The following is a 57,205-nucleotide window of genomic DNA, read 5'->3' as shown; positions in this document are numbered from 1 at the left end:
CCCGCAAACCCGCAAACCGCCTCCCCCGCCCCCCCCCCGCTACGCGAAGCCGTACCGATAAGATGGCACGCAGAAGAACCATGACGGGAGGTCTGTGTCATGCGCGATATCAGAGTTGGAGTGGTCGAAGATGATCCACAAGCCTGCCAGAAAGTGCTCGATTATCTGAACCGGTACCAGAGCGAAACCGGCACGCAGTTCACGATTTCCGTCTTCGACGACGGCGAAGCAATCGTCGAGCGATACACGCCCACTTACGACATCCTGCTGCTCGACATTGAGATGAAGCACATGGACGGCATGGCCGCCGCCCGCAGAATCCGCGAGCGCGACAATTCCGTGGTCATCGTGTTCATCACCGGCGCCCCGCAGTACGCCATCAACGGCTACGAGGTGCAGGCGCTTTCCTATTTGCTGAAGCCGGTGCCCTACTTCGCGTTCCGACAAGAAATCAAGCGCTCGATCGATATGGTCCGCCGTCGCACCGACGAGGCGCTGCTCATCGAGGCCGGCGGCAAGCAGTTGCGCGTGGAACTGGGCGACGTACTGTATATCGAATCGATTCGCCACACGATTATCGTACACACGCAGGGCGGCAAGCTTTCGGTGACCGGCACGTTGAAGGACTTCGAGGAACGGCTGGCAGACCAGAACTTCTTCCGTTCGAACTCCTGTTATCTGGTGAATCTGCGCCATGTGACCGGCGTGGATGGGCAGGACTGCATAATGTCGAACGGCGAGGCGCTGCGGGTAAGTCGCCCGCGCAAAAAGGCATTCCTCACTGCATTGACCGACTACATGGGCATGGGAGGTCTGTGATGGGCGGCACGTTGGGCGATACCATAACCAACGCGCTGCCGGATATTCCGCGCCTCTACACCGCCTTGTGCGAATGGCTGGCGTGCATGGTGTACATTATGGCCATTTACCGCCGCGCGTGTTGGCAACGCACCGCCGCGGTGAGCACAATCGGCTTGGCGGGCATGATCGCCATCCAGTATCTTGCTGGCGCGATGCCGCTCTGGTTCTGGGTGATCGGCATGTTGCTCGCATTCGGCGGCATGTGGGCGATTGTGCGATTCGCGGCGGGAACAGGCAATCGCGAAGGACTGTATATTGCTGCGCGCGCGTTTGTGTTGGCGGAACTGGTCGCCTCGCTGCATTGGCAACTGGTGTCATTCCTGCAATATGGACTTGGGCTGCCGCCACAGGAACCGTTCGCCACGCTGGTGTTGATCGGCACGTATGCCGCCGCCTTCACCGTCGCATGGCTGGCCGAGCGCGGCAATTTCGCGCATGATGCGCCGACCAGCGCCACTTGGCAACTGTCGGTGGGTACCGTGGCCATCACCATCGTGACGTTCGCCATGAGCAACCTGAGTTTCATTTCCACCAACACCCCGTTCTCCGGCACGGTCGGGCAGGAGATTTTCTACATCCGCACATTGGTGGACTTCTGCGGTTTCGCAATCCTGTACGCTCAGCAGGAACAGGCGCGACGCATGGCTGCGAACGCTGAGCTGGCTTCCATCAACGCACAGCTGGCCAGCCAGCATCAGGAGTATCTGGCATCCAAGGAGAACATCGAATCCATTGGGCGTCTCGCACACGACTTGAAGCATCAGATTGCGGCGTTGCGCGCGGAGGTCGACCCTGAGCATGCAGCAGCCGGATTCGAGCAGCTGGAGGCTTCCGTGGCGGCCGCCAGCGCCCAGCAGCACTCCGGCAATCCGGTGCTGGATGTGATTCTGACCTCGAAGATGCGCACCTGCGCGGACCAGGGCATTACGTTGACCGCCGTGGCGGACGGCAAACTGTTGGATGGCATGTCTTCGATGGATATCGCCTCATTGTTCGGCAACGCGTTGGACAACGCCATCGAAGCCACCGGTAAGCTGCCGGACAAGGAACAGCGATTGATTCGTCTGGCCCTGTACGGGCAGGGCCAGTTCACGGTGATTCGCGTGGAGAACTATTACGATTCCGCACTGCGCAGGGACTCCACCGGTACGCTGCGCACCACCAAACGGGACGCTGCGCGCCATGGCTTCGGCGTGAAGTCGATCCGTCACATCGCCGCACAGTACGGCGGCGAAGTGACGATTCGCGCCGAAGATCACTGGTTCGTGCTCACGGTACTGATTCCGCGCCTTCCGCGGTAGGTGTGAGTCAGAAGTCCCAATCGTCGTCGTCGGTCTCCTCGGCCTTGCCCATCACGTAGGAGGAGCCGGAGCCGGAGAAGAAGTCGTGGTTCTCGTCGGCGTTCGGGCTCAGGGCGGCCAGGATCGCGGGGTTCACGTCGCAGATTTCGGCCGGGAAAAGCGCCGGGTAGCCGAGGTTCATCAGCGCCTTGTTGGCGTTGTAGTGCAGGAACTTCTCGACGTCCTCGACCAGGCCCACGCCGGAGTACAGGGATTCGGTGTAGCCCACCTCGTTGTCGTACAGTTCGTTGAGCAGATCGTAGGTGTAGTCCTGCAGATCGGCGCGCTCGGCGTCGGTCAGCTGGGCGATGCCCTTCTGGTACTTGTAGCCGATGTAGTAGCCGTGCACGGCCTCGTCGCGGATGATGAGGCGGATCACGTCGGCGGTGTTGGTGAGCTTGGCGTGCGCGGAGAAGTACATCGGCAGGTAGAAGCCGGAGTAGAACAGGAAGGATTCGAGCAGCGTGGAGGCCACCTTGCGCTTGTACGGGTTGTCGCCCTCGTAGTAGTCAAGCACGATTTCGGCCTTCTTCTGGAGGAACTCGTTCTGCTCGCTCCAGTCGAACGCTGCGTCGATCTGCTCGGTGGAGCACAGGGTGGAGAAGATCGAGGAGTAGGACTTGGCGTGCACGGATTCCATGAACGCGATGTTCGTGTACACGGCCTCCTCATGCGGGGTGAGCGCATCCGGAATCAGGGAGACTGCGCCGACCGTACCTTGGATGGTGTCGAGCAGGGTCAGTCCGGTGAACACGCGCATGGTGAGCGTGTGCTCCTCTTCGCTCATCTGCTGCCAGGAGGGGATGTCGTTGGAGACGGGAACCTTCTCGGGCAGCCAGAAGTTGCCGGTCAGGCGGTCCCAGACCTCAAGGTCCTTCTCGTCTTCCAGACGGTTCCAGTTGATCGCGGAAACGCGGTCGATAAGCTTCAGCGGCTTACGCGGGATAGAAATCGGTGGCATGGTTCTTTGTTCCTTTTTACGGTTGACGCGGGGAGGAGAGACATACAATGTGCGACACACTCAAGGCCGTTCGGCCAAGCTTACGGTCTTGCATTGTATGTCTCTCCTCCCCGCTCTCATGTGTCATACGGTTCCGTCCCGGCCAACGAGAACGGACTCTGATGGTCTGATGCGTGTGTCCTCTAGGCGCACGAGGGGGCGCACCAAGGACATCAGATCATCAGCGGGCGGAATCGTGAATGATGAGTGCGGAGGCCGCCGTCTGAGGCCGAAGGTGCCGAGCCGTATAAGGGACAGCCCAGTGGGCTGTCCCTAGGCGAGGGGAGCAGCTCGCTGCGACGATTGCGCGTCAGCGCAATAGGTGCGTCGAGGGCCGAAGAAAGGCGGCATACGCTCCATCATTCGCGATTCTGTCAGAGCATGCAGGAGACGCAGCCTTGCACCTCAGTGCCTTCCAGCGCCTGCTGGCGGATGCGGATGTAGTAGAGGGTTTTGATGCCCTTGCGCCAGGCGTAGATCTGGGCCTTGTTGAGGTCGCGGGTGGTGGCGGTGTCCGGGAAGAACAGCGTCAGCGAGAGACCCTGATCGACGTGCTGGGTGGCCTCGGCGTACGTGTCGACGATGGCCTTCCAGCCGATCTCGTAGGCATCCTTGTAGTACTCAAGGTTGTCGTTGGTCATGTAAGCCGCCGGGTAGTAGACGCGACCGATCTTGCCTTCCTTGCGGATCTCGATCTTGGATGCGATCGGGTGGATCGAGCTCGTGGAGTGGTTGATGTAGGAGATCGATCCGGTGGGCGGCACGGCCTGCAGGTTCTGGTTGTAGATGCCGTCCTTGATGATGTCGGCCTGCAGAGCCTGCCAGTCGGCCACGGTCGGGATGGCGATGCCGAACTTGGCGAACAGTTCGCGCACGCGGGCGGTGCGCGGTTCCAGCGAGCGGTGGCCGTCGGTGTACTTGTCGAAGTAGTTGCCCTGGCCGGCCGGCTTGGCGTAGTCGGAGGTCGGGAAGCTCTTGAATGCCTGGCCGCGCTCCACGGCGAGCGCGTGGGAGGCGCGGTAGGCGTGGTAGGCCACGGTCATGAAGTACATGTCCGTAAAGTCGAGGCCTTCCTCGGAGCCGTACATGATGCCTTCGCGAGCCAGGAAACCGTGCAGGTTCATCTGGCCCAGACCGATGGCGTGGCCTTCCTCATTGGCGCGGCGGATGGAAGGCACGGCGTTGATGCTCGTGTGTTCGGCCACCGAGGTGAGCGCTCGAATCGCGGTCTCCACGGTGTGGGCCAGGCCTCCGTCCATCGCCTTGGCGATGTTGAGGGAGCCGAGGTTGCAGGAGATGTCGCGGCCGACGTGCTTGTAGGTCAGGTCTTCGTTGTATTCGCTGGGCTCCTGCACCTGCAGGATTTCGGAGCACAGGTTCGACATGGTCACGCGGCCTTCGATCGGGTTGGCACGGTTGACCGTGTCCTCGAACACGATGTACGGGTAGCCGGATTCGAACTGCAGTTCGGCGATGGTGGTGAAGAACTTACGTGCGTCGATATAGGTCTTGCGAATGCGGTCGTCCGCCACCATCTCCTCGTAATGTTCGGAGATGGCGATGTCGGCGAACGGCTTGCCGTACACGCGCTCCACATCGTACGGGCTGAACAGGGCCATCTGCTCCTTGCGCTTGGCCAGCTCGAAGGTGATGTCCGGAATCACCACGCCGAGCGCCAGGGACTTGATGCGGATCTTCTCATCGGCGTTCTCGCGCTTGGTGTCGAGGAATCGCAGGATATCCGGGTGATGGGCGCTCAGGTACACCGCTCCGGCACCTTGGCGGGCACCCAGCTGGTTGGCGTAGGAGAAGGCGTCTTCCAGCAGCTTCATGACCGGGATCACGCCGCTGGACTGGTTTTCGATGTGCTTGATCGGTGCGCCGAGCTCGCGCAGGTTGCTCAGCAGCAGCGCCACGCCGCCGCCTCGCTTGGACAACTGCAGGGCCGCGTTGATGCCGCGGGAGATGGATTCCATGTTGTCTTCGATGCGCACCAGGAAGCAACTGACCGGCTCGCCGCGCTGGGCCTTGCCGAGGTTCAGGAAGGTGGGGGTGGCCGGCTGGAAACGGCCGGCGAGCATTTCGTCGGCGTATTCGACGGCCTGGTTTTCGTCGCCGGCGGCGAGCTCCAGCGCCACGGCGGCGCAGCGCTGCGGGAAGTCCTCAAGGTAGCGCTTGCCGTCGAAGGTCTTCAGCGCGTAGGACGTGTAGAACTTGAAGGCACCGAGGAAGGTGCCGAACTCGAAGCCGGCGGATCCCACGTGTGCGTAGAAGCGATCGAGGAATTCGGCGGAGTACTGGGCGAACACGGCCGGGTTGTAGTACTGGTTATCGATCAGGAACTTCAGGCGCTCGGCGGTTGAGGGGAAGGTCACGGTGTTGGCGGCCACATGGTTGGTCACATAGGCGCGTTCGGCGGCTTTGTCCTTGTCGAATTGAATCTGACCGTTGGCGTCGTACAGGTTGAGCATCGCGTTCAACGCATGATAGTCATGCGCCGGATCGGTGGGCTCGGCAGCATGTGACGTGTTGTCGAGGGCCAGTCCAGTGTTGGTGAAATCGGTCATAGTCGAATTGAATTCCTTACGATGTAGTGAAAAGCGGCTGCGTCAAAGCGGCAGCCCCTCATCAACGATTTTGCTCCACACGCTTCCCCTTCTCGCGAATATGTACCACTGAGTCGCTGTCAGTGGAACATATTCGCGAGAAGGGATACGGTCCGGTCCCGTTCCTCATCTCCGAATCGCTGCAATCCTCCATCTATACCCCCCTCCTCCTATCTACGCCCCTCCTCATCTTCCCCATATCCTCCTCCGTACCTCCCCTCGCGAATATGTACCACTGAGTCACTGTCAGTGGTACATATTCGCGAAAAAGGGGCAGGGAGGGGCAGATATGAACGAAGGACGAAGGGGGCGGAGACGGGACGGCGAATGGAGTTGGACGAATCAGTGTTCGGTGAAGAAACGCACCAGACCGTTCTTCACGACCGCTGCGTCTTCCGGAGTGCCCATCAGCTCGAATTTATAGAGGAACGGCACACGGCATTTGGCGGAGATGACGTCTCCAGCGGCACAGTAGGCTTCGCCGAAGTTCGTGTTTCCCGAGGCGATGACGCCGCGAATCCATGCACGGTTCTCCGGATCGTTCAGGAACCGTTTGACTTGGATCGGCACGGCTTTCGCAATCACTCCCCCGCCATAGGTAGGCACCATGATGACGTAGGGTTCGCGTACGTTCAGCGCCGGCTCGGAGGCTTTCAGCGGCACACGGTACACGTTGATGCCATCGTCCTGAAATCGGCATCCGGCCACAAAACGAGCCGTGTTTTCGGAAGCCGATGAGAAGTACACCAAAGCACCTACCGGATTGCCAGTGGCGACGAATTCCGGCTTGCTTGCCGCGGAAGTCCCATCGCCGGCCGGAGCGCTCCGATTCGGCGCGTCCGCCGTTCGGCTTGCACCGGTTTGCTGCGGCCGCCGGTCGAGTGCTGACGTCACGCGGCCACCGGGGCTACAGCCGCAGCCTGCTTGGCGACTTCACGAATCAGATCGGGACGATAGCCGGTCCAAGAGTTGTCCGGAGTGATCACCACCGGCGCCTGTCGGAAGCCGGCGGCCTGCAGCTGTTCAAGGGTGGAGGGGTTCTCGGTCAGGTCCACGGTCTCAAACGGCACACCCAATTTGGTGAACTGGCGCTTGGTGGCCTCGCACTGCGGGCAATGCGGCTTAGTGAACACGGTGACGGTCATAGCAACTCCCCTGATAACAGCATTTTTCAAATGAAGCGAAAGTCATATTACAACCATGCGATTCGCAATCAAGCCACTATGTGTAGTGGCGTGTTGCACACAACAATACTAGATATAGTGTTCTCGCGTTGATTTTCCGCCATTTTCAGCAAGCGACACGAACCGTTCGTCACCGCCCCAGCCACCCTCATGTGGCATTGTTCACATTTGCCTTGCTCCGGCATCCATCCGACCGGCCAGCCGATATCGAGGGATAACTCGCTTACGAGGGGCTGATTCCCGCTGTCCGAAAGGTCTATCTGCGTTACAGGGGGCTGCCAACAGTCGAAACACAAGGTATACAGGCACCGAGGGGCCGCGATTGCGCCATTTTGGGATGCCGTCTACTGGACGACCAGCCCCTTGTAAAGCAGATAGACCTTTCGGACAGCGGGAATCAGCCCCTCGTAACGCGGATAGCGCGCGACGAACCACATAGAACACACGAAAGAGCCGGAACACCAGAAACACCACCCCCCCCACACACACAAACGCAAAAACTCGACCGGATGCGCACAGCAAAGCATCCGGTCGAGCTCGATGCTACTTGTTCTTCGGCATAATCCAGAACTTGAGCAGCGGGTAGCTCACCACCACGGCCAGCAGCGTGTTCACCACGGAGGCGATGGTGCCGGCCACACCGGCGTTCATGCCCCAGCCCTGGCACAGCGCGGTCACATAGCCAGGCAGCACGAGGTTCACCACCACAATCACCACGGCCAGAATCGCGTACTTCCACGCGGCGTCCTTGAAGCTGGAATCGGATTTGAACACCCACTTCATCTGCACGAAGAAGTTCACCACCTGCGCAATAACCTCGGCAAAGAGGAAGGTGAGGAAGCCGCCAAGACCGTTGCCGGACTCCGGATAGTTGAAGATCAGGAAGTGGAACGGCGCGGTCAAGCCCAACCCGGCCACGAACACCGCAGTACCGATCCATGTGACCACAAAACGGGAGATGGTGGAGATATTCGAAAGCACGTTGAACAGGATGAATTCCCAGATGGTGGGGTGGTCCTTAATCCATTGACGAATAGGGCCGAGCTTCTTGTCTTCAGCGGCGGCAGCCCCAGAGGCAGCCCCGGAGGCGGACGCGGTCGGCTTCGTGGTATCAGTCATGGTTGAGCTCCTTTGCGGTGCGCTTGTTGGCAGATTGATTGCGGAAGAATCCGGCGATAAGCCCGCCGAGTCCGCGGAAAGCATGTCCGTTGGCAATCGCGACGATGGCGTCCACCATGGCTGAATCGACCATGCCTTGCGTCATCTTGCTCATGGCGCGCGGCGGCATGTTCAGAATGAACAGCGTATTGAGATCGGGAGCACCGGTTTTCTGCCGTACCGCGGCCTCGCGTTTGGTCAGGGTTTTGGCAATGGTACGAGCCACGAACCCACGCGAATCAATCCAGCTGGAGATCGGGTCGTTCACGCCGAATACCGTAGGCTTGCCGGGTGCGATGACTTCTCGCCCAAACAATACGGCCATTTCGGCATCGGTGACGTGTTTGACGTCACCGTCGAGGTAGTGCCCCAGCGCCGGATCGGCGGGCGCGACGTCCGCATCGCCGGCCACGGCAAACGGCGTCACGAGCGGCAAATGCTCGGCGTCGGAGCCCACGGCGAGCGTCCAGATGCCGGATTCCATAGCCCAGCGGTTGGCCGCAACGTCGAAGTGACGGAACGTGTATCGATCGAAATCGATACGCACGGTTTTCGTCTCGTGCGCGTCCAGCTCAACCTTGACGAAGCCTTTGAGTTCACGGGAGGGACGCAGCACACCGCCTGCAACACCAGCAACGCCCGCAACGCCCGCGTCAGCCGCAACGCCCGCGTCGGAACGCGACGGTCCGGCAACGTACAGCTGCGCGACAGTGGCCCCGGCGACGTCAGCATTATTGGTGACGGTGAACTGCACACCGGTTTCGTCGGCGGTCATGTTGCCGTACGCGAACGTTGCGTACGACAGACCATAGCCGAACGGGAAACGGACCGGAACGTCGGCAGTTTCGTAGTAGCGGTAGCCGATGAACGGGCCCTCGCGATAGATGGCGTCACGTCCGATGGCCGGATACCATCCGGAGGACGGGCAGTCGCCGTAGCGCAGCGGCCAGGTTTCAGCCAAATGGCCGGACGGATTGACTCGTCCGGTGAGCACGCGTACGGCGGCAGAGGCACCGGCTTGACCGGACAGGCCGACGTACAGCATGGCGCTCACGGACTCAAACCATGGCAATTCGACCGGGGAGCCGGCCACGAGCACCACCACGACAGGCTTGCCGGCGGCGGTCAGCGCATTCACCAGATCGTTTTGGACCTGCGGGATGGCCATGGTGGAACGGTCGAGCCCTTCGGATTCGCTGCGCTCGTCAAGGCCGACCACGGCGATGACGACGTCGGTGGAATCGGCGGCGGCAAGCGCCACGGCTTCGTCGATCAGGGACTGGTTGGCCGTACCTTGGCGGTCGTAGCCCTGGGCATAGCCGGAAACCGTCACACCCGTGGAATCGGCGGCGGCGTTGAACTCGTCCAGGATATTCTCCTCGCGGGTGGCGTTCACCTTGGAGGATCCAGAGCCTTGGAATCGCGGGGTTTTGGCCATGTCGCCGATCACGGCCACGCGGGTGCCGGATTTGAGCGGAAGCACAGAGACGGCGGGATTGCCAACGGTTCCGTCCGCACCACCGTCACCCGCCGCAGGGATCGCAGCCGCAGCGTTCTTCAGCAGCACAGCCGACGCTTCGGCCACGCGGCGGGCCACGGCATGATGCGCCGCGGCAATATCGTCCTTCAGCAAATCGTTGCGTCCCACGCCTTCGCAACGGGTCAGGCGGGCGATTTTGGCCACTTCGCCGGCGCGGGCGTTCAGGTCCGCCTCGGAGAGCGTGCCGGCTTTGACCGCACCTTCCAGCTCACGCACGGAGGTGTAGCCGGGGCTCGGCATTTCAAGGGAACCGCCGGCCTTAACCGCCGCCACGGCGGAGTTGGAGCCTCCCCAGTCGGAGACGACCATGCCGTCGAAGCCCCATTCGTCGCGCAGAATGTCCTGCAACAAATGCTTGTTCTCGTGCGCATAGACGCCGTTGACCTCGTTGTAGGAGGTCATGATGGTCATCGGCGCGGCCTCGCGCACGGCGATTTCAAAGCCGGTCAGGTAGATTTCGCGCATCGTGCGCTCGTCGATCACCGAGTTGGACGCCTGACGACGCAGCTCCTGGCTGTTCACCGCGAAATGCTTGGGGCATGCGGAGACGCCGTTGGACTGAATGCCGCGAATCAGACCGGCGGCCATGCGTCCCGCCACGATCGGATCCTCGGAATAATACTCGAAGTTGCGCCCGCACAACGGGTTGCGTTTGATGTTGAGGCCCGGCCCGAGCAGCACATTCACGCCGAGATCATGCGCCTCGCGGCCGAGCGCCGCCCCCATCGCTTCGGCGAGCGCCGGATCCCATGAGTTGGCCACCGTGCCGGCGGTCGGGAAGCAGGTGGCGGGCTTGGATGCGCCGAGGCCCAGATGGTCGCCTTCGCCGAGCTGCCGACGCACGCCGTGGGGACCATCGCTCATCACGAAGCTGGGTATGCCGGCGCGTTCGTTGCCGCGCGAATCCCATTCGGAAGCTCCGGAAAGCATCGCCGCTTTCTCACCCACCGAAAGTTCTTCGAGTTCCATCGCCATCTCGTCCTCCCTTGCACTTGCGGTGCGCACACCGGTGACGTACCTCACCGGCCCGCGCACGTCACGTACTTCATGTACTCCGCGCACTTCACGTACTCGTTGCGTATCTCTCCGGCGAACCAGCCGCGCCACCCTGCTGCACGCGATTCGCCGCTAGTGTGATTCAATCAGGTTCAGGCACGCCCAGCGGGGCTCATTACACAACCTGTCGTTTCCCGCGCACGATTGGTCGGACGGCGCGCCGCCGGCATCCGACGGCACTCGCCCAGCAGCACCCCGTCAATCCGCTTCTACAATCGGAATATGGGACTGAAGACGTGGAAGAAGTGGACGGACTGGCCGCTGATGATGCTGTCCGTGATGTTTCTGGTGGCGTACTCGTGGGAGATTCTGGCGCGGACGCATGTCACACTGTGCGAGAACGTGATCAATGCGATTTGGGCGGCGTTCGTCATCGACTACGTGGTGTCCCTGTGGCTGGCCGACGATCGTTGGCGATGGTTCAAACGCAACCTGTTCGCGCTGTTGACCATCGCGCTGCCCATGTTTCGGCCTCTGCGACTGCTGAGGCTGCTTACCGTGCTGCATGTGCTCAACCGCACGTCCGGCATGGCGGTGCGCGGACGCATCACCGTGTACTCGTTCGGCGCGGTGACGATGCTGATGTATGTGGGCGCGCTGGCCGTGTATTCCGTGGAGCGCGGGGCCGCCGGGTCCACGATCACCGATTTCGGCACCGCACTGTGGTGGTCGTTCGTCACCGTGACCACCGTGGGGTACGGCGACGTTTCGCCGGTCACATTCCAAGGCAAGATCATTGCGGTGGCGCTGATGTTCGCCGGCATCGCATTGATCGGTATCGTTACGGCCACGTTGGCTTCGTGGATTGTCGACCAGGTCAATCTGGAGGCCGGCCGTCGTGAGGACGCGCGCGAGAAGGAGGTGGCCAAGGAGGCCGTGCAGGCCGCCATCGCAACAGCCACGACCACAGCCACGACGGAAACGGCACAGGGCAAAACCGAAATCGAACTGTTGCGCAAGGAAGTGCGCGAGCTGACCGCCACAGTCGCCGGCTTGCGCGAGGAACTTGAGCGGCGTTGATCTTCGGCACGACGACGGCGACGAACCGCGCACGATACGCACACGCATATACGAGAAGTGGCCTCTCGCCATACCGGCGATGTAGGCCGATATCAGCGAGAGACCACTTCAGCATTCAGTTATAGGGAACCTCAGTTATAGAACCTCAGTTATAGGGAACCTCAGGCCTCGGTCGAAGCCGGAACCGCAGCGGCCGCATCAGCCGATACGGCAGCAGCCTTGCGACGCTTGAGGAACTTCGTGACGGCGAGGGCCTCCAGTGCGATCACCAGCACGGCGGTCACGCCCCAAGCCACGTACATGGCGGTCTTCCACATCGGGGTGTCCACCTCGGGCTCGCCGTTCTCATACTGCCAGCCGTTGGCCACGGTGTAGAGGATGTTGTGGGCGGCCGTGCGCATCGCCTTCACCGAAGTGGCGGACTTATCGGTGATGTGGTTGGTGATGGAGGTGGTGGCCAGCATCGCGTCGTTGCCGGCTCGCACGAGCTGGTCGGCGTTCTGATAGCCGTTGCCGGAGAAGTAATCGGTCAGCACGAAGCCCTGGAAGCCCCATTCGTTGCGCAGCACGTTCTGCTGCAGCGGAGCGTAGGCGCCGGCATAGGTGTTGCCGATGTAGTTGAAGGCGCTCATCACGGCCTGTGCGCCGCCTTCCTTCACGCTCATCTCGAAGGGCTTCAAGTAGATCTCACGGATCGCCTGCTCGTTGGCCCACGTGCACAGCATCAGGTCTCGGTTGGTTTCCTGATCGTTCAGGGCGAAGTGCTTCATGAAGGAGTACACGCCCTTCTCGCGAGCGCCGGCGATCTGCTGGGAGGCCATCGCGCCGGAGAGCAGACCGTCTTCGGAGAAGTACTCGAAGGTACGTCCGGAGAAGGCGTTGCGATGGATGTTCATGGCGGGGGCGTACCAGCCGGCCACGTGCATGTCGCGCGCCATCTGACCGATCATCTCGCCGAACTGCTTGGCCAGATCCTTGTTCCACGTGCACGCGAAGGAGGTGGAGGCCGGGAAGCCGATGGAACCCACGCCGGTGAAGTTGTTGTTCAGGGAGGCCGGACCGTCGGCGTCGGTCACCTGAATCTTGCCGACGGAGGTCACGGCCTGGGTGCCGTAGCCGGCGTTGGCGATCAGGTTGTCCATGTCGTTGAAGGTCAGCTCGTCGAGCAGCTTGTCCCATTGCGGATCGTCGTAGTCCTTGCCGGTCAGGTCCGCGAGGCGCACGCCGTTCTTGGCACCGGTGGTCGGCATCTCGTCGTCCGCGTTGTCGAACTTGGTGGGATCGTAGTTGCCGTTGTTGTAGAAGGTGGCCTTGGCTTCGTCGCTCATCGAGAAGTTGGTCGGAGCGGCGGTGGCTTGGGCGTAGTTGGCGAAGTGGCCCGCACGGGACAGGTAGGTCACGTCGCCTTCCGCATCCTCGAACTGGTTGGTGGCGGCGGTCTTGTCGCCGTTATGGGTGTTGTCGTCGGAGTTGTAGGTGATCGTGTCGTCCACGGTCACGGTCTTCTCGTCGATCACGGTATGGGAGTCGGACTGGATGGACACCTCATAATCGCCCTTCTCCAGCACGTATGCCTTGGCGTTCTTGGAGTCATAGGAGGCCATGTCATCGTCGTCGAAGGAGATCTTGACGGTTTCGGACTCGCCCGGCTTCAGTTCCTTGGTCTTCTCGAAGGCGACCAGGTTCACGGAGGCCTTTTCGATGCCGCCATCGGTGTACGGCGGGTTGTAGTACGCCTCGACCACGTCCTTGCCGGCCACGTCACCGGTGTTGGTCACGGTCACGTCGAAGCTGATCTTGCCGTCGGAGTAGGTCACGTCGCCCATCTTCTGATCGAACGTGGTGTACGACAGGCCGTAGCCGAACGGGTACTGCACCAGATCGTCATAGTTGATCAGTCCCTCGTCGGCGGCGGTCTCGTAGAACTTGTAGCCCACGTAGATGCCTTCGGTGTAGTTCACGAAGCTCGGTGTGGCGGTCACGGCACCGGCGAAGGAGTTGAAGGAGACTTCGAACTCATCGGCGTTGTCGTAGTTGAAGTTGCCGAAGTTGTTGTAGGAGACGGACTTGGTAAGATCCTTCAGGAAGGTGTCGGAGGTCTTGCCGGACGGGTTCACGTCGCCGGCGAGCACCTCGCCGAGGGCGGAGAAGCCGGTCTGGCCGGCGGGCGGGCACCACAGCACGGACTTGATCTGCGGATAGTTGGCGAGGAAGTCGAACTGGAAGGTGTTGGCGCCGTTGTAGATCAGCGTGACCTTATCGAAGTTCTTGGTGACCAGGTCGAGCATGTTGCGCTCGGTCTGGGAAAGCTCAAGGAAGCTCTGACCCTTCTGGAAATCCTTGTAGTCCTTGGAATTGTCGGTGTAGGTGATGCCGTCGGCGGTCATGTCCATCGGCAGGTCGGCACCCTCGCCGCCAACGCGGGTGAGCACCACTACGGCTTCGTCGGAGAAGGACTTGGCGCTGGAGATCAGGGAGTCGGAGTACTGATCGACCGGCACTTCAGGCAGGGTCCAATCCTGGGCCCACATGCCCACTTCCGGGCGATCGGCACGGTAGTCGGTGTACAGCTTGGTCAGGTCGGCATTGGTTTCGATGCCGGCTTCCTTCATGCCGTCGAGCAGGGAGACGGTCTCGTACTGGTCGGACATGGAGCCGGAGCCGGTGCCGCCGTAGACCGGGTTGGTGGAGCCCCAGCCGAACACGTTGACCTTCTTGTTGGCCAGCGGCAGGTTGGAGTCGTCGTTCTTCAGCATGGTGACGGCTTCGGTCTGCACGTCCTTGGCCAGCTTGTTTGCTGCGGCGACGGTCGAGTCGGACAGCTGGTACTTGGTGATGGTCGCGTTGTTCAGCAGCGTGGCCAGCGGGCCGGACAGCATCATGGATACTGATACGACGATGCCGACGAGCGCCACGAGCCAGGACTCGGAATGGATAAGCTTGCGATTGGCTACCGTCTTCACCGTCTTCTTGTTGGCGGCGAACGTAATGATGATGGCCAGTGCCAGCAGCACGCCGACTGCGATGAGGTACGGCGTCAGCGAGCCGATGACGTTCAGTACGTCAGCCATGTTGATTTGCAGCATGGGGTCTCCTCCTTGATTCTTACCTTTGCGCGGCACTCGCGGAACGGTTGATATCGTTATCGAACCGCACCATGGTCATGCGACCTGCCCTGATCGCACCGACCGCAAGAATGTCTGCGAAGCTCGCCTTTGGACTGCCTGCCGACACGCCTGTGATGCCGATGACCCTAGCCTCGCAAATTCATCGTCGCCGCGAAGTCCACCTGCCCCACCTGTCATTTCGGACGCATAATCTGCACGCTCATCCGCCCGTCCGGCATCCGCAGCGTACGTTCTTCCGGACTAAAACCCGCATCATCTGGGGAAACGTACGTTAAGTGAGAGTAAGCGTACGTTCTTCCAGAAATCGGGGCCGATAACCCCGGGGCCGGGAAGTAACGAAAAGGAATAAAGGAAAAAGAAAGAAGAAGGGGGCGGGAGAGAAGGGGATATTCCCGCCCCCTTGAAGGCGCGGAGCAGGTTGGGGGACGCTCCGCCCTTACCCCAGGAAGCCATAGTTGGGGGAAGGCTCCTGGCGAACTTACCCAAGGTAAGACTATGCATGTGCAGAAAAAATCTGCGCATCTTCTATAATACGCTTTTTTCTGCGCGACGAGCCTCTTGTCGGGATCGAACCGACGACCTGCCGCTTACAAGGCGGCCGCTCTGGCCATCTGAGCTAAAGAGGCGTGTTTCCGGACGCTTCACGCACGGAACAAATGACTAGCATACCATCAGGTACCGCGGTGAAGCACTCCATGTGTCGCAGTGGTCACCGCAGTACCGGTATGTCGCGATGTATGTCGCGATGTATGCCGTGCGTATCGCCGCCGCGGCACTATCAGTTGGCGGTGATGTCGATGGGTTTCTTGCTTGCGCCGATGGACGGCAGCTTGCCCTGCACACCCACCTGATTTTCGTCAAGGCCGATGGCGTCGAGGAAGCCCTTGACCATGGTGGTCTTGGCCAGCGTGATGTTCTGCAGACTCCAGTATTCGCCGTTGATGGTCAAGGTGGGCGAGGAGAAGCCGCCGGAGCTGCTGAACAGTTCGGGGCGCAGAACCGTGTAGTTGTTCGAGGCGGTGAGCCAGTCCACGTATTCGTTCTCGCCGCTGAAGGCCGCCGACGCCACATCCTCGCTCACGCCGGCCTTGACGGCCTGTTCCTTGAGTTTGTCGTTGCTGACGGAGACGTAATTCGACAGCTCGCCCGGCTGGAAGTCCGCATCGTAAATATTCGCCAGATAGTCGAGCAGATGGTCGGGATCGTCGTCGTGTTCGGCGATGTAGATGGCACCGTTGAACGCACGGTTGGAATAGTCGTCCGAGCTCTTGTTGTTCTGGAAGTTGAGGAAGTGCAGATCAAGGGTGATCTGACCGGCGTTCATCATCTTCTTCAGGGTCGGGTCAAGATTCTGGTTCACCGAAGCGCAGCCCGGGCACAGCGGCTCCATATAGATGGCAACGGTCGGCGCCCCCTCGGCCTTCGTGCCATACCCCTTGCTGGAGATCAGGAAGCCTGCGTCGTCGCTGGCGTTGGCCGGCTTGGTCTTGACTTTCTGCAGAGCGCTGTAGGCCTCGTCCACGGTCGTGCTGGACTGCGTGGAGGAGCTGGACATGGCCTTGTACACGGCGAATCCGCCGACGGCCACCAGCACCACGATAATGGCCACTACAATGCAGCCGATAATCGTCTGCTGCTTACGCTCCTTGGCGGCCTGCGCTTCCTGGGCGCGCTTGGCCGCTTCCTCTGCCGCGCGACGCTCAGCGCGGGTGGCGCGCTTGGTCTGGCGCTTCGGATCTGACATAGTCTTCCCCCTGCATGGTTCAATGTTTCGGCCCAATCATAATGACCCGCCCTGAGGATAGGTACGCCAGAAGCTCAAAAGACGTGAATTCTCGGTAAACACCGCACGTGACATCCGTCACAGATCGCACCGGCCGCACGCCACGAATCAGATCAGTCACGGCCAGCGGCCAGTAGCGCATCAGCAACGCCACACGTCACCATATGGTGCCGAGCGGCGTCCAATCAATAGGCGCACCCGTCATCCACGGTGCCGCGCATAACGCCACCGCGATCACCAACCATATGGTGAACAGCACCGTGCTGCGCCGGCCGCGCACTGCCGGAGCGGCGGCACCGGCGGAAAGGTCGGCCCCCAACGTCGGAGCGCCAGTGCTCAATCCCCGCAGCGCGCCCGCCCCCAAACGCAACATCATGGTTTGAGGACCGAACGCCGTAATCAGCCATCCGACAGCCATGCAGCCGGCCAGCGTCAATCCGGACGACGAGTAAGGCATATCGACCAATAACGGCAACGGCACGCTCCGGTCCGCGGTGAAATACCAATAGATCGTGCGTACCGGTAGCCCCAGCAGCACCGTGACCACTGCGGTACCAGCCAAAATTACGATGCCCAGCAGCACAAGTCGCGGCAACATCAACAGCAATGCCTTGACGATATGCCACGGCAGCGTGGCGGTGCGAATCCATACGTCGGAGCCTTTGCGCTGACCGCCGCGACGGCCTTCACGCTCCAGCTGCGACTCGGTGTTGCACGCCAACGTGAGCAGCAGCCAAATCACCAGACCGGCCACCGCGAGCGCACACAACGGTGCCGATGCGGCCATCGCGGCCAGAGGCACGGCAAGCAGCCACAACGGCAACGTGCCGCGTTGCAGATACATGCCACGCCGCACGTCCGCGGGGTTCGGGCCCATATGTTGCGCCAACGCCTCGGTAGGCACGGCTTGCGCGGTTTGTGTGATCACCCTCTGCAACGCCGGGCGAATATCAGGGTCGACCATTGTCGGCGCGGCATCGGCGGGAGTCGCGGGGGCGACGTCTGCCGGGGCCGTCGGAGTCGCCGGAGCCACCGGCGGAAATGAGGGGACTGACTCCGGCAGTATCGCAGTCCGCCCCGGCAGCACCGATGTGCGATCAGGCAATACCGCCGTCTGCCCGTCAAGTACCGCCGTCTGCTCCGGGTAAGCCTCAGACTGGTCAGGCAATACCGCGGTTTGTTCAGGAAGTACCGCCGTGCGATCAGGGAGCACCGCCGCCTGGTCAGGCAATACGGCCGTACGTTCTGAGGGAACGCCCGAATCGCCGGTGCCGCCCGAATCACACAGTGGCACGGTCGTCGCCGATGCCGCAAGCGGCGTTACCGCGGCGGACTGTCCGTCGCCGAGCGGAACCGTGGCGTCGGCGGGCGTTTCGCCCCGCCATAATGTGCGCGGATTGTCGTCGTCGCGCACACTGCCGTCGCGCACGCCACCGTCAAAAGGGAGCATCGCCCCGCTCTCGCCGCCGGGCGCGACCCCGGCCCAAGCCGCAGGATTCAACGCATCAAGCATGATGGCGTGCAGCAGCTGGTCCGGCGTGCAGCGCTGCGCACGGTCAGGGCTCAGCGCGGACCGGAACGCCGCCATCGTACCGGCCGGCAGTCCGGCGAGATTCGCATTGCCGGACGCCTCACGCTCCAGCACCGCCATCATCGGCTTGGTGCCGAACACCGGCGCACCGGTGGCCGCAAACGCCAGCACGGACGCCACCGACCACCAATCGGTCATGGCATCGGATTCCGCACCCTCGATGATCTCCGGGGCGATGAATCCGGGCGTGCCCATCACCAGTCCGGTGCGGGTGACGTGACTTTCCCCCTCCCCCATCGCGATACCGAAATCGACCAGCACCGGTCCGGAAGCGGAGATCATGACGTTTGTGGGTTTGATGTCGCGATGGACGATGCCCGCAGCATGCACCGCCTTGGTGGCCTCGATCAGTTTGCGGGCCAGCCGTTCGAGATCGTCGCCGATGTACCGACCGTTGACCGCCACATCGTCCTTCAGATTGCGGCCCTCGATCAATTCGGTGACGATGAACGCCAACGAATCATCCAATTCCATATCCACGATGCCGCACACGCCCGGATGGTTGACCTTCTTCAACGCCATGGCTTCGCGGCGCAGACGTTCGCGCGGCGTGATGTTCGGTTTCAGATCGGGATCCTGCAGCGCGGCGCGCCCCATGCCGCCGGACGAGGAGTCGTCGGCCAGCGAATCGCGCAGAATCTTCATGGCGTACACCGTGCCGCCATCGTCGCGCACGCGCCACACCGATCCCATGGCACCGGCCCCCAAGCGGGAAAGAAGCGTGTAGCCTCCCACCACTTCGCCCGGTTCAAGATTCAACGCTGCCAGATCGCTCATATGCTCCATCCTAGACCGTCCGCAATCAGCCTGTATTTTTGGATATTTTGCACCCATCGCCGCGTCACAGACCGGATTTTTGCCGCATATTCCTATGGCCGCGTAGGATAGGTGAAGATTAGAAAGGGAGGACTATGAGCGTTCTCGACCGTTTTGAGAAAAGCGTGGAGGGTGCAGTCAACGGAGTGTTCGCCAAGTTCGGCTCCAAAGATCTGCAGCCTGTTGACCTGTCCAGCGCCCTGGAGCGCGAGATCGACGCCGAGGCCATGCCGGTGGGCCGCGACCGCACGGTGGCCCCGAACGAGTACCGTTTCAAGCTCAGCACGCCGGACTTCGACCGCATCGAGGCGTGGGGCAGCGAGACTCTGGCCAACGAGTTGGCGGATAACCTCACCGAGTACGCCAAGAGCCAGCATTACGCTTTCGTAGGCCCGGTGATCGTGATTTTCGAAGAGGATCTGGACCTGTCCAAGGGCAACTTCAACCTCTCCTCCGAATCCGTGCAGGGCAACGCCGTCCCCGTCACTACGGACGCCCAGACCGAGGACAGCCCGGTGCTGGAGGTCAACGGCAACCAGTACCTGCTCACCAAAGACAAGACGGTGATCGGCCGCGGTTCCGGCTGCGACATCGTCATCGATGATCCGGGCATCTCCCGCAAGCATCTGGAAATCGACATTACGGACAACGGTGTGATCGCCCGCGACCTTGGCTCCACGAACGGCACGTACGTGGAAGGCCATCAGGTACCCGCCGCCACGCTACTGGATGGCAACACCATCACCATCGGCCGTACGCGCATCCTCTACTGGGCCTCGGCGCAAGCCCAGGAGTAGCCCGCGTAATCCGCTCGAAAGTCGGTACCAATGACCGAACTGACATTTGCCCTTCTGAAATACGGGTTCCTTGTACTGCTGTGGGTATTCGTATGGCTTGCCGTACGCTCCTTACGCAAGGACATCGAAACCTTCAGCCCCAGGCCTTCGCGTGCACGCCGTCGTCGCGAACGCGAAGCTCATAAGGCCAAGGCCGAAGCTCCCGTTGCTCAGCAGGCTCCCGTATCTCGTACCTCGCGCACTTCCGCACGCACAGGTCAGGCGCAGCCTACCCTGCTGGTGATTATCGACGGTCCGTTGGCCGGCAGTTCGGTGCCGTTGGCCGACGCCGAAATCAGCTTGGGGCGCGCCGCATCCAACAATGTGGTGTTGGACGACGAGTTCGTCTCCTCTCATCACGCCCGCGTATATCGTGATCCGCAGTCCGGCCAGTGGGCCATTGAGGATCTGAACTCCACCAATGGCACTGTGGTCAATCAGCAGCGTATTAATCGCCCGACCATTCTGCCGGCCCGTGTTCCTGTGCGCATCGGCGCCACCACCTTCGAATTGAGGTAGCCGCATGCCAAATTCCGCCGCTTCACAACCGCTGTTCCTGTATTCCACAACCGTGTCCGATGTGGGTACGGTCCGTGCGAACAATCAGGACTCCTCCTTTGCCGGAGAACATCTCATCGCCATGTGCGATGGCATGGGCGGCCATGCCGGCGGCGACACCGCATCATCCATCGCCATCCGCTCGCTGGCTCATATCGAGCAGGACGACACCGGTGGCGACGTCGAGACGATCTCGCGCATGATGGAAACCTCCGTGATGGCCGCGCATGACGCCATCGTGGGCAAGGCCAAGCGTGAACGCAAACTTGCCGGCATGGGCACCACGGTAGTCGCCGTGGCGCTGGTCGCCGGGTACTGGGTGATCGCCCATATCGGCGACTCCCGCGCCTATCTGCTGCGCGACGGCCATCTGAGCCGCATCACCTGCGATCACAGCTACGTGCAGCACCTCATCAATACCGGCCGTATCACGCCTTCGGAAGCCAAGAATCATCCGCAGCGCAACGTGGTGATGCGTGTGCTGGGCGATTTCGACATCGACCCGCATCCGGACATCTCCATCCGCAAGGCCCACCCTGCCGACCGTTGGCTGCTGTGCTCGGACGGCCTGTGCGGCGTATTGGAAGACTCCACCATCGAAGAGACGATGAGCTCGCTGTCCGATCAGGGCGAATGCTGCCAGAGGCTCGTGCAGATGGCCCTGCGCGCCGGCAGCACCGACAACGTCACCGCCGTAATCGCGGATGCCACGTTGGCCCTCGACGCCGACGCCTTCGATCTGCCGCATCAGACCCCGCTGGTCGGCGGCGCGGCCAGCCATAACCTGGAACCGATCGCCGACATCGTCAACGAGCCGGTGGCCACCGCGCCCGCGCTGCGCGAAGACAATTCGCCGGCGCAACGCGCTGCGGCATTGATTCAGGCTGCCGGCGCGCATGAAGACAAGCCTGAGCAGACCACGGTGAACCCGTCCTCGGCGCGCGTGGTCCAGCCGTCCACCGTACGTGAGGAAACCGGCGAACGCGCCAATCCGGACACCGGTGAGATTCCGGTGGTGCAGAAATCCGATGGACGACTGTCCGCCGACCCGAACGATCCGGACGTGGCGCAGGCGATCCGCGAGGAGAAGGCCGAACAGAAGAAGACCACGCGCACCAAGAAGCGCCGCACCAAGGTCGCGGTGATCATCTCCTGCATTCTTGCCGTGCTCGCGTTGGGCGGTGCCGGCTACGGCGCATACCTGTGGAGCCAGACGCATTATTACGTGGGCAACGCGAACGGCACCGTGGCGATCTACCGTGGCGTGCCGACCAGCCTGTTCGGACTGGAGCTTTCGCACGAGGTGGAAAGCACCGACATCTCCACCGCCGACCTGCCCGCCACTTGGCGCGATCAGCTGGCCCAAGGCATTACGGTCGGCTCGTTGGACGAGGCGAAATCGCACGTGAACATCATTCGCAGCGAAATGAAGAAACTGGAACAGGCACAGCAGGAAGCCGAGGCCAAGAAGTCGCAGGCCACCGACTCGTCGAAGTCGTCGACAAAGTCAGATTCGTCAAGTTCATCGGGGTCCACCGATTCCTCCAAGCCGAAGTCGTCCACCAGTAACGGCAGCGGCGACGCCACGAACCAGCCCGGCATCGGCGCGGCCGACGACGCGGCCACGGGAGACGCCAAATGATCGCTACCCGTTTCCGCCAGATATTCCTGTTGCTGATCGCCATGGCGATCAGCGCGCTGGCATTCATTCAGATGTTCCAGCGCACCACCGGATCGTTTCCGGCGCAATACGCCACCATGCTGGGTGTGGTGACAGCGCTGTTTCTGGTGCTGTGGGGATTGATGGTGCATTTCCAGCCGTATGCCAGCCAACTGGTGCTGCCGTGCGTGCTGCTGCTCACCGCCACCGGCGTGACGATGATCGCCCGCATCGATCAGAGCATGGATACCGCAGTGGCCATGCGCCAACTGACCTGGCTGTGCATCGCCATCGTCTTGTCTGCCCTGATCATCATCTTCCTGAAGGATTACCGCGTCCTGCGTCGATTCTCCTATGTTTCGATGGTGGTGGGCCTGGTGCTGTTGCTCTCCCCGATGCTGCCCGTGCTCGGCCAGGAGGTCAACGGCGCACGTATCTGGGTCAGGCTCCCCGGGTTGGGCCAGTTCCAGCCGGGCGAATTCGCCAAGCTGTTCCTCGCGTTCTTCTTCGCCGCGTACCTGTTCGATCACCGCGACCAGCTGGCCGTGGGCGGCAAGAAGTTCCTGGGACTCCAGCTGCCGCGCATCAAGGATCTGGGCCCGATCATCATCGTGTGGTTCGCCTCGATGGGCGTGCTCATCATGCAGCACGATCTGGGCACTTCGCTGATGTTCTTCGCCATGTTCGTGGCGATGCTGTATGTGGCCACCGGCCGTAAAAGCTGGATTGTGATCGGTCTGCTCGCCTTCGCCGTCGGCGCGGTGCTGGCTGCCAGCGTGTTCAGCCACGTGGGCCAGCGCGTGGACGCCTGGCTGCATCCGTTCAGCAACGAGCAGTACAACAAGCCATACGGCGGCTCATGGCAGCTGGTGACCGGCATCTTCGGCCTGGCTTCCGGCGGTATGCTCGGCACCGGGCTCGGCCAGGGGCACCCGGCGCTGACCACGTTCGCCAACTCGGACTTCATCTACGCCTCGCTTGGCGAGGAGCTGGGACTCACCGGCGTGATGGCCATTCTGGTCATCTATCTGCTGATCGTGGTGTCCGGGCTCATCACCGCGATGAAGATCAAGGACGGGTTCGGCAAGCTGCTCGCATCCGGACTGGTGTTCACGATGGCCTTTCAGGTGTTCACCGTGGTGGGCGGCATCACGCTGGTCATCCCGCTCACCGGTCTGACCCTGCCGTATATGGCGGCCGGCGGCTCCAGCCTGATCGCCAACTTCATTCTCGCCGCGCTGCTCATCGTCATTTCCGATGCGGCGAACTCGCCCGAGCCGGAGATGACGTCGAAGGCCTTCCAGTACGAAGCTCTGGCGGTTCTGCGAGACAAGGAGCTTGAGGCCCGCGCCAATGCGAACGCCACCGAGCCGATCGCCCGTCCGCAGGGCGGTGCCGTCGTCGGCGACGACCCGGATGACACCGCTGATGCCGACGATCCAAGCGATGATTCGATTATCGACATCACCCAACAGGCACCTGACCGGTACGATGTGCCCGCAGGTCACGTCGCTCCGCTGCCCCCAGCCGCAGCCCCCTCGCCCAAGCCGGCGCCCACGACTCGTCCGGGCGACGCACCTGATACCCATGACCTGCCCGCCTCGTTCGCCGCCCCAACGGCTCCGGCCGCAGCGCGCACCGGCAACGACGATCCCATTACTGACACCACCACGCAGGCATATTACGACAACGACGATCCGATGGCCCCGCCGCAGCCGAAGCATCATCATGCGGCGCATGCCGCTCACTCAGCACACACGGCGGCACATACGGCAACCGGACCGCTTCCCCCTCTGCCTCCCGTAAACGGAGGTAATCGCGTATGAACAAATATCTCCGTCAACTGTTTACGGCCGTAGTCGCCTTGTTCGTGGTGCTGGGCATCTCCTCCACCATCATCATGGCCGTGCGCGTCAACGTACTGAACAATGATTCGCGCAACGCACGTTCCCTGTATCATCAGCTCGGCGCTTACCGTGGTGCGATTCTGGCATCGGATGGCACCGTGATGGCCAAATCCGAACCGGTCAACGATGCGTTCAAGTACCAGCGCACCTATTCGAACGGCCCGTTGTACGCACCCATCACTGGATTCTTCTCCATCAACCAGCCCGCCGACCGCGGCATTGAAGCGTCACGCAGCACACTGCTGAACGGCGAGGCCGACTCCCTGATCTGGCAGCGGGCCAAGGCCATGCTCACCGGCTCAGTGAATCAGGGCGCGTCCATCGAAACGTCCATCGATCCCAAGCTCCAGCAGGTGGCCTACGACCAGCTGGGCAACAGAGACGGTGCGGCTGTGGCGATCGAGGTGTCCAGCGGCCGCATTCTGGCCATGGCGTCCACGCCGAGCTACGACCCGAATATGCTGGCCACCCATGACACGGAGGCCGCCACCAAGGCCTACACCGAGCTGGCAGCCGGTGCCAACAGCCCGTTGATCAACCGCGCCACCTCGCAGCTCTACCCGCCCGGCTCCACGTTCAAGACCATCGTGGCCGCCGCGGCTCTGGAGACCGGCAAATACCAGACCGATACGCAGATCCCCGCCGGCGAGACCTATACCCTGCCCGGCACGGCGACCCAGTTGCCGAACGCCACCACGCAGGCCAACGGCACCAACGGTCAGATCACGTTGCAGAACGCGATCGCATGGTCCTCAAACACCGCATTCGCGCAGCTGGGCGTCAAGCTCGGCTCGGACACGGTCAGCGATATGGCCACCTCGCTGGGATTCGGCAGCACCATCACCATTGATGGCAGCGACGCCACCGGCACCCCGATGAAGGCCACCGCCTCTACATTCCCCACCGATCTGACCGACGACCGTCTGGCGCTGGCTTCGATCGGACAGGGAGACACCACCGCCACGCCGCTGCAGATGGCGATGGTGGCGCAGGCGATCGCCAATAACGGCAAGGTGATGCAGCCGACGCTGGTCGATCGCGTCCGTGCCGCCGATTTGACGGTGCTGTCGCAGACCAAGGCCCAGAGCATGGGCATCGCGTTCAGCAAGGATACCGCCGACAAGCTCACCGAAATGATGGAGCATGTGGTCACCGACGCCAATCCGCAGCTGGCCATCGATGGTGTCACCGTGGCCGCCAAAACCGGTACCGCGCAGATCGGCGCCGACAACAGCTCCATCGATGGCTGGGTGATTGGTTTCGCACCGGCAGACAATCCGCAGATTGCCGTGGCCGTGGTGGTGCACAACACCGACCTGTATGGTTCGTTCGCCGCTGGCCCGATCATGCGCGCGATGATTGAGGAGGCTCTACAGCAGTGAAACTTATCGAAGGACAGTTGATCCACCGCCGATACCGCCTTGATGCTCGCTTGGCGCAGGGCGGCATGGGCGAAGTGTGGAAGGGCTACGATATCCAGCTCGGACGCGAAGTGGCCATCAAGGCGTTGCGCTCGGATATGACCAACGCGGAGGCCAAGCTGCGCCGTCTGCGCGCTGAAGCCCACAATTCCGCCAATCTGGCGCATCCGAATATCGCCGCGTTGTTCGAATACTACGAGCATGACGGCATCGGCTTCCTCATCATGGAATATGTGCCGTCCCGTTCGCTGGCGGCGCTGTTCCACGAGAAGGGCGCGATGGACCCCACCGAACTGCTGCCGATTCTTATTCAGACGGCCCGCGGGCTGTTCGTGGCGCATTCGCACGGTGTGATTCACCGTGACGTCAAGCCGGCGAACATCATGGTTTCCGATTCCGGCGAAGTCAAAATCACTGATTTCGGCGTCAGCTATTCCACCGGCCAAGGGCAGATCACCCAGGATGGCATGGTGGTGGGCACCGCACAGTACATCTCACCCGAACAGGCGCAGGGCCAGCAGGCCACACCCCAGTCGGACATCTACTCGCTGGGCGTGGTGGCTTACGAGGGGCTTGCCGGGCACCGTCCGTTCACCGGTGCCACGCCGGTGGATATCGCCGCCGCCCATGTGAACGATCCGGTGCCGCCGCTGCCGGACACGGTGGACGTACAGCTTCGTGAATTCGTAATGTCGATGCTGGCCAAGGATCCGCTGGATCGGCCGAAGGATGCGCTGGTGGTGTCCCGCACGCTGGCACGTATCGAACGTCGACTGCTTGATCAGCAGACCGAAATGGCGGATACCACTGTGGTGTCGTCCGGCGGACGACTGCCGCGCAGGGTGACCAGCACGCCACGCATCGTTTTGGAGACTCCGGTCTCAAGATTGGGAGGGAAACAATGAGCACGAGTATGCCCACCGCATTGGCCGGCGGACGCTACCAGCTTGGCCAGCTCATCGGTCGTGGCGGCATGGCCGAGGTCCACGTGGCCCTCGACACCCGTCTGGGCCGTACCGTGGCCGTGAAGATCATGCGCGCCGATCTGGCCAACGACGATATCTTCCTGGCGCGTTTCCGCCGCGAGGCGCACGCCGTCGCCCAGATGAACAACCCGAACATCGTCAACATCTACGATTCCGGTGAAGAGGCGGTCTACGGCGAAAACGGCGAAACCGAGCGTCTGCCGTATATCGTGATGGAGTACGTCAAGGGCCAGACCCTGCGCGACATCCTGAAGGTGAACGGCGCCCTGAGCCAGCGCGACAGCGAACAGGTGATGCTCGGTGTGCTCAACGCGCTCGACTACTCGCACCGCATGGGCATCATCCACCGCGACATCAAGCCCGGCAACATCATGATTTCCGAGCAGGGCGTGGTCAAGGTGATGGACTTCGGCATCGCCCGCGCTCTGGATGATTCGGCCGCCACGATGACCCAGTCGCAGGGCGTGGTGGGCACCGCGCAGTACCTCTCCCCCGAACAGGCTCGCGGTGAGACCGTGGACATGCGCTCCGACCTGTACTCGGCCGGTTGCGTGCTGTATGAAATGCTCACCGGACGTCCGCCGTTCACCGGCGATTCGGCGGTGGCCATCGCCTACCAGCACGTCTCCGAAGTGGCCACGCCGCCGAGCGCGGTGGTGCCGGGTCTGCCGAAGATGTGGGATTCGATCTGTGCCAAGGCCATGGCCAAGGACCGTCAGAACCGGTACGCCACGGCAGCCGAGTTCAAAACCGATATCCTGACCTATATGAACGGCGGCGTGCCGGTGGCGGCCGCGTTCAATCCGTTGACCGACCTGTCGAATGTGAAGGCGCGCAAGGAAGCCGAACGCGATCAGCCCACCGTGCCGATGACGCCCGGCAGCGGTCAGCCTACGCAGGCGTTCAATCCGGCCACCGGCCAGTTCGAGCAGATCGCACCGAATGCCGCCAATGCCGAGGCGTTGCGCTCTCGGGCCCAGCAGCGTGCGCAGGCGGCCAAGGCCAAGAAGCGTAAGAAGATCATCATCGCTTCGATCGCCGCTGCCGTTGTGGTGGCGTTGATCGTGGTGGGCGCGATCTTCGCGCTCAAGCCCGGCTCCAACCAGAGCACCGCGGAAACGGTGACGATTCCAGAATGCACCACATCCACCTCCAAGGACGGTATTCAGGCGAAGCTTGAGGCCTTGGGCCTGACCATGGTGGCGAAGCAGGATACCGATTCCACCGAGCCGGAAGGTACCTGCACCAAGATGAGCCCGAAGGCCGGTTCCAAGGTGGAGAAGGGCTCCAAGGTGCAGGTGTGGTTCTCCGCCGGCCCGCAGTCCACGCAGATTCCGGATGTGACCAAGCGCAGCCAGGATGAGGCGCGCTCCATGCTGGAGGATGCCGGTTTCAAGGTGAGCGCCAATGTGAAAACCGAAGACAGTGACTCCGTGGCCAAGGATATGGTGACCCGCACCGACCCGGTGGCCGGTCAGAACGCCACCAAGGGCTCCACGATCACGCTGTGGGTGTCCACCGGCATGACCAAGGTGCCGAGCAACTTGGTGGGGCAGCCGAAGGATTCGGTGCTGGCGCAGTATTCGAGCTTCAACTTCGTGGTGGAATCCGAGACTTCGGACACCGTGCCGGAAGGCTCCATCACGCGCGTGGACCCGGGTGAGGGGTCGTCCATCGAGCAGGGCGGCACGATTACCATCTGGGTGTCCACCGGCAAGGAGCAGGCCACGGTGCCATCGGTCGCCACCGATGGCAGTGTTGATGTGGTGACCGCCAAGCTGATGCTGCAGGCCGCCGGCTTCAACGTGAATGTCAGCGGTCCCACGTCCAACGCCGTCGTGGTCGGCATGAATCCTGCCGCCGGTTCGCAGGTGGACGCCGGTTCGACCGTCACGATCACGACGAAGGCCACGACGACCACGCCGAATACCAACACCGAGACGAACTCGGATACGAATAAGAGCGATGGCGATGCCACCAAGCAGCAGTAATCGGTAGCGGCCGATAGCCAACCCATTACGGAAGAAGGGCGGTTTCCTCACCATATGACTTATATGGTGAGGAAACCGCCCTTCTGTTGTCGGTATCAACGGCGAATCATATTTAAATCATCCACAAATCAATTCAGTCGATTGCCGCTGTGCCGAGCGTTACCTAGCTTGCGTTACCTACTTCACTACCTTCGGCTGAAGCCCGGCGGACTTGGCCACCGCGTTCTCCTGGCCACAGACCTTCAACCAGTTGGCCAACAGACGGTAGCCGTCCTGCGTCATCACGGACTCGGGGTGGAACTGCACCGCATACATCGGCTTGTCCTTCACGCGCAGTCCCTGAATAATGTGATCGCCCTGAGTCCATGCGGTCACTTCCAGCGTTTCGGGCACCGAAGTCGGCTCCACAGCCAGCGAATGGTAGCGCGTGGCGGTCATCGGATTGGCCACGCCTTCGAAAATCTCGTCATCCACATGCTCCACCAAGCTGGTCTTGCCATGCATGATGGTCGGCGCGTGGTCCACCGTCGCCCCATACACTTCGGCGAGCGCCTGCAGCCCGAGACACACACCGAACATCGGCTTGCTGATGCGCGCCGCCAAGCGAATCATCCCCTCGCTGGCCCCGGATTCGGCAGGAGCGCCAGGGCCGGGAGAGATCAGCACGCCGTCATACTCATCCAGTACACCGGGAGTTTCGGGGTCGATGGCGTCGTTGCGCACCACATCAACCGTGGCACCCAGCGTTTTCAAATAGCCGACGATCGTATACACGAACGAATCGTAATTATCCACCACCAGAATGCGTGCGGAATCGGTCATAGGGCTCTCCTTCGTGCGAACATCTGCTGCAAGTCATACTACTCAGCCCAGCTGCCGCATGAGCCCGACCGTCCACCGTCGCTGGCCGATTCCTCGGACGTCCCCGGACGATGTCCCGGACATCCCACGCGTTCTGGGCATATCCGTACCAATTAATGCGGTTCTGGGCATACACGTATGCTGAGGGGCCCAAAAACGGCCTCTTCGCCATACGGATATGCCCAGAACATACGGATATGCCCAGAAAGGGAGGGAGGAAGGGGCCGACAGAACTGACAGAACCTACAGAACCCGACAGAACCCGACAGGACCGTCAGAACCGCCGGAATCTACTGAGAAACTACTGCTGCGGCACGGCTACGAAGTTCGACATCTGCTGCAGGAAGGGGATATTGGCCGCGGCCCACGGGAATGTCCATTGGAACAGCGCAACGGCAGCGGCGAACAACAGGATCATCAACAGCAGCCAACGAATCGGGGCCACACCGGGCTGCAGACGCAGCAATCCGCCGTAGATGCTGGCGTCCGGACGGCGACGCTCACCCAAGCGAATCGCGCGCAGCAGCGGCCAGCGCCACGCCACAGCGGCGGCGATGAACAGAATCGCCCATAGCACCAGCGCACCGAACGCCACTTTGTCCAACGATCCGATCCGCGAGGAAATCGACGGCGTCTCGTTGATGGCGAACTTCACCGCACCGGACGAATCGGTGGTGGTCAATTCCTGAGGCACACCATCGGAGACCTTGGCCCAGTACTTGAGTTCGCCGTAGCTGATCCATCGATGCGTAGGCGTGGTGTACTTCGGCTCGCAGGTGGTCAACGTGATCATACGTTTGGTGGCGGCCGCAGTCTGGCTTTCGGGGTTGGGGGCGATGACGTACGTATCAGTGGGCAGCACGATTTCGTACCGCGTGTAGTGGTAGACGTACCAGTAGTCCTTGGTACGAATGATGATCGCGTCGCCCTCCTGCAGTTTGTCGACGTCGCCGAGCGGCTGGCCATAACCGTTACGATGGCCCGCCACCGCGAAGTTGCCCACCTGGCCGGGCAGCTGCGTGGTTTCGTAATGGCCTAATCCGTGGCGATTGAGCTGTTCGAGCGTAGTGCCTTCCACAATGTTGCGGTGCCACTGGGAGCCGAAGCGAGGGATATAGACCTGTGCGATGAGGTCGCCGTACTGCGGGTTCTCGGGCTGCGCGGGCGGGTCGCCCTCCTGCGCCTTGGCCACGCTGACCGTGCCGCCGCTTTTGCCCGGATCGCTCCAGTTCACCGACTTCGTGGTGCTGTTCTGCACCTGTTCGGCCTCCACGCCGGTCCACCACATCTGCCAGACGATGTACAGGGCGCAGATGGCGGCTGCGGTGAGCAGCAGTTCGGCGAAGATGCCCAGCGCCTGCCAGATCGGGCTGCGCCGGGTCGTCGAAGCCATGTCGACGTGGGTTCTTCCGTGTCTCATTACTGTCCTTACTGTCCTTGCCCCTCGCTCTGGGAATCGTCGGCGCTACCGGCGCTCTGCTCATCCTGCCCGTTCACCGTGGCGTATTTCAGCTGCTGCAGCAACGCCGCCGTGGCCGGGAATCGCAAATCGTCCTTTTTCTCCACCTTGTACCCGATGCCGAACACGGTCACATACTGTTTCAGGATGCCGATGGCCTTGGAATCGTTGAGGGCTTCGCGTAGCTGTTGCGGGTCGCCGATGGCGGAAATCGTGAACGGCGGCGAGTATTTCTTACCGTGCAGCGACAGCACATTGCCCGAGCAGATCACGGCCGAATTGAACAGCACCCGCTGGTCCATGATCATCATGGCCTCGGCGCCGCCCGACCACAGCGCGTTCACCACGGATTCGACGTCCTGCTGGTGAATCACGTAATCATTGATGTTTGCGGTTGAGCCATTGTTGTTCACCGCATTCTCCCACAGCGGGGAATCGTCAAGCGTTACGGTGACGCCTTCGCCGCTCAGCTCGGGCAGCATCAGGCCGGAATCCCCCGAATCGGCATTGCTTTCGGAATCATTCTTGGTGCCGGCGTTCAGCGCATCGGTAAGATTGGTCACCTGCTTGGTCAGATCGTTGACGTCCTGCTGCAGCTGATTGGCTTCGTCCACACCGCGTTCCACCAAGTCGGCCGTATCGTTGGTCACGGTGACGGTTCGATTGACCCGTACGTTGGTGCTGAGCAGGAAACCGGTCAGCGCGATGACGACAAACACCGTGACGCCGCCCAATATTGAGCGCCGTACACCATGCTTGCCTACGTGTCTGGCCATGAATTTCCTGCCATTTCCCGTCATTTTGCCGACTGTGGTCGCTGCTTTCGAGTCTAGCCACTATTATGACTTTTAGCCTATTGAATGGAGACTATGCTGATGGCTGACGAAGAGCTGCACGAAACCGACTCGAACGACCAGAAGGATTGGCAGAACGAGGTCAAGGCCGAGGAAACGTCCGCAGAGGATGCCAAGGACGTCGCTGAATCTGTTGAGTCCGGTAAGTCCGACGCGAGCGAGGATGAGGACGAGACTTACGGCGTGGATATGGAGCAGGTGCAGGCGGTGCTGAATGCCACTGCCGACAAGGCCACGCTCACCCCGCAGATGCAGCGCATGATGAACCGTCAGGCCGAAAACACCAAGCGCGTTGAAGAGACCATCAAGGGCACCAAGTCCAACCCGCGTTGGTTCGTGCCGGTGTTCTGCGCATTCATGATCGTCGGTCTGATCTGGTGCGTGGTGTACTACCTCTCTCCGACCGGCTCATGGCCGATTCCGAACATCGGCGCTTGGAATCTCGCCATCGGTTTCGCGCTGATTATGGTGGGCTTCCTGATGACGATGGGGTGGCGCTGAGGCTGCGCTGGGGGTTCCAGCGTGTGCTTGTATATGGTCGTTGCGTAGACAACTACATACGGCCACTGCAGATAAGACCACTGACATACGACGAAAACCGGTTTCCGTTCATACGGGACCGGTTTTTTACTGCTTTTACTGCCGGAACTCAACGCGTTATTGATGACTGGGGCTTGAGCTTGTGGCAGTAGGCGCTGCACGTTGCAATACGGTGTCGCGCCTACGACCGCCGCTTCGGGTTCGACGATGAATAGGGATGAGTCATCCCGGGCCGGGCTTTCCCAGACGACTTGTATGACGAGGAATCTGCCTTCAATCCCATCTTGGACGATATGCATCTCGATCAAATCGCTCGGCGCAGGCGACAATGGTGGCGGCGGGCCTTGTATCGCCGTACTGCTAGATGACCGATAAAGCCATCGGGCCGCTTCATGTACCGTTCGTTGTCCTGATGCATTGGGCAATCGTTTGACGCGGTCACCGGGACAATTTCCGTTGTCTCCGTTCGAGATTCTGCCTTGTTATACGGAACCGGGACAGTTCAACCGCCTGCAAGCGATTATCGGCACAGTGTGCATTCCTCAGAAACGTTGGAATTCCAGTCTTGTTAATCTGGGCTTACACGTGTTTTCCGTTTGCACATGTCCCGGTTGTTGCAAAAAGGCCAGATCGGTCTACCGGGACAGCCAAATCTGTCCCGGTTCGCGGATTTAACGTTTCACCCGGCAATCGTGCCAATAATACCGTATCGCGAACACTCCTCAATGCCTGTACAGCATGCGGCGAAATCGACGAGAGCGAAAACGTTCTCACGGGGGCAAGAGGCGTCGCGATTCTTCGCATGCGGTCGCGTCACCGACCGGAACATGTTCCGTATCTACGTCGAATGGATCCCTGCCCACCGTGAAGTGAAACCTCAAACACCGCGTAAGTTCCCATACATGTCTGCTATTGCTTTCACGGCTATAGAAGTTTTGGCCTAGGACTGCGGGAAGTTTCATGCCTGCCCGAACAGCAGCAAAGGCCGAGGCTTTCACGGCCATAAAACAATCGGGGACACGGCTCAAGTTTGCGCTCCCTCGCACAGCCGAACTCCGGCAGCGCCTAAGCCCCAACAGCATCTTGAGTCCTTACGAAGGCCCTCCTAGATTCCGCTGGTTCGCGCCGGAGCCATTTGTCGCCGTGCGGGGATTCGTCGAAAATCTCCCGTCTCTTCCGCACGCACAATGACGTGTGGATGGGGGAACACACGGAGGGACTTGCACCGTGCGGACTGTTTCTTGAAGCATGAACCGGGATTGCACACTGCATCATGCGGAATCGCATGGAATTATTCGCATCTTCATGTGGGTTGGGGGAGTTACCCACAGTTGTCCACGTGTTATCCACGAGTTATCCACAGACTTATCCACTCGATGTGGATGAATTACACAAATGTGGTTTAGCGTCAACTTATCCACCGAATGTGGAAAACCGTGTGGATAACTAGTGGATAAGTGGTGGATAACGTCTCTTTTTCTGTGAATAAGCGGTGTATAACACTGAAGATACCGGTTTCAGACGCTGAGGGTTTGGTGGATAGATGTATTGATGATGGAGTTATCCACATAATATCCGACAATCATTGTCCACAGTTATGCACCGTCATCCCCTTAGACAATGCACATCCAGCGGAGTTATCCACAAACTTATCCACTCTTGTGCACAACTGTGCACAACCCTTATGCACAATCGGCGGTATCGAGCCATTCATCAATGTGTACAACTCGATGTGCACAACTCAGCCCAACGTCAGATGGTGTCAGTCAAACAGTGATCAATGTACGCGAGCCGCGCTGCAGGTACCGATCACCAACGGATTAATCAGTGAAGCCAACCGTACGGATTGGCGGTATTGCACAGCAGCATCAATGCCACCACAAGCACCACCACGGACCATCCATACACCTGCATACGCCAGGCCAAGCTTTTGCCGCGCCACGGCTTGAGTCCTGCGACCAATAGCCAAGTCAACAGTCCACCGACCACAAACCCACCGATATGCGCCTGCCAAGCCACATTGCCGACCACGAACGGCAGCGCGAAGTTCACCGCCATCCACACCAGCATCGAGCGAATATCCGCTCCGATGCGACGGTACACCACCAGCAACGCCGCGAACAAGCCGAATAACGCGCCGGACGCACCGTAGGCGGCCGAGGCCCAGCCCTGCCCGCCGGGTGCCAGCAGCGCCCAGATCATCAGACCGAGCGAACCTCCCAGACCGGAGATCATGTAAAGGCCAAGGAACCGCCAATGCCCCATCATCCGCTCCAACATCGGACCTACCGAATACAAGGCGATCATGTTGAACAGGATGTGCAAGATGGAGTTCGGCGCATGCAGGAACATCGACGTGACTATGGTCCATGGCTCCGCAATCATCGTGGCCGGGGCCGCCATACCGCGCACGATCAACCACTGCTGTAATACCGGAGCGATGAATCCGTCCAGCACCTCCACCAGCCACACCGCTGTACAGACCACGATAAGCGCCCACGTGATAACCGGGCCGCCACGTTCCCATTGATACCGAATCTGCTGTTTGGTAGGCATACGCATGGGTCCACTGTATCCAATGCCGCGAACGCCGAAACGCCAAATTCCTGAGGCTCTCATTCGGGCATTCAGGCATTCAGGCATAAGGACGTGTCTGGCGACGGGTACTTGCCAAACACTGGCCGGAAAACACTGAAGAAGACCATGAAGCGTCAGCGTTTAGCCAAGAAGAGGCAATCATCCGCCGCTTGCGGGTCTATCCGGCGTTATCCTGCCATTTCTTGGCCGGCACCCGCCGCTATGAGGGTTACGCGCGGCGGATTCGTGCCAATCGATACCCGAACAACCACGGAATTTGCTCATGTGCAGGGAGACGCTGCCACTGCTTGGCACTCCAACTACGCCGATAAATCGCCGGGGCATGTCATTCCACCCAATCAACACAATCGCCGGCCTAGAATAGGGAGCAGAGTCGGTCTGAATGGGCAAACCGACCAGACGATCCCCAGGGAAAGGAGCCGTCATGGAGAACAAGTCTTCTAACGGTTGGAAGTTCTTCGCGCTGCTGTTCGGTGCACTACTTGCCGCAGTGGTGGGTCTGTACATCTACAAGCAGCAGAACCCGGATTACGATCCGTGGGAGGAGCCGTGGGAGAACAGCTCTTCGCCGGTGGATTTGGGGCTGAACAAGGCCGCTGAGAAGGAAGCTGCGGGCAGTGAGGAGGAGCCCGAAGCCGCCCCTGCCGAGGCCTGATTTCCAGCTATTATTACGAGAGCCCTCGCAGCCGTTGGGTTGCGAGGGCTCTCGTCTGTTCTGCGTCTGTTCTGCGTCAATGATTTCAACCGTCCGTTCTGCGAGAATTTCGGTAGAACGATTATCCGGACCGACTCCTGGGCCGATCACTTATCAACCGATTTGATTACCGGATCGGTTGACTACCAGACCGGTTACCGGGCCGGTTGATTATCAGAACGATTCATTTCGGACTGGCTGATTATCGGGCAGACTATCGAGCAGATGCATCTCTCCGGCATTGCTTGGCATTATCAACATTGAAGTTGACGCTGAAGGGGTGGGGGGGTGCGCATCCCGACGCACTCAAGTCCGTTTGGCCAAGCTTACAGTCGGGATGCGCACTCCCCGCCCCTTCATCTGCGTTCCAAGACATCGATCAGCGAGCTGACTATCCGCCCAGCCGCCCAGCGTACGTTTTTCCAGAGAAGATCCGCTCTTTTCTGGAGGAACGTACGCTGACAGTCACTGAGCGTACGTTCCTACAGATGACATCATTATTACTCTGGAAAAACGTACGCCGCGGACACTCCGTCAGTCAGGCGAGCGGACCAGTGTGCCAGATACGCTCCAAATAATCCTCAATAGAGCGATCGGAGCTGAAGAAGCCGGAGTTGGCCACGTTGAGCAGGGCCTTGCGGTTCCACTCAAGCGGATCACGGTAGAGCTTCTCGATCTCGGCCTGAATGTCGGCATAGGCGGAGAAGTCGGCCAAGGTCATGAACCAATCCTTGGTCAGCCAATCGGCCACGAGCGGGGCGTAAGCGTTGCGGTCACCGTTGGAGAAGGTGCCGTTTGCCACCAGATCGATGGCCTGCTTCAGGCGAGGATCGGCCTCGTAGTACTTGGCCGGATCGTAACCGTCGGCGTAGAGCTTCTCGACCTCGTCCACGGTCATGCCGAAGAGGAAGAAGTTCTCGGCACCGACGCGCTCACGGATCTCAACGTTGGCGCCGTCGAGGGTGCCGACAGTCAGAGCACCGTTCAGGGCGAACTTCATGTTGCCGGTACCGGAAGCTTCCTTGCCGGCCTGAGAGATCTGCTCGTCGAGTTCGGTGGCCGGAATCAGGTTCTGAGCCATCTCGATGTTGTAGTTCGGCAGCATGTGGACGGCCAGCTTGCCCTTGACGTCCGGGTCGTTGTTGACAACCTTGGAGACGTTGTTGATCAGCTGGATGGTCATCTTGGCCAGGTAGTAGCCCGGAGCGGCCTTGGCGCCGAAGAACACGGTGCGCGGCAGGATGTCGTCGGCGGAGACGGTGCCGTTCTTGATGGCAGCGTACTTGGAGATGACGGCCAGGATCTTCAGGCTCTGGCGCTTGTACTCGTGCAGACGCTTGACCATGGTGTTGAACATGGTGTTCTCGTCGATGTCGAGACCGTAGTGGTCCTTGGCGAAGCCGACGAACGCGTGCTTGTTGGCGGCCTTGACGGCGGCGAACTTCTTGACGAATTCGTCGTCCTTGGCCAGCGGTGCCAGACCCTCAAGCAGTTCGAGGTCGGAAAGCCACTTGTCGGTGCCAAGACCCTCGGTGATGAGGTCGGACAGGCCCGGGTTGGCGAGCTTGACGAAACGACGCGGGGTCACACCGTTGGTCACGTTGGTGAACTTGGACGGGTAGACGTCGGAGAAGTCCTTCAGGGTCATGTCCTTGAGGAGCTGGGAATGCAGGGCAGCCACGCCGTTGACGTGGGAGCCGCCGTACGTGGCCAGGTAGGCCATGCGGACGGAGTCGCCGGTGTAGATGCGCATGCGCTCGATGGTCTCGTCGGCGACGCCCTTGCCCTTGAGCTCGTCTTCGAACTGCTCGTTGATCTTCTCGATGATCTCAAGGTGACGCGGCAGCAGTTCGCCGATCAGGCTGGCCGGCCAGACTTCCAGTGCCTCAGGCAGCAGGGTGTGGCAGGTGTAGTTGAAGGTCTTGACGGTGATGTCCCAAGCGGTATCCCAGTCGTAGTCGTACTCATCGATGAGGATGCGCATGAGCTCCGGGATGCCGATCACCGGGTGGGTGTCGTTGAGCTGGAAGGTGATCTTGTTCGGGAAGGTGGTCAGGTCCGGCTTGTCCTGGCCCGGGTAGAAGACGCGGATGGCGTCATGCAGGGAGGCGGACACGAAGAAGTACTGCTGTTCAAGGCGCAGTTCCTTGCCGACCTTGGTGGAATCTTCCGGGTAGAGGATCTTGGAGATGTTCTCAGCCTTGACCTGCGGCTTGACGGCGTCCATGTACTCGGAGCGGTTGAACGCGAGCAGATCGAACTCGTCGTAGCTCTTGGCGGTCCACAGACGCAGGGTGTTCACACGCTGGGACTTGTAGCCCGGCACCAGGTAATCAACCGGCACGGCGCGCACGGACCAAGCCGGCTTCCACACCTTCTTGCCGTTCTCCTCGACGACTTCGCCGCCGAAGGAGACCTTCTGGTCACGGTTGTAATCGATGTGGCCCCACGGCTCTTCGTTGTTCAGCCAGTAGTCCGGGGTCTCTACCTGCTTGCCGTTCTCATCGAAGGTCTGCTTGAAGATGCCGTACTTGTACTGGATGCCGTAGCCGAAAGCCGGAACGCCCAAGGAGGCGAGGGAGTCGATGAAGCAGGCGGCGAGACGACCGAGGCCACCGTTGCCGAGGCCCGGTTCGTATTCGGCATCGATGATGTCTTTCGGCTGGAAGCCCAGGGCCTCAACGGCGCTGTCGAACTGGTCGGTCAGGCCAGCGTTGAGCAGAGCGTTCTCCAGCTGCTTGCCCATCAGGAACTCTGCGGAGAAGTAGCCCACGGCCTTGGTGTTGCCGTTGACGGTGTCAGCCTGGGTCTTGAACCAGGCGTCCGCGAGGTGGTTGCGCACGGCCTTGGAGGCAGCGACGTACACGTCGGCTGCGGTGGCCTGCTCAGGAGTGACGTTCTGAGTGTACTTGAGTTGCTCGCGAATCTCGTCGGCGAACTGATCCGCCGTGACGGGAGACTTAGGTGCGGTGATTTCGGTCATTCTGACTTTCCTTCCGGGATAATTGCCCGATTCCATTATGCCGCGAGATAGGTATCGCCACATGGACGCACACATGAACACTCCGTAACAGCTTTGACGTGAAGTCTCATGCATACGTTCTCATTGGTAGAGTAGCACGGCTCCATCGCTTGCGCATCCCGCCGCATGTCATCGTTTTCATCGTTTGGTCATACAGTTGATCACAGTTGCCCGAGAATGCCTACCAGCAAGTGTTTTCCCAGTGAATCAGCCGGCTGAAAACCGCCGTATCCGATCATGACCAGCCACCGCCACCGGCCGACCGTCTGCCAAGCACCCGCTGACCGGGCGCGATGCGATGATGGAGCGCATGGCAGTCATTCTCGAAAAAGATCTGGCCCGCGGGCAAGCGGCCTTTGCGCAGTGGTGCCACGCGGCGCACGAATCGTTGGCGTCGGCGGAATCAATGGGATCATTAGCGTCAGCGGACAATCATGGAATTACCGCAGCACCCGCCCCGGCGCTGTCCGTCAGCCCGGCGCTGCCCCGCAACATGTGGGCAATGGCGGTGCGGTATTCGCTGTTTCTCCTCGAACGACGCGCACCCGGCCCCGGCGTGGAAGTGCGCGTGGCGCCTTGGGGCGCAATCAAGATTCTCGACGGACCAGAATCGGACCCGCATAATCTCACCCCGCCGGACGTTATCGAACTCGACCCGGACGTGTGGTTGCGACTGGCGGCAGGCATCACGACTTGGGCGCAGGAAAAGGACGCCGGGCACATTACGGCCGTCGGCGAACGTGACGACCTGAGCGATCTGTTGCCGCTGGTCTGATCTGGCTCACGGACCCCGCCCACTCACCAGTCCGCCTCACTGCAAGCGCAAAACAAAAGCGCCCGCGGTAAGGCGGACGCTTGGAAAAGATTGAAACCCGATATCAGTCGGCATCAATCGGCTCGTACAACGAACCGATCACTGCTTCGGCTTGAGTGCGCTCGGAATCGGGCGCGGCTTCGGCATCGGAATCGGCTTATGCGGTGCAGCCGGCTTAGCCGTAGTCTTCGGAAACTCGCCACTGGTTGCCTTCGCGGCAGCCTCGGCGGCCCACTTGGCGTACTCATCAAGATCATCATCGGCTGGCGTGGAAGCGGTCGGCTGCGCACCAGCGGCAACCTCATCAGAAATCTCAGATTCGGCGTCCGCATCGTGGGCATACTTGGCTTCGATATCGGCAAACGGATCAGGAGAACCCTCCCCAGGCTCCTGCTCACTCAGCTCCTTGGCCAGCTCATCATAATCGGTATCGGTAGTCAGATACTTAAGCTTACGGGCTATTTTCTGCTGCTTGGCTTTCTGACGTCCGCGGCCCATACGACCCCCTGCGATTACTGTGCTGTTCGATTCATCAACATACGAGAGTACCACCTCTTGCGCTCTTGTTCGTTGTCGGCTCACACTTTTACCATAAAAGCGTTTATTTTACGGCGTATTCAAAGGATTTTGCATGACCGACGAGCAGCACGAGCAGCAACTGACCGCTGCAGGCAACGAGATGAGCGCAAGCTTCCTGGCAGCCAAGAAGCGTTCGGACGAAACGCTCGCCAAGCTGGAGGCGAATCCGGGCAAGTTCACGATGCTCACCGGCGATCGTCCGACCGGCCGTCTGCATCTGGGCCACTACTTCGGCTCCATCAAGGAGCGCGTGGCCATGCAGAACAAAGGCGTGCACTCGAACATCATCATCGCCGACTATCAGGTGATCACCGACCGAGACACCACCGAACACATCCAGGACAACGTGCTGAACCTCGTGCTGGACTACATGGCCGCCGGCATCGACCCGAAGCAGACCATGATCTACGCGCACTCGGCCGTGCCGGCCGAAAACCAGCTGCTGCTGCCGTTCCTTTCCTTGGTCACCGAAGCCGAACTGCACCGCAACCCCACCGTGAAGTCCGAGATGGAGGCTTCCGGCCACGCGCTGACCGGCCTGCTGCTCACCTACCCGGTGCATCAGGCATGCGACATCCTCTTCTGCAAGGCCAACGTGGTGCCGATCGGCAAGGACAACCTGCCGCACATCGAGATCACGCGCACCATCGCCCGTCGCTTCAACGAGCGTTACGCCAAGAAGCACCCGGTGTTCCCGGAGCCGGCCGCGATCCTGTCTGACGCCCCGGAGATTCCGGGTCTCGACGGACGCAAGATGAGCAAGTCCTACGGCAACTCCATCATGCTGGGCGCCACCGCCGAGGAAACCGCCAAGCTCATCAAGAAGAGCCCGACCGATTCCGAACGTCGCATTACCTTCGACCCGATCGCCCGCCCGCAGGTTTCCGCCCTGCTGACCACCGCAGGCCTCGTGACCGGCCGCGACCCGAAGGAGATCGCCGAGGAGATCGGTGATGCCGGCGCAGGCGCGCTGAAGGCCTATGTGATCGAGTCCGTGAACAACTTCCTGGCACCGCACCGCGAACGCCGCGCTGAGCTGGCCAAGGACATGGACTACATCCGCGACGTGCTGCATGACGGCAACAAGCGCGCCAACGCCATCGCCGAGGAAACCCTCGATCAGGTGCGCGAGGCCATGGGCATGAAGTACTGAGTTTTCGCGCTGTTGCATTTTCGCCAACGCAAGGGTTCGGGACGATTTTCCAGATGGACCAGATGGAATCGTTCCGGGCCCTTTTTCGTTGCCGGGTTATAGGAATTTTCGGTTTGGCCTTACGCGAGTAGGCGCGTGCAGGTGTTGTTTTCCGTGTGGAGAATAAGAGGCGTTCCTCTGGACGTCATGAAAGTGGAGGCGCGCCAACGCGATGCCGAATTTATGTCAATCTGCAGCCGCCTATGCCCCGCATTGGCGGCGCGCTTACGTTTTACCCGCTTTATCCACGCATCCGCGTATTTCTGCCTTACAAGGGGCTGATTCCCGTCTGTGGGAACATCTATCTGCGTTACAAGGGGCTGCGCCGGAACGATAACACCCATATTCGGTCCTACGCGCCAACGATGTCACGCTGTTTTATAGGCCTACGTACTTGGCTAACAGCCCCTTGTAGAGCGGATAGATCTTCTGACGGACGACAATCAGCCCCTTGTAACGCAGAAATATCCTTAGTGCCTTACTCATCGCATAACCGGCGAGGTGTTTCCGCTCATTTCGCGCAGCACGGCAACCAATCGGCATCCCCCAAGGCGAGACCATTCGCATCGTCCCACCCTATTTGCGGAACATTCAATAGACTCGCTTGCCGGCTACAAACGTCATTGCCACATGTGCAGGCATCGCGCGCATGACTTCAGGCGCAGCAGCATACGGGTCGGCGTCCAGAAGCACGATGTCCGCTGGATCGCCGGCTTCAAGCCGATCGCGCCCCACAGCGGTTGACGCGCCCAGTGCCACTTCGACCGGCAAGCACTGTTCGGGCTGGAACGGCTCACGATCCGAGCTTTCGGTACCGAACACGGCAGCGGAAATGGCCAGCCACGGGTCGAGCGGTGCGACAGGGGCATCGGAGCCCATGCGCAATTGGGCCCCTGCATCGTAGAGCGAACGGAACGGATATGGAATGCCGGCGGGGTTGGCCCAGAATCGGGTGATGACGTCACGGTCGTCCATCGCGTGCTGCGGTTGAATGCTAGCGGTGAGGCCCAGTTGCGCAAAGCGCGGGATGTCAATGGGTTTCAGCATTTGCGCATGTTCGATGGAACCATGCGCATGTGTAGCCGCAGCTGCATCGAGCACTATCGTGTTCGCCTCGTCACCGATGGCATGACAAGCGATGTCGAAGCCGTGCTCGGTGGCGAGCCTCATGTAATCCTCGATCTGTTGCGGCGTGTAGCTCAACGTGCCATAGGTAGGCGGCTCAATGCCGGAGTATGGGCTGGAACAGTAGGCGGATCGCGTATTCAGCGACCCGTCCGAAATGAGTTTCATAGCGCCGACTCGGCCCAAACCATTGCTTCCGGGCAACGCCTTGCCGGTATGCCAACCGGCATCGATGGCGTTCTGCAACCGTTCGGGATATACGCCGGCGTCCACGCGCAATGTATTGATGCCGGCGGCAAAGCGGTCAATCCACGTGTCGATGTTTTCGGCCATCTCATAATCACGAATGCCCACCACGCCTTTCGACACGGCATCCCGCTCGGCTTCACGAAGCAAACGGTCGGTCTCCTCGGCAGCGCCGGGTGCTTTATCGAATTGGGTGTAGGCGTCGAACCATTCGAGTTCGCCCACAAGTCCAGTATGTTCGTCCGCATGCACGCCGAGCCGCCGGGCAGCCGCGGAATTCACCCACCCGCAGTGCATATCCGCACTGGAAAGCGCTACCGGCTGTTCACCAGTCACTGCATCGATAGCGGCAAGCGTGGGCTGTTCGTCATCAGCCCACAGTGAATGGCGGAATCGCATGCCTACCACGAACACATTGGGGTCAAGAGTCCCAGATGCGCGACGCTCGTCCAAATGCGCTCGCAGCATGGACATCGCCTCCGACGCCGAACGGGCACTGATCAGGTCGAGACGACCGAGAGTTTTGGCCCATTGCGTGAAATGCGTATGACAATCCCATAGGCCGGGGATGACCCACAGACCGTCGGCGTCAATCGTGGTTGCATCCGGCATCGCCTTGCCGGCGATATCTTCGCCAGCGGGATGAACACTGGCAACAACACCATCCCGAAGAACCAAATCCGCACGGGTTCGAGATCCGGGAATTCCAGCATTGACAATACGCACCAAGCTACTCATATCTGTATCATGCCACTACCAAATCGTCTGGAGCCCGATATGTTCAATCTCAATGTCCGGGTATTGAACGGCGTCGAGCGATGTACGGGCATGCGCACATGCACGAACGCACAATGCCACCAGAGCAAAGGATCCAGTTATCCACCAAGTTATTCACATTTATCCACCGAGATAACAGGCTGGCAGACAAGCATAGGTATATGCCTCTAGACTCAACCCCACCGCACCGAACGCATCGGACCGAACGCATCACGAAGGGGTGATCCGTATGAACAGTTCATACACATTGACCGAATTGACCGCAGTGAAATATCAGCGCATGGACATATGTAGCGCAATCCGGCGCCGCACCGTTTGGCGACCTCCATACGCTTTGACCACGGCACTCGAACTGCTTTCCGTGGAAATGCCACGAATCGCGAGCAACCATCAACGGATGATGAACTCGACCGTAGTCGCTGTTCCGCATCCCAACGCCAAACGCCACGTGCAAGGAATAACCGCAGTCGTATGGCCGTTTTCGATCGATACGGTTACCGTTGACAACCAATTCATCTGTACATCGCCGACTTGCACGTGGGCGATGCTGTCACCTTATTTGGAACTTGAAGAACTCATTGTGCTGGCTGATTCCATGATGCGCCGCGACAGACGTCTGCGTCGAACAACCATCGACGCCCTCTCCTTGTATCTAGACAACGCATATCGCCAGGTGCAGGAAGCCCAAGACGATGGAAAAGCCAGACGTCTCTTCCGCGGATACAACAATTGCCGCCGCGCTTTGCTTCTGGCACGCAGCGGAACCGATTCCTCCATGGAAACCCGCACGCGATTTGTGCCTCCTCGATATGGGCTCGACATGCCACAAGTCAACTACCCCATTTATATAGGTCGCAGCACGAAGCCCTTGTACCTTGACCTCGCGTATCCGGAATTCAAAATCTGCATTGAATATGAGGGCTCGCATCACGCCAGACAATGGCTGGGGGATGTGAAAAGACGTCAGGACATTGAAGATGACGGATGGAAATATCTTCAGGCCACCAAACTGGATATCGGCTATGAAGATCGCGAAGAGGCGCTTGCGCGACGCATCGCGGACAAGATGCAGGAAGTTACCGGAAAGACCATTCAGCTCACGCCACGCAAAACCATCCGGCAACTCTGCGATGCAAGAACCACAAAACGGGCACCGCTTTATGAACGGCTGCGCTTCGCGCCATTGCTCCCCATATCTCACGCATAGTCGGCTGCGGCGAGCGCCAGGAGCGCCCTTACATCTCCGCCGCCGCGCCTCTTCCTCCACCGACCAATTCACGCATCAATTCACACACCAATTCGCTTACAAGGGGCTGATTCGGTCTGCGTCGGAGATCTATCTGCTCTACAAGGGGCTGCCAGAGCGGACGCACAACATAAAAACGTCTCCACCGCACCGATATTTCGCCATTGCCGATGCTTTATGCCCGGCGGGCAGCCCCTTGTAGAGCAGATAGAACTTCCGGCAAGCGGGAATCAGCCCCTTGTAAGCGAATTAGACGTCAACTTTGGCATACACAACAACCAGAACACCGATAAACACCGACATTCACGAGCAATACAAGCACCAGAACAAACTCCGCGAAAACCGCAATCGACACGGCAATTGTCTTCGCTCTCATCAACCTTCACCGGAACGGTAACAGCCACAAATCCGAACTCCGGGAATGATTGGCCACGCTGTTTGATGCTTTCCTCGATCAAAAATAGTTATTGCCATAAGGGCAGACACAGATCATAAACGTCACGAAGCCCCGCCCCCGGCAAAGGGCAAAAAGTTAGACTCAGCGCCTCGCCCAAGGCAGCAACGGCGTGCATCGCACGCCGCCCGCCGCACCGCACATCACCGCACGTCACTGCTCGCCGCAAACCTCGGCCTCCATGGCTTCCATCGGCTCGTCGACCAACACGGATCCGGAGGGCAGCGCCCCCGGCAACGGGTCATCCATGTAATGATCGAATTCGTACAGCATCTGCTCGTTGGGCTTCTCGGTAATCAACGAGACCACCACAATCAGCAGCAGCGAAATCAGGAATGCCGGCAGCAGCTCGTAAATGGCGAAGATGCCGCCCAACGGCTTCATCACGTTATGCCAAATCAGCACCACGGCAGTGCCGGAAAGCATGCCGGCCACCGCCCCGGCCTTGTTGGCACGACGCCAATACAGCGCGCACAGCATCAACGGGCCGAAGGACGCACCCAAGCCGGCCCATGCATACGAGACCACCTGGAAGATGGAGGAGTTCTGGTCGTAGGCCACCAACACCCCGAAGATAAACATGAGCACCAACGTCAAACGGGCCACGATCATCACCTGACGGTCGGTCGCACGCCGATGGAACAAGCCGCGGAAGATGTTCTCGCCCATGGCCGAGGCACCGATGATCATGTACGAGGAGCTGGAGCTCATCGAGGCCGCGAAAATACCGGACACCACCACGCCGCACATGAAGCTCGGCAGCAGGGTCTGAGCCAGCACGATGAAAATGGTTTCGGCATCCGTGGAGGTGAGCAACTCGGTCGGCATCATCGCGCGACCGACCAAGCCGATGCACACGGCGCTGGCCAACGACAGCACGCACCACAGTGTCGCGATGATACGGGACTTGCGCACCTCTTCCACGCTACGGATGGACAGGAAGCGCACCAGTACCTGCGGCATGCCGAAGTAACCCAGACCCCACGCCAGCATCGAAACAATGGTGATGATGCCGTATTCGCTGGGTTCGCCGAACACCGCACGACCAGCCTCAACCAGCTGACGGCCGGTGTCCGGGTCGAGCGTAGGCGAAGCCACTTGCGTGCCGGAGATGTAGCCGGGGATGGACTTGAGGAAGGCCACGGTGTTGTCGATGCCGCCGGCATTCGCCACCGTACCGATGAACACCACGGCGAGTGCGAAGAACATCAGCAGACCCTGAATGAAATCGGTCATGACCACCGACAGGTATCCGCCGACCACAGTGTAGATGAACACCACCAACGCGCCCAGAATCATCATCAGGTGGTAGTCAAAGCCGAACAGCGTGGCAAACAGCTTGCCTACGGTGACGAAGCAGCTGCCGACGTAGACGCTGAAGAACACCAGAATGATAATGGCGGCGATGGTGGAGATCACGCCTTTGGTGTCGTGGAAGCGCTTGGCGAAGAAGTCCGGAATGGTGATCGCGTCACCGGCCACCACCGAATAACGGCGCAGGCGCCGGGCCACGATCTTCCAGTTCAAATACGTACCGATGGCCAAGCCCAGCGCGGTCCACATCGGGTCGGCCGCACCGGTGAAGTAGGCAAGGCCCGGCAATCCCATGAGCAGCCAGCCGGACATATCCGACGCTTCGGCGGAGAGGGCCGTCAGCCATGGCCCCACGCCGCGGCCTCCTGCGAAGTACTCCTTGGAGGACGAGTTGGACCGCTTGGAGTACACGAATCCGATGGACAGCATGGCCGCAAAATAAATAACCATGGCCAGGAGAATCCAGAAATCGCTTGCCACACTAACCGCCTTAGATCAACGACTCCGCCCCTCCCCGACGCCCTTGAATCAGGAACGTCAGCACACAGCCGGCTGAAGGGGAGTTACGGGGTATATGCCATCGCAGCCCCGGCAAAGGGCCTTCGAAAACAATCTTTCTCTCAGGCTGACCTTTCCCGAACGCACGGACAAAGCCCTGCAATTGAGACGATTATGTCTCAGAGTGTGGCGTCATTATGGTGTCGGCATGGCCTCGGATCGACGTCGGCATGGCCTCGGCACCGCCCGCCCCGCGAGCGGCACCGAACGCTGCATTGCCGCGATATGCCCAGATGTATCACGCGACCCCGCGCAATAACCCCGCTAAATGTCGTAACGCCAAGACTTATCAGTGATCACGCGGGCCATGGCCAAGCCGATCGGCAGACAGATGATCACCATGAACGCCTTGAACGCCCAGTCAAGCGCGGTCAGCGTATCGAACGACCCCAAGTGGAACATGGCCTGATACATGTACAGGCCAGGCACCATGATCACGATGGACGGCACGGTCAGGCAGATGCGAGGGTATCCGAAGTGCGGTGCCAGCCAGCCCTTGCGCACGGACGAACGCCAGGCCGTGGCGAGCAGACCGGCCAGCAGAGCGCCGATGAACGCACCCGCCTCCGCCGGCACGCCATGGTCGACGATCTCAAGTCGCAGCGTATCGGTGATGGCGCCGATGATCGCGGCGACGAGGCACATGCGCTGCGGCGAATTGAACATGATGGAGAAGCCCCAGACTCCGAGGAACGCGAACACGAAGCGCAGCGCACCATTCACCCACACGTTGAGGCCGAGCGGCTCGAATCCGGTCGGATTGAGGTGCACGATCGAGGCCACCATCCAGCCGGCGAGCGTAGCCATGAGCACAATGCACAGGAAGTACGCCAATCGTTGAATGCCCGAGGGGAAGTCGATTTTCGCCATGTCAAGGCCGCTGGTGATAAGCGGGAAACCGGGAATGACGAACAGCATCGCGCCGATGTAGGCGGTGTCGTGCTGCAAGGCGATCGGGTCAAGCAAACCGATTAAGCGCAACGTGCCGGTGCAGGCCAGCGCCGCCACCGCCACGCACACGAACGTGACGAAGAATTGGTTGAGATGGTGCGCGAACAGCCGGCGACGCAGCCAGTGGCCGAGTCCGGCGCCGACGAACGCGCCGATCATGTCGTACGGGCCGCCGCCCAGCAGAAATACGAAGGACGCACAGGCGATGGCAGAGGCCAGACCGGCAAACGCAGGTGAGTACAGCGGCTTGCGATGCTCGATCATGTCGAGTCGCTCATGCGCCTGACGCACGGTGATGCCGGACGCCCCCTTGGTCTTGGAGTCTGAGTCGACGTAATCGAAGTGTTCGGCGTATTCCTTGGGCGGTTTGCGATTCGCCAGCTTGTGTTTGCGCGGTGCCGCTGATTCCTTGGCCGGTGACTGCGCTTCCGCCCGTTCCGCCTCACGCGCCCGTTCATCGGCGGCGCGGGCCGCCAACGACTGCGTCATCGCCGCCTGCGACCAGTCGGTTTCGTGCACGTGCAGTTGGTGGGCGCGCGGGTCACCGGGATCGGTGTGGCGACTGGCGTCCTCAAGCGCGTCAAGTACGGCGTCTTGACCTGGTGCGACGTCAGCGCGCTCGGATTTCTCCTCTTTGCGCAACTGTTTGGAGAGGTCAGCGGAGACCTGCGAGGCGTCCTTCGCGTCGAGGTGCTGCATCAGCCCCTGGGAGACTTCCGGCTGGACGTGATACATCGATTCCTCGCCCAGATTCACGCTGAACCAGTCGGCGTAATGCTCCAACAGCCAGATACGTTCGGTGTTCACGCCGGTGCTCGGCAAGTCGATGACTTCGGTGATGCGCTCCTTGCCGTCCGTGCAAGCGGCTTCGATGTCGGTCAGGTTCACGTCGGCGCGCACATGTACACCCAGCGGGTATGCGATGCGATGCATCATTTCGCGCACACGGAACGAACCGGTGCCGGCGCTCAGGTCCAGCAGGCCGACGCGCACGATCACGCTGGCTTTGGCGGCGATGCCCGCCTCGGCGATCGGCTTGTCCCAGTCACGCTCGATGTCTTCCATATCCAGCGGAATGGAGTGGGTATGGAAGTGCTGCACCGCGATGGCACCATGTTCGTTGGGTTTGTGATGTTCCTGATGCGCTTCGGTATGGTTCGTGTGCTGTTCCATATGATTCCCATCCGGTTAGTGGTGGCGTAGGTTGATTAACGTCGATGAGCAAGATTTCCCGAGGTTTCAAGGTAGCGCGTCGCCTTCCCCACATACCCCGACATCCACTTCCATGTCCATTTTCCGGACATACGACGGTCGGCATACGACTGTTCCACCAATCGAAAATGGACTTCGTAACCTAAGTGGCGATTAGCCGGCGGTACACTGTTGCCCACACAACAACCACGTTGGATATGGGCTGTGGGCTCGCAACGACTGGCCTCAACAACCGCGGAGGAGCCGCGGACGACCGGCAGACCGAGCAACCTGATATTCAGCAAAGGAGGTTATATGGCAACATCCGAAGAACAGATCACTCCGGCTGACGCTGCCATCGTCACCACCGGGACCGGCCGAAAGGGCCCGGAGGAGCATGATCTTCCCCAAAACCTCAAGTACGACATGGATTTGTGTCTGCGAATCCTGCGCGACGTACTGGGCGAATACAACCCCGAGCTGCTCTCCACCTTCGATACCGTGCGCAATTACGCGGTCGAAGCCAGCGCCGAGCACTTCGGCGGCGGAGAGGATCCGAACCCCGGCCATGACGGACTGAAGGCCGCCGTCGAGGTCATCGACAAGATGAACCTGCACGACGCTCAGCTGCTGGCCCGCGCGTTTGCCACCTACTTCCACCTGGCCAACCTCTCCGAGGAGAACTACCGCGTCTCCGTGCTGCGCCAGCGCGAAAACGAAGTCACCGACGATCAGGCCTATGACCCGGTCAACGAAATGACTTCCGCCTACCACCAGCTCATCAACGAGATGGGCCCGGCCAAGGCCAAGGAGCTGCTCGACAGGCTCGAATTCCACCCGGTCTTCACCGCGCACCCCACCGAGGCTCGCCGCAAGGCCGTGGAAGGCAAGATTCGTCGTATTTCCGAGCTGCTGGAAGAGCACAAGATTCTTGGCGGATCGGATAAGAAGGAGAACTGCCGTCGCCTCTACAACGAGATCGACGCACTGTTCCGCACTTCCCCGATCGCACTGAAGAAGCCGACCCCTGTTGAGGAAGCCGATACGATTCTCGACATCTTCGACAACACCCTGTTCCACACCATCCCCAAGGTCTACCGTCGCTTCGACGACTGGGTCCTGGGCGATAAGGCCGGCTTGGTGCCGCCCGTGTGCCCGGCGTTCTTCCACCCCGGCAGCTGGATCGGCTCCGACCGCGACGGCAACCCGAACGTGACCGCCAAGGTCAGCCGTCAGGTGGCCCGCAAGTTCTCCGATCATGTGCTCGCCGCCCTTGAGGAAGCCACCCGCACTGTGGGCCGCAACCTCACGATGGAGGCCGAGACCACGCCGCCGAGCTCCGCGCTGCGCATCCTGTGGAGCCACCAGAAGGAAATGAGCGAGCGTCTGACCGACAAGGCCGCCCTGATTTCCACCAAGGAGCTGCACCGCGCGGTCATGCTGGTGATCGCCGATCGTCTGCATTACACCATCGAGCGTGACGCCGATCTGATGTACCACACCTGCGAGGACTACATCGCCGATCTGAAGACCGTGCAGCAGTCCCTGGCCGATGCCGGTGCCAAGCGTTCCGCCTACGGCCCGCTGCAGGATCTGATCTGGCAGGCCGAGACCTTCGGCTTCCACATGGTGGAGATGGAGTTCCGTCAGCACTCCGTAGTGCACTCCCGCGCCCTTGCGGATATCCGCGAGCACGGACTGCACGGCGAGCGTGGCGATCTGCAGCCGATGACCCACGAGGTGCTCGACACCTTCCGCGCCCTCGGTTCCATCCAGAAGCGCAACGGCACCAAGGCCGCACGCCGCTACATCATCTCCTTCACCAAGAGCGCCCAGAACATCAAGGATGTCTACGAGCTCAACCGTCTGGCCTTCGCCCACCCGGAGGACGTGCCCACCATCGATGTGATCCCGCTGTTCGAGCAGCTTGAGGATCTGCAGAACTCGGTGGACGTGCTTGAGGAAATGATCAAGATCCCCGAGGTTCAGGCTCGTTTGAAGGCCACCGGCAACAAGCTGGAGGTCATGCTCGGCTACTCCGATTCCTCGAAGGACGCCGGCCCGACTTCCGCAACGCTGGCCCTGCACTCCGCTCAGGAGCGCATCGCCAAGTGGGCTGAATCGCACAACATCGACCTGACCCTGTTCCATGGCCGCGGCGGCGCCGTCGGTCGTGGCGGCGGCCCGGCCAACCGTGCAGTGCTGGCCCAGCCGGTCGGTTCCGTGAAGTGCCGCTTCAAGCTCACCGAGCAGGGCGAGGTCATCTTCGCTCGTTACGGCAACCCGGTGCTCGCCATCCGCCACGTGGAGTCCGTGGCCGCGGCAACCCTGCTGCAGTCCGCTCCGAGCGTGGAGAAGCGCAACACCGACATGACCGAGAAGTACGCCGACATGGCGCACGCACTCGACGATGCCGCCCACGAGCGCTTCCTCGATCTACTGCACACGCCTGATTTCGCTCAGTGGTTCTCCACCGTGACGCCGCTGACTGAGATCGGTCTGCTGCCGATCGGCTCCCGCCCGGCAAAGCGTGGTCTCGGCGCCAAGTCCCTCGATGATCTGCGTACGATTCCGTGGATCTTCTCCTGGGCTCAGGCTCGCATCAACCTGGCCGCTTGGTACGGCCTCGGCACCGCATGCGAGAAGTTCGGCGATCTGAAGACGCTGCGCGAAGCCTACGAGGAATGGCCGCTGTTCTCCACCTTCATCGACAACATTGAGATGTCCCTTGCCAAGACGGACGAGCGCATCGCCAAGATGTACCTCGCCCTGGGCGATCGCGAGGACCTCAACGAGAAGGTGCTGAACGAGATGGAGCTCACCCGCAAGTGGGTGCTCGACATCGTCGGCGACAAGTGGCCGCTGCAGCACCGTCACGTGCTCGGCCAGGCCATCCGCATTCGCTCTCCGTACGTGGACGCGCTGTCCGTCACTCAGGTGCTGGCCCTGCGTTCGCTGCGTAAGAAGGTGGACAAGGAAGAACTCAGCCAGAGCCAACAGGCCGGATTCATCTACCTCATCCTCTGCACCGTCTCCGGCGTCGCCGCAGGACTGCAGAACACAGGCTGACGTTTTGGCCGGCGTTCGCGGTTCGCGCCGCGTAACGCCGCTGGTGAAGCCCGGTGGACTTCACCAGGCCAAAACGTAGCGGAGTTTTTGCATAGTAGCTTTGCGCATGCAAAAACTCCGCAGCACAGCACCACCGCGGCTCAGCGGTGGTTCCTTTTCCAGGAAGCCTCGCTCAAACGAGCGGGGCTTCCTCGTTTTTATATTCCTTTATATTCTTTTATAATGTTTTATATTCTTTTATAATCTTTATATTTAGGCACGGGGGATCGAGGCCACAATGACTTCAATGCGACAGAGCAATCCATTCAAACCGACTGCCGGCCGCATGCCTCCACTGCTCATCGGTCGCGATACCATCATCGACGACTTTGAAGAAGGACTCGATGACGGCCCCGGCGCACCCGGCCGCCTCATGCGTGTCACTGGTGCGCGAGGAGTAGGTAAAACCGTCATTTTGACCGAGTTCGGGCGTATCGCTAAAGCACGAAAATGGGAGGTCATTGACGAAACCGCTTCAGAAGGGCTGGCTCAGCGGCTTCTGAACCGCCTCGCGCCAGACAAGCCTTCAGTAAATCTATCTCTTAAACCTTCGGTCTCCATCGCCGGACTTGGAGGAGTCAGCCTCGGTGAAGCTAGCGTGTCATCAAAACAAATGCCATTGACGCTGCGAGCCGCAATGGGCCAACGACTCGATGCGTTGGAACGCAAGAACGCCGGCCTGTTGGTGACCATCGATGAGGCCCAGGCTGCCGAACGATCCGATATGGTCGCTATCGCCACGGCCGTGCAGCACTTGATTCGTGAGGAACGCAATATTGCCTTCGTATTCGCCGGTCTACCTACCATTGCATCCAAATGGCTCAACGATGAGGTGCTCACGTTCTTGCGACGCGCCCAGTCGGAACAATTGGGCGATATCCCTCTGCAAGATGTCCGGGATGCTTTTGAAGACACCTTCGAGGATTCCGGCATAGCCATTGAGGGAACAGCACTGGACATGGCGGCCAAGGCTACGGAAGGGTATCCGTTTATGATTCAGCTGGTCGGATACCACATTTGGCGCATTGCCTATCGTCGAAGCAGAAACCTCGACATCAAGAAACCGGATTCCATCACCGTAACCGAACAAGATACCGAGCAGGGCATCGCCAATGCACTCAGCCGGCTCGGTGATGCCGTGCATGGCCCGGAACTCGATGGCCTATCTCCGATTGACAAAACATATCTGCTTGCGATGGCCCAGGATGATGGTCCATCCTCAACCTCCACCGTGGCAGAACGCATGGGCAAGGATGTGGCGTATGCGAACATCTACCGCACCAGACTTATCGAAGCACAGGTAATTAAAGACATGGGCTACGGAAAGGTAGATTTTGCCATTCCTTATCTACGCCAGTATCTGCGCGAGCATGCAGCCTATATCCGTATGAATTCCTCCGGAACCAGCCTGTAAGCCGCATGAGCCCCCAGGCCAACATCACCGCTTTGTGGATTCGCGTTCGATGAGCTTGTAGCCCACGCTCACCGTCTGCGGGAAGAACTCCTCATCGGGATGTTCGATGCGGCGCATTAACAGCGTCAAAGCAGAGTTTGCCATGCCTTTGAAATCGGTAGCGACGGTGGTGAGCGTCGGCACGGTGTAGGCGCCCTGGCTCAGACCATCGAAACCGATCACCAATACATCATCCGGCACATGCACGCCACCGTCGGCCAAGCCGCGGAGCACGCCGATGGCGATGCCATCGTTCAGGCAATACAGGCCATCGTATTTGGTGCGCCCTTTGGCAATGGCCCGACCGGCTTCAATGCCGCCGTCAATCGACCATGCGCATTTGATGAAGTCCTTTTTCTCATCGAACTTCAGCCCAGCTTTTGTGATTTCATCGGCTGCAGCACGCATACGCATATCGCGGGAGCCCGGGATAATGGCCCGACTGGGATCACGGTTGTCGCCGACGATGCCGATGCGCTTGCAACCACGCTCGATCAGATGGCGAACAGCCACGCGGGAGCCCGCATCACTCGGAGCATTCACCGTGTCAATCTGCAGGTTGGTGTCGTAGTTCTCCAGCAATACCGCTGGATGATGGCGAAGAATATCGACGGCACGTGGCGCATTGATAGCGATGATGCCGTCCGAGAAGCTGTACGAGAGGTCGTTATCGTCGGTGAGGTAGCGGGAGAGCTCAATCAACATATGAGATCCGCGCTCATGCACCGCCTCAGCCACGCACATGGCGAGATTCGAGAAGTAGTCGCCTTCAATGCCTGACGTGAGGAAGGTGATGGTGTCGCTTCGACCTGAACGCAGGGAGCGGCCGGAAAGGTTGGTTTTATAGCCAAGTCTGCGGGCTGCATCTTTGACGCGCTGCATAGTCTCCGGCTTCACGTAATCCTTGCCGCGCAAGGCTGCCGAGGCAGTGGTGGCAGTCACGCCAGCTAACTCGCCTACATCTTTTAACGTAACCATGGCCACACATCTCCTGATGATGGTTGAAATCTGATATCTCTTCATCGTTGAGATAGCTATCAGAGTAGCGACAGCCCCCGAAATGCGTGTGCCTCCTCTATATCGAGGAGGCAGCACAGGCCGGAAAGGAAAAGTAAGAAGGATTGAATTGCGCCACAGGGCTGGAGAAGGGAGGTGTATTTGCAGTAAACCATCCCTGTGGCGCGGGCGTTCAGCAATTTCGGAGAAGTTCCGAGGTTGGCTATTGGAAAGAATTGCTGAAGAGTGTAGCGAGCGGATCAGGCCTTGTTGGAGACGTTGATCACGTTGTTGTGGCCCCAGCACTTCTCGTACGGCATACCGGCAAGATCCTCGACAACCTTACGGGTCTCTTCGGTAACGTCGTCCATGGAGCCACCGTTGCGCAGACGAGCGGACTCGGCCACGAGAATGTCGTGGGTCTTCTCGTTCAAGTGCATGCGGTAGGTCAGCAGGATGCCGACGAAGGCGAGCACAACCACCGTGCCGCAGTACATGTAAAGCAGCACGTTAACCACGAGCGGAGACTGAGTCGTGACATCGGCACCCGACTGGAAACCGACAGCCTGCAGGATCACACCCACGAGGATGGTGACCACGGTGTTGACGATGACCTCGAGCGTGGACTGGATGCCGGCGTACTGGCCTTCACGGCGCTTGCCGGTGACGAGCTCATCAACGTCCGGCACGAAGGACTGCACGTAGGTCTGTGCGTTCACGATACCGGAGTTGCCCAAGGTGAACAGGGTGATCAGGATGGTGAAGACCAGCGTGACAGTGGCCTTCGGCATGGAACCGTGGGTCAGACCCAGGATGAAGATGCCGACGAACAGAACGATGGTGAACCAGGAGCCGAGACGGTAGGCGCGCATGCCGCCGAGCTTGGTGATCAAGGTGGCCCAGATGACCACGCAGACCATGCCAAACAGGAAGCTGAAGCCGGTGGACAGGGAAACCTCAGCCGGGGTCAGCAGCAGCACGAACATAATGAAGTAGGCGTTGATCTGGCCGCGGACGGTACGGAAGGTCATCTGGGAAAGGAAGATGCCCAGGTAGTTGCGGAAGGTCTTGATGCGCAGCACTGAGAGGAAGTTCCAGAACACGGAGACCAGACGACCGAAGAAACCGACCTTCTCAGCAGCACCCTTATCGGCGGAGGAGATATCAGTGGTCTCGTCGTACGGACGTTCCTTGATGCACAGCGCGCCAATCACGAGCAGCACGGTGCCGAGCACGGCGTAGATCATAGCGATCTTGAAGTACGGCTCCCAGCTGTCAGCACCCCAGATCTTGAACAGGTAGGCGTTGAACATGGAGAGCGCGAAGCCGCCGACGCCGCCACCGATCTGCTGGACGGCCACGAGCTGGGCGCGATCCTTGGAATCATCGGTCATCTCGGAAGGCAAGGAGTAGACCACGGTGTTGATGCCCGGGTACACGCCGTAGTAGATGATGTTGATGAGCAGGTAGAACCACACCGGCATGTTCGGAACCCACAACAGCACATAGAAGATGAGGTTCAGCGGCGCGGCGATGAGCAGCGTGCCCTTACGACGGCCAACCTTGCGGCCGAAGGCGGTGGAGTACATACGGTCGGAGATGTAGCCCCAGACCGGGGTGATGAAACCGCCGATGGCCTTGCCAACCGCGAGCATCGTAGTGACGATACCGATGGAGATGGCGAGCGGCTGAGTGTAGTAGATCATCTGCCAGGTCATGACCATCGTGGTCATGGTGAACGACAGCGGCAGCAGGGCGTAAGTGAGCTTCGTCACCCACGACAGCTTGCGGCCCACTGCAGGTGATGCCGAGTTGGACATTGGATTTCTCCTATTCTCCAATAGAAATCGATGCGATGAGGCACGGCGCAGGGCCATTCATACGGAGCTGCTTCCCGGGTGGGGGACTTCGCCGTCCATTCCCGGCTCATCTACTTCAAAAAACCTTATCGTTGAGATTTTGAAGCTCGATTTCATTTCTTGATGTTTGCAAAACAAACCATATCACAAATCTTATCGATGAGATTATTTTGCGATTATGGCGTGTCGCAACTGGCAACATACCTGCGAATACATCAGCAGCACAATAAAAAAACTCCCCCACGGCGAAGGGGAGCTAGACGAAACGTGCGCATGCACAGTGCTCAACGCTCAGCCTTTATGCGTTACATTGATCACGTTGTTATGGCCCCAGCATTGCTCATAGGGCATACCAGTCAGACTTTCGACTAACGCGCGCGTCTCCGGCGTCACATCATCCATCGACCCACCGGCGCGTAATCGATCGATTTCATCGAGCAGCAGCTCATGATTCTCGCGGTTGAGCTTCAATCGGTATGTAAAGACAATGCCGACAAGGCAGATCACAATCGGCACGAACGAGAACAAGCACGCCAGCGCGAACACCGTCTGCGGAGGCTGTGATTGCGCGCCTTCCACAAATCCAGTCGCCTCCAAGACCAGGCCAATCACAATCGTTTCCGCGGAGGAGAAGATGTCGTCGATGGTCGAATTAATGGCGGCATATTGCCCTTCTCGACGTTTCGAGGTGATGATCTCATCCACATCCGGGATGAACGTATACGTGTACTGCGTAGCGTTCACCACGCCGGTGATGCCGAAGTTCATGAACAGGCCAAGGCCGATGTAGAGCACCGCGCGTGTGCCGGCTGGGATGTGACTTGCAACCATCGCCAGCATAAACATGGCCAAGAATACGAAAATCACTTCGA

38 protein-coding genes and 1 tRNA gene (1 of these 39 running past the window's edge) are annotated in these 57,205 nt (G+C 60.2%); 17 read left to right on the top strand and 22 right to left on the bottom strand.

The window, feature by feature from the left end; all coding sequences use genetic code 11:
* Positions 1-99: 99 nt before the first annotated feature.
* Together G1C97_RS09490 and G1C97_RS09485 are read left to right on the top strand one after the other, a co-directional pair.
* Positions 100-819: a LytR/AlgR family response regulator transcription factor gene (locus tag G1C97_RS09490; protein ID WP_169241547.1), complete on the top strand. Its 720-nt coding sequence runs from the start codon at positions 100-102 to the stop codon at positions 817-819.
* An 11-nt stretch (positions 820-830) separates the two neighbouring features.
* Entirely contained in the window at positions 831-2,162 is a 1,332-nt protein-coding gene (locus G1C97_RS09485; protein WP_205832603.1) for a sensor histidine kinase, read from the top strand.
* Positions 2,163-2,169: 7 nt separating this feature from the next.
* Here the strand turns inward: G1C97_RS09485 and nrdF are convergent, their stop codons facing one another.
* From nrdF to G1C97_RS09455, 6 genes are all read right to left on the bottom strand, one after another.
* Positions 2,170-3,162, bottom strand: a complete 993-nt coding sequence (gene nrdF / locus G1C97_RS09480; protein WP_033889497.1) for a class 1b ribonucleoside-diphosphate reductase subunit beta — start codon at positions 3,160-3,162, stop codon at positions 2,170-2,172.
* A 413-nt stretch (positions 3,163-3,575) separates the two neighbouring features.
* On the bottom strand, positions 3,576-5,768 hold the full coding sequence (gene nrdE / locus G1C97_RS09475) for a class 1b ribonucleoside-diphosphate reductase subunit alpha (protein ID WP_169241545.1): 2,193 nt from the start codon (positions 5,766-5,768) through the stop codon (positions 3,576-3,578).
* A 381-nt stretch (positions 5,769-6,149) separates the two neighbouring features.
* Entirely contained in the window at positions 6,150-6,557 is a 408-nt protein-coding gene (gene nrdI, locus G1C97_RS09470) for a class Ib ribonucleoside-diphosphate reductase assembly flavoprotein NrdI (RefSeq protein ID WP_205832602.1), read from the bottom strand.
* Positions 6,558-6,697: 140 nt separating this feature from the next.
* On the bottom strand, positions 6,698-6,952 hold the full coding sequence (locus G1C97_RS09465; RefSeq protein WP_169241543.1) for a glutaredoxin family protein: 255 nt from the start codon (positions 6,950-6,952) through the stop codon (positions 6,698-6,700).
* Between the two features lie 582 nt (positions 6,953-7,534).
* The gene (locus G1C97_RS09460; protein WP_205832597.1) at positions 7,535-8,110 is read right to left on the bottom strand and encodes a GtrA family protein; all 576 of its coding nucleotides are present in this window, start codon (positions 8,108-8,110) and stop codon (positions 7,535-7,537) included.
* Complete coding sequence (locus G1C97_RS09455; RefSeq protein ID WP_169241554.1) at positions 8,103-10,658, bottom strand: glycoside hydrolase family 3 C-terminal domain-containing protein; 2,556 nt, start codon at positions 10,656-10,658, stop codon at positions 8,103-8,105. The genes G1C97_RS09460 and G1C97_RS09455 overlap by 8 nt, the downstream gene beginning before the upstream one ends.
* Before the next feature lie 309 nt (positions 10,659-10,967).
* On the opposite strand from G1C97_RS09455, the gene G1C97_RS09450 reads away from it, so the two are divergent.
* On the top strand, positions 10,968-11,765 hold the full coding sequence (locus tag G1C97_RS09450) for a potassium channel family protein (RefSeq protein WP_169241542.1): 798 nt from the start codon (positions 10,968-10,970) through the stop codon (positions 11,763-11,765).
* A gap of 161 nt (positions 11,766-11,926) precedes the next feature.
* Here the strand turns inward: G1C97_RS09450 and G1C97_RS09445 are convergent, their stop codons facing one another.
* The 4 genes from G1C97_RS09445 to G1C97_RS09430 form a co-directional block, all read right to left on the bottom strand.
* Positions 11,927-14,851 (bottom strand): glycoside hydrolase family 3 N-terminal domain-containing protein, encoded by a 2,925-nt coding sequence (locus G1C97_RS09445; protein WP_169241541.1) that lies wholly within the window; start codon positions 14,849-14,851, stop codon positions 11,927-11,929.
* 594 nt (positions 14,852-15,445) lie between these two features.
* Positions 15,446-15,519: transfer RNA gene (locus tag G1C97_RS09440), tRNA-Thr, on the bottom strand.
* Positions 15,520-15,671: 152 nt separating this feature from the next.
* Positions 15,672-16,637, bottom strand: a complete 966-nt coding sequence (locus G1C97_RS09435; protein ID WP_100497051.1) for a thioredoxin domain-containing protein — start codon at positions 16,635-16,637, stop codon at positions 15,672-15,674.
* A gap of 196 nt (positions 16,638-16,833) precedes the next feature.
* Complete coding sequence (locus tag G1C97_RS09430) at positions 16,834-19,053, bottom strand: protein kinase domain-containing protein (RefSeq protein WP_169241540.1); 2,220 nt, start codon at positions 19,051-19,053, stop codon at positions 16,834-16,836.
* Positions 19,054-19,178: 125 nt separating this feature from the next.
* Between G1C97_RS09430 and G1C97_RS09425 the strand changes: the two genes are divergently transcribed.
* The 7 genes from G1C97_RS09425 to pknB are packed head-to-tail and all read left to right on the top strand — an operon-like array spanning position 19,179 to position 28,442.
* Positions 19,179-19,880, top strand: coding sequence for an FhaA domain-containing protein (locus G1C97_RS09425; protein ID WP_100497048.1), 702 nt, complete (start codon positions 19,179-19,181; stop codon positions 19,878-19,880).
* 30 nt (positions 19,881-19,910) lie between these two features.
* Entirely contained in the window at positions 19,911-20,438 is a 528-nt protein-coding gene (locus tag G1C97_RS09420) for an FHA domain-containing protein FhaB/FipA (protein ID WP_100497046.1), read from the top strand.
* Between the two features lie 4 nt (positions 20,439-20,442).
* A complete protein-coding gene (locus G1C97_RS09415; RefSeq protein ID WP_169241539.1) occupies positions 20,443-22,119 on the top strand; it encodes a PP2C family protein-serine/threonine phosphatase in 1,677 nt (558 codons plus the stop codon).
* A complete protein-coding gene (locus G1C97_RS09410; RefSeq protein ID WP_169241538.1) occupies positions 22,116-23,963 on the top strand; it encodes an FtsW/RodA/SpoVE family cell cycle protein in 1,848 nt (615 codons plus the stop codon). The genes G1C97_RS09415 and G1C97_RS09410 overlap by 4 nt, the downstream gene beginning before the upstream one ends.
* Positions 23,960-25,426, top strand: coding sequence for a peptidoglycan D,D-transpeptidase FtsI family protein (locus G1C97_RS09405; RefSeq protein WP_169241537.1), 1,467 nt, complete (start codon positions 23,960-23,962; stop codon positions 25,424-25,426). The genes G1C97_RS09410 and G1C97_RS09405 overlap by 4 nt, the downstream gene beginning before the upstream one ends.
* On the top strand, positions 25,423-26,370 hold the full coding sequence (locus G1C97_RS09400) for a serine/threonine-protein kinase (RefSeq protein WP_100497042.1): 948 nt from the start codon (positions 25,423-25,425) through the stop codon (positions 26,368-26,370). The genes G1C97_RS09405 and G1C97_RS09400 overlap by 4 nt, the downstream gene beginning before the upstream one ends.
* The gene (gene pknB / locus G1C97_RS09395; RefSeq protein WP_100497040.1) at positions 26,367-28,442 is read left to right on the top strand and encodes a Stk1 family PASTA domain-containing Ser/Thr kinase; all 2,076 of its coding nucleotides are present in this window, start codon (positions 26,367-26,369) and stop codon (positions 28,440-28,442) included. The genes G1C97_RS09400 and pknB overlap by 4 nt, the downstream gene beginning before the upstream one ends.
* Before the next feature lie 177 nt (positions 28,443-28,619).
* Here pknB and G1C97_RS09390 read toward each other — a convergent pair whose 3' ends face one another.
* From G1C97_RS09390 to G1C97_RS09380, 3 genes are all read right to left on the bottom strand, one after another.
* Positions 28,620-29,264, bottom strand: coding sequence for an anthranilate synthase component II (locus tag G1C97_RS09390; RefSeq protein ID WP_169241536.1), 645 nt, complete (start codon positions 29,262-29,264; stop codon positions 28,620-28,622).
* A 340-nt stretch (positions 29,265-29,604) separates the two neighbouring features.
* Entirely contained in the window at positions 29,605-30,723 is a 1,119-nt protein-coding gene (locus G1C97_RS09385; protein ID WP_169241535.1) for a class E sortase, read from the bottom strand.
* An 8-nt stretch (positions 30,724-30,731) separates the two neighbouring features.
* Positions 30,732-31,538: a DUF881 domain-containing protein gene (locus tag G1C97_RS09380; RefSeq protein WP_100497036.1), complete on the bottom strand. Its 807-nt coding sequence runs from the start codon at positions 31,536-31,538 to the stop codon at positions 30,732-30,734.
* A gap of 93 nt (positions 31,539-31,631) precedes the next feature.
* Between G1C97_RS09380 and crgA the strand changes: the two genes are divergently transcribed.
* Positions 31,632-32,117 (top strand): cell division protein CrgA, encoded by a 486-nt coding sequence (gene crgA, locus G1C97_RS09375; protein WP_205832596.1) that lies wholly within the window; start codon positions 31,632-31,634, stop codon positions 32,115-32,117.
* 1,863 nt (positions 32,118-33,980) lie between these two features.
* On the opposite strand, the gene G1C97_RS09370 is transcribed toward crgA, so the two are convergent.
* Positions 33,981-34,718, bottom strand: coding sequence for a rhomboid family intramembrane serine protease (locus tag G1C97_RS09370; RefSeq protein WP_169241533.1), 738 nt, complete (start codon positions 34,716-34,718; stop codon positions 33,981-33,983).
* A 460-nt stretch (positions 34,719-35,178) separates the two neighbouring features.
* Here G1C97_RS09370 and G1C97_RS09365 point away from each other — a divergent pair, with 460 nt between their 5' ends.
* Positions 35,179-35,409, top strand: a complete 231-nt coding sequence (locus G1C97_RS09365) for a hypothetical protein (protein ID WP_165775918.1) — start codon at positions 35,179-35,181, stop codon at positions 35,407-35,409.
* Between the two features lie 577 nt (positions 35,410-35,986).
* Here the strand turns inward: G1C97_RS09365 and G1C97_RS09360 are convergent.
* Positions 35,987-38,431, bottom strand: a complete 2,445-nt coding sequence (locus G1C97_RS09360; RefSeq protein ID WP_169241532.1) for a glycogen/starch/alpha-glucan phosphorylase — start codon at positions 38,429-38,431, stop codon at positions 35,987-35,989.
* A gap of 337 nt (positions 38,432-38,768) precedes the next feature.
* Here G1C97_RS09360 and G1C97_RS09355 point away from each other — a divergent pair, with 337 nt between their 5' ends.
* Positions 38,769-39,245, top strand: a complete 477-nt coding sequence (locus G1C97_RS09355) for a sterol carrier family protein (RefSeq protein WP_169241531.1) — start codon at positions 38,769-38,771, stop codon at positions 39,243-39,245.
* Between the two features lie 138 nt (positions 39,246-39,383).
* Here the strand turns inward: G1C97_RS09355 and G1C97_RS09350 are convergent, their stop codons facing one another.
* The gene (locus tag G1C97_RS09350; RefSeq protein ID WP_169241530.1) at positions 39,384-39,782 is read right to left on the bottom strand and encodes a DUF3073 domain-containing protein; all 399 of its coding nucleotides are present in this window, start codon (positions 39,780-39,782) and stop codon (positions 39,384-39,386) included.
* A 133-nt stretch (positions 39,783-39,915) separates the two neighbouring features.
* Between G1C97_RS09350 and trpS the strand changes: the two genes are divergently transcribed.
* Positions 39,916-41,016: a tryptophan--tRNA ligase gene (trpS, locus tag G1C97_RS09345; RefSeq protein WP_100497028.1), complete on the top strand. Its 1,101-nt coding sequence runs from the start codon at positions 39,916-39,918 to the stop codon at positions 41,014-41,016.
* A gap of 630 nt (positions 41,017-41,646) precedes the next feature.
* Here the strand turns inward: trpS and G1C97_RS09340 are convergent.
* A complete protein-coding gene (locus tag G1C97_RS09340) occupies positions 41,647-43,164 on the bottom strand; it encodes an amidohydrolase (protein ID WP_169241529.1) in 1,518 nt (505 codons plus the stop codon).
* Positions 43,165-43,432: 268 nt separating this feature from the next.
* Here G1C97_RS09340 and G1C97_RS09335 point away from each other — a divergent pair, with 268 nt between their 5' ends.
* Entirely contained in the window at positions 43,433-44,410 is a 978-nt protein-coding gene (locus G1C97_RS09335; protein ID WP_169241528.1) for a hypothetical protein, read from the top strand.
* 646 nt (positions 44,411-45,056) lie between these two features.
* On the opposite strand, the gene G1C97_RS09330 is transcribed toward G1C97_RS09335, so the two are convergent.
* Positions 45,057-46,697 (bottom strand): sodium/proline symporter, encoded by a 1,641-nt coding sequence (locus G1C97_RS09330; protein ID WP_335341359.1) that lies wholly within the window; start codon positions 46,695-46,697, stop codon positions 45,057-45,059.
* A gap of 342 nt (positions 46,698-47,039) precedes the next feature.
* Positions 47,040-48,899: a threonine/serine exporter family protein gene (locus G1C97_RS09325; RefSeq protein ID WP_169241527.1), complete on the bottom strand. Its 1,860-nt coding sequence runs from the start codon at positions 48,897-48,899 to the stop codon at positions 47,040-47,042.
* A gap of 333 nt (positions 48,900-49,232) precedes the next feature.
* Here G1C97_RS09325 and G1C97_RS09320 point away from each other — a divergent pair, with 333 nt between their 5' ends.
* Positions 49,233-51,986, top strand: a complete 2,754-nt coding sequence (locus G1C97_RS09320) for a phosphoenolpyruvate carboxylase (RefSeq protein WP_169241526.1) — start codon at positions 49,233-49,235, stop codon at positions 51,984-51,986.
* Between the two features lie 277 nt (positions 51,987-52,263).
* The gene (locus tag G1C97_RS09315; protein ID WP_240951094.1) at positions 52,264-53,439 is read left to right on the top strand and encodes an ATP-binding protein; all 1,176 of its coding nucleotides are present in this window, start codon (positions 52,264-52,266) and stop codon (positions 53,437-53,439) included.
* A 24-nt stretch (positions 53,440-53,463) separates the two neighbouring features.
* On the opposite strand, the gene G1C97_RS09310 is transcribed toward G1C97_RS09315, so the two are convergent.
* From G1C97_RS09310 to G1C97_RS09300, 3 genes are all read right to left on the bottom strand, one after another.
* On the bottom strand, positions 53,464-54,456 hold the full coding sequence (locus tag G1C97_RS09310) for a LacI family DNA-binding transcriptional regulator (RefSeq protein WP_100497018.1): 993 nt from the start codon (positions 54,454-54,456) through the stop codon (positions 53,464-53,466).
* 278 nt (positions 54,457-54,734) lie between these two features.
* Positions 54,735-56,294 carry an MFS transporter gene (locus G1C97_RS09305; protein WP_169241525.1) on the bottom strand — a complete coding sequence of 520 codons (1,560 nt, stop codon included), beginning with the start codon at positions 56,292-56,294 and terminating at the stop codon, positions 54,735-54,737.
* Positions 56,295-56,624: 330 nt separating this feature from the next.
* Positions 56,625-57,205, bottom strand: partial view of an MFS transporter gene (locus G1C97_RS09300; protein ID WP_100497016.1) — the end only. It continues 1,021 nt past the right edge of the window; only the last 581 of its 1,602 coding nucleotides appear in the window; its start codon lies off the right edge, out of view; its stop codon occupies positions 56,625-56,627.

It is taken from the genome of Bifidobacterium olomucense (genome assembly GCF_012932375.1).
Classification (GTDB): domain Bacteria; phylum Actinomycetota; class Actinomycetes; order Actinomycetales; family Bifidobacteriaceae; genus Bifidobacterium; species Bifidobacterium olomucense.
The sequence above is the reverse complement of the archived record's forward strand: the minus strand, read 5'-3'. Positions and strand labels throughout refer to the sequence as shown.

Excerpts from the sequence above, each read along its gene's own strand:
- G1C97_RS09365 (WP_165775918.1), top strand. The coding sequence starts at position 35,179 with ATGGAGAACAAGTCTTCTAACGGTTGGAAGTTCTTCGCGCTGCTGTTC.
- nrdF (WP_033889497.1), bottom strand. The coding sequence starts at position 3,162 with ATGCCACCGATTTCTATCCCGCGTAAGCCGCTGAAGCTTATCGACCGC.
- G1C97_RS09380 (WP_100497036.1), bottom strand. The coding sequence starts at position 31,538 with ATGGCCAGACACGTAGGCAAGCATGGTGTACGGCGCTCAATATTGGGC.
- G1C97_RS09390 (WP_169241536.1), bottom strand. The coding sequence starts at position 29,264 with ATGACCGATTCCGCACGCATTCTGGTGGTGGATAATTACGATTCGTTC.
- crgA (WP_205832596.1), top strand. The coding sequence starts at position 31,632 with ATGCTGATGGCTGACGAAGAGCTGCACGAAACCGACTCGAACGACCAG.
- G1C97_RS09415 (WP_169241539.1), top strand. The coding sequence starts at position 20,443 with ATGCCAAATTCCGCCGCTTCACAACCGCTGTTCCTGTATTCCACAACC.
- G1C97_RS09315 (WP_240951094.1), top strand. The coding sequence starts at position 52,264 with ATGACTTCAATGCGACAGAGCAATCCATTCAAACCGACTGCCGGCCGC.
- G1C97_RS09325 (WP_169241527.1), bottom strand. The coding sequence starts at position 48,899 with ATGGAACAGCACACGAACCATACCGAAGCGCATCAGGAACATCACAAA.
- G1C97_RS09450 (WP_169241542.1), top strand. The coding sequence starts at position 10,968 with ATGGGACTGAAGACGTGGAAGAAGTGGACGGACTGGCCGCTGATGATG.
- G1C97_RS09350 (WP_169241530.1), bottom strand. The coding sequence starts at position 39,782 with ATGGGCCGCGGACGTCAGAAAGCCAAGCAGCAGAAAATAGCCCGTAAG.
- pknB (WP_100497040.1), top strand. The coding sequence starts at position 26,367 with ATGAGCACGAGTATGCCCACCGCATTGGCCGGCGGACGCTACCAGCTT.
- G1C97_RS09360 (WP_169241532.1), bottom strand. The coding sequence starts at position 38,431 with ATGACCGAAATCACCGCACCTAAGTCTCCCGTCACGGCGGATCAGTTC.
- G1C97_RS09385 (WP_169241535.1), bottom strand. The coding sequence starts at position 30,723 with ATGAGACACGGAAGAACCCACGTCGACATGGCTTCGACGACCCGGCGC.
- G1C97_RS09310 (WP_100497018.1), bottom strand. The coding sequence starts at position 54,456 with ATGGTTACGTTAAAAGATGTAGGCGAGTTAGCTGGCGTGACTGCCACC.
- G1C97_RS09305 (WP_169241525.1), bottom strand. The coding sequence starts at position 56,294 with ATGTCCAACTCGGCATCACCTGCAGTGGGCCGCAAGCTGTCGTGGGTG.
- G1C97_RS09405 (WP_169241537.1), top strand. The coding sequence starts at position 23,960 with ATGAACAAATATCTCCGTCAACTGTTTACGGCCGTAGTCGCCTTGTTC.
- G1C97_RS09320 (WP_169241526.1), top strand. The coding sequence starts at position 49,233 with ATGGCAACATCCGAAGAACAGATCACTCCGGCTGACGCTGCCATCGTC.
- nrdE (WP_169241545.1), bottom strand. The coding sequence starts at position 5,768 with ATGACCGATTTCACCAACACTGGACTGGCCCTCGACAACACGTCACAT.
- G1C97_RS09455 (WP_169241554.1), bottom strand. The coding sequence starts at position 10,658 with ATGGAACTCGAAGAACTTTCGGTGGGTGAGAAAGCGGCGATGCTTTCC.
- G1C97_RS09410 (WP_169241538.1), top strand. The coding sequence starts at position 22,116 with ATGATCGCTACCCGTTTCCGCCAGATATTCCTGTTGCTGATCGCCATG.
- G1C97_RS09460 (WP_205832597.1), bottom strand. The coding sequence starts at position 8,110 with ATGACTGATACCACGAAGCCGACCGCGTCCGCCTCCGGGGCTGCCTCT.
- trpS (WP_100497028.1), top strand. The coding sequence starts at position 39,916 with ATGACCGACGAGCAGCACGAGCAGCAACTGACCGCTGCAGGCAACGAG.
- G1C97_RS09430 (WP_169241540.1), bottom strand. The coding sequence starts at position 19,053 with ATGGAGCATATGAGCGATCTGGCAGCGTTGAATCTTGAACCGGGCGAA.
- G1C97_RS09435 (WP_100497051.1), bottom strand. The coding sequence starts at position 16,637 with ATGTCAGATCCGAAGCGCCAGACCAAGCGCGCCACCCGCGCTGAGCGT.
- G1C97_RS09490 (WP_169241547.1), top strand. The coding sequence starts at position 100 with ATGCGCGATATCAGAGTTGGAGTGGTCGAAGATGATCCACAAGCCTGC.
- G1C97_RS09355 (WP_169241531.1), top strand. The coding sequence starts at position 38,769 with ATGATGGAGCGCATGGCAGTCATTCTCGAAAAAGATCTGGCCCGCGGG.
- G1C97_RS09370 (WP_169241533.1), bottom strand. The coding sequence starts at position 34,718 with ATGCGTATGCCTACCAAACAGCAGATTCGGTATCAATGGGAACGTGGC.
- G1C97_RS09420 (WP_100497046.1), top strand. The coding sequence starts at position 19,911 with ATGACCGAACTGACATTTGCCCTTCTGAAATACGGGTTCCTTGTACTG.
- G1C97_RS09335 (WP_169241528.1), top strand. The coding sequence starts at position 43,433 with ATGAACAGTTCATACACATTGACCGAATTGACCGCAGTGAAATATCAG.
- G1C97_RS09445 (WP_169241541.1), bottom strand. The coding sequence starts at position 14,851 with ATGCTGCAAATCAACATGGCTGACGTACTGAACGTCATCGGCTCGCTG.
- G1C97_RS09465 (WP_169241543.1), bottom strand. The coding sequence starts at position 6,952 with ATGACCGTCACCGTGTTCACTAAGCCGCATTGCCCGCAGTGCGAGGCC.
- G1C97_RS09340 (WP_169241529.1), bottom strand. The coding sequence starts at position 43,164 with ATGAGTAGCTTGGTGCGTATTGTCAATGCTGGAATTCCCGGATCTCGA.
- G1C97_RS09425 (WP_100497048.1), top strand. The coding sequence starts at position 19,179 with ATGAGCGTTCTCGACCGTTTTGAGAAAAGCGTGGAGGGTGCAGTCAAC.